55 protein-coding genes, 1 pseudogene and 3 riboswitches (1 of these 59 running past the window's edge) are annotated in these 57,671 nt (G+C 36.0%); of the genes and pseudogenes, 37 read left to right on the top strand and 19 right to left on the bottom strand.

Going from position 1 to position 57,671, the window contains the following annotated elements:
- From ACQVV1_RS26010 to ACQVV1_RS26000, 3 genes are all read left to right on the top strand, one after another.
- Positions 1–142 carry the final stretch of a TSUP family transporter gene (locus tag ACQVV1_RS26010; RefSeq protein ID WP_000343967.1) on the top strand. 629 nt of this gene lie to the left of the window's left edge, so the window shows 142 of its 771 coding nt (coding positions 630–771); its start codon lies beyond the left edge, outside the window; it ends in the stop codon at positions 140–142.
- 154 nt (positions 143–296) lie between these two features.
- Positions 297–1,844: an L-glutamate gamma-semialdehyde dehydrogenase gene (gene pruA, locus ACQVV1_RS26005; protein ID WP_060629323.1), complete on the top strand. Its 1,548-nt coding sequence runs from the start codon at positions 297–299 to the stop codon at positions 1,842–1,844.
- A 186-nt stretch (positions 1,845–2,030) separates the two neighbouring features.
- Positions 2,031–2,180: a hypothetical protein gene (locus ACQVV1_RS26000; protein WP_000521647.1), complete on the top strand. Its 150-nt coding sequence runs from the start codon at positions 2,031–2,033 to the stop codon at positions 2,178–2,180.
- Between the two features lie 232 nt (positions 2,181–2,412).
- Here ACQVV1_RS26000 and ACQVV1_RS25995 read toward each other — a convergent pair whose 3' ends face one another.
- Entirely contained in the window at positions 2,413–2,976 is a 564-nt protein-coding gene (locus ACQVV1_RS25995; RefSeq protein WP_199677701.1) for a cysteine hydrolase family protein, read from the bottom strand.
- A gap of 241 nt (positions 2,977–3,217) precedes the next feature.
- Positions 3,218–3,323: riboswitch (SAM riboswitch) on the top strand.
- 123 nt (positions 3,324–3,446) lie between these two features.
- Between ACQVV1_RS25995 and ACQVV1_RS25990 the strand changes: the two genes are divergently transcribed.
- Genes ACQVV1_RS25990 through ACQVV1_RS25980 form a run of 3 tightly spaced genes read left to right on the top strand, consistent with a single transcriptional unit; the run spans position 3,447 to position 5,997 of the window.
- Positions 3,447–4,466: a methionine ABC transporter ATP-binding protein gene (locus ACQVV1_RS25990; RefSeq protein ID WP_199677702.1), complete on the top strand. Its 1,020-nt coding sequence runs from the start codon at positions 3,447–3,449 to the stop codon at positions 4,464–4,466.
- Positions 4,456–5,121 (top strand): methionine ABC transporter permease, encoded by a 666-nt coding sequence (locus tag ACQVV1_RS25985; protein WP_431169709.1) that lies wholly within the window; start codon positions 4,456–4,458, stop codon positions 5,119–5,121. Before ACQVV1_RS25990 ends, ACQVV1_RS25985 begins: the two co-directional genes overlap by 11 nt.
- A gap of 21 nt (positions 5,122–5,142) precedes the next feature.
- Complete coding sequence (locus tag ACQVV1_RS25980) at positions 5,143–5,997, top strand: MetQ/NlpA family ABC transporter substrate-binding protein (protein WP_199677703.1); 855 nt, start codon at positions 5,143–5,145, stop codon at positions 5,995–5,997.
- Positions 5,998–6,168: 171 nt separating this feature from the next.
- Here the strand turns inward: ACQVV1_RS25980 and ACQVV1_RS25975 are convergent, their stop codons facing one another.
- From ACQVV1_RS25975 to ACQVV1_RS25960, 4 genes are all read right to left on the bottom strand, one after another.
- Complete coding sequence (locus ACQVV1_RS25975; protein ID WP_431169708.1) at positions 6,169–6,636, bottom strand: HXXEE domain-containing protein; 468 nt, start codon at positions 6,634–6,636, stop codon at positions 6,169–6,171.
- A gap of 58 nt (positions 6,637–6,694) precedes the next feature.
- Positions 6,695–6,886 carry a DUF3926 domain-containing protein gene (locus ACQVV1_RS25970; RefSeq protein WP_199677704.1) on the bottom strand — a complete coding sequence of 64 codons (192 nt, stop codon included), beginning with the start codon at positions 6,884–6,886 and terminating at the stop codon, positions 6,695–6,697.
- A complete protein-coding gene (locus ACQVV1_RS25965; RefSeq protein ID WP_199677705.1) occupies positions 6,879–8,060 on the bottom strand; it encodes an ArsA family ATPase in 1,182 nt (393 codons plus the stop codon). The genes ACQVV1_RS25970 and ACQVV1_RS25965 overlap by 8 nt, the downstream gene beginning before the upstream one ends.
- Before the next feature lie 76 nt (positions 8,061–8,136).
- Positions 8,137–8,619, bottom strand: coding sequence for a MarR family winged helix-turn-helix transcriptional regulator (locus tag ACQVV1_RS25960; protein WP_063221576.1), 483 nt, complete (start codon positions 8,617–8,619; stop codon positions 8,137–8,139).
- Between the two features lie 231 nt (positions 8,620–8,850).
- Between ACQVV1_RS25960 and ACQVV1_RS25955 the strand changes: the two genes are divergently transcribed.
- From ACQVV1_RS25955 to ACQVV1_RS25910, 10 genes are all read left to right on the top strand, one after another.
- Complete coding sequence (locus ACQVV1_RS25955; protein ID WP_001254393.1) at positions 8,851–9,087, top strand: YiaA/YiaB family inner membrane protein; 237 nt, start codon at positions 8,851–8,853, stop codon at positions 9,085–9,087.
- Between the two features lie 141 nt (positions 9,088–9,228).
- Positions 9,229–9,519 carry an Asp-tRNA(Asn)/Glu-tRNA(Gln) amidotransferase subunit GatC gene (gene gatC / locus ACQVV1_RS25950; RefSeq protein ID WP_000086999.1) on the top strand — a complete coding sequence of 97 codons (291 nt, stop codon included), beginning with the start codon at positions 9,229–9,231 and terminating at the stop codon, positions 9,517–9,519.
- Between the two features lie 15 nt (positions 9,520–9,534).
- A complete protein-coding gene (gene gatA / locus ACQVV1_RS25945; RefSeq protein WP_000051449.1) occupies positions 9,535–10,992 on the top strand; it encodes an Asp-tRNA(Asn)/Glu-tRNA(Gln) amidotransferase subunit GatA in 1,458 nt (485 codons plus the stop codon).
- Positions 10,993–11,006: 14 nt separating this feature from the next.
- A complete protein-coding gene (gatB, locus tag ACQVV1_RS25940) occupies positions 11,007–12,434 on the top strand; it encodes an Asp-tRNA(Asn)/Glu-tRNA(Gln) amidotransferase subunit GatB (RefSeq protein ID WP_001047683.1) in 1,428 nt (475 codons plus the stop codon).
- Between the two features lie 558 nt (positions 12,435–12,992).
- Positions 12,993–13,898, top strand: coding sequence for a diacylglycerol kinase (locus tag ACQVV1_RS25935; protein ID WP_000977671.1), 906 nt, complete (start codon positions 12,993–12,995; stop codon positions 13,896–13,898).
- Between the two features lie 137 nt (positions 13,899–14,035).
- Positions 14,036–14,782 (top strand): HAD family hydrolase, encoded by a 747-nt coding sequence (locus ACQVV1_RS25930; RefSeq protein ID WP_063221577.1) that lies wholly within the window; start codon positions 14,036–14,038, stop codon positions 14,780–14,782.
- Between the two features lie 154 nt (positions 14,783–14,936).
- Positions 14,937–16,301 carry a 4-aminobutyrate--2-oxoglutarate transaminase gene (gene gabT, locus ACQVV1_RS25925; protein WP_431169707.1) on the top strand — a complete coding sequence of 455 codons (1,365 nt, stop codon included), beginning with the start codon at positions 14,937–14,939 and terminating at the stop codon, positions 16,299–16,301.
- Between the two features lie 115 nt (positions 16,302–16,416).
- Positions 16,417–17,784 carry a sigma-54 interaction domain-containing protein gene (locus ACQVV1_RS25920; protein ID WP_242256137.1) on the top strand — a complete coding sequence of 456 codons (1,368 nt, stop codon included), beginning with the start codon at positions 16,417–16,419 and terminating at the stop codon, positions 17,782–17,784.
- The gene (gene gabD, locus ACQVV1_RS25915; protein WP_242256135.1) at positions 17,777–19,228 is read left to right on the top strand and encodes an NADP-dependent succinate-semialdehyde dehydrogenase; all 1,452 of its coding nucleotides are present in this window, start codon (positions 17,777–17,779) and stop codon (positions 19,226–19,228) included. Before ACQVV1_RS25920 ends, gabD begins: the two co-directional genes overlap by 8 nt.
- A gap of 47 nt (positions 19,229–19,275) precedes the next feature.
- On the top strand, positions 19,276–19,599 hold the full coding sequence (locus tag ACQVV1_RS25910; RefSeq protein ID WP_000263262.1) for a DMT family transporter: 324 nt from the start codon (positions 19,276–19,278) through the stop codon (positions 19,597–19,599).
- A gap of 40 nt (positions 19,600–19,639) precedes the next feature.
- On the opposite strand, the gene ACQVV1_RS25905 is transcribed toward ACQVV1_RS25910, so the two are convergent.
- From ACQVV1_RS25905 to ACQVV1_RS25890, 4 genes are all read right to left on the bottom strand, one after another.
- Positions 19,640–20,869 (bottom strand): aminopeptidase, encoded by a 1,230-nt coding sequence (locus ACQVV1_RS25905; protein WP_431169706.1) that lies wholly within the window; start codon positions 20,867–20,869, stop codon positions 19,640–19,642.
- Positions 20,870–20,985: 116 nt separating this feature from the next.
- On the bottom strand, positions 20,986–22,068 hold the full coding sequence (locus ACQVV1_RS25900) for a polysaccharide deacetylase family protein (RefSeq protein ID WP_242256131.1): 1,083 nt from the start codon (positions 22,066–22,068) through the stop codon (positions 20,986–20,988).
- Positions 22,069–22,226: 158 nt separating this feature from the next.
- Entirely contained in the window at positions 22,227–23,330 is a 1,104-nt protein-coding gene (locus ACQVV1_RS25895; protein WP_242256129.1) for a polysaccharide deacetylase family protein, read from the bottom strand.
- Between the two features lie 278 nt (positions 23,331–23,608).
- Complete coding sequence (locus ACQVV1_RS25890; protein WP_060629340.1) at positions 23,609–24,805, bottom strand: NupC/NupG family nucleoside CNT transporter; 1,197 nt, start codon at positions 24,803–24,805, stop codon at positions 23,609–23,611.
- A gap of 202 nt (positions 24,806–25,007) precedes the next feature.
- A riboswitch (purine riboswitch) is annotated at positions 25,008–25,109 on the bottom strand.
- Between the two features lie 121 nt (positions 25,110–25,230).
- On the opposite strand from ACQVV1_RS25890, the gene rlmD reads away from it, so the two are divergent.
- The 5 genes from rlmD (at position 25,231) to ACQVV1_RS25865 (ending at position 31,532) form a co-directional block, all read left to right on the top strand.
- Positions 25,231–26,607: a 23S rRNA (uracil(1939)-C(5))-methyltransferase RlmD gene (gene rlmD, locus ACQVV1_RS25885; protein WP_431169704.1), complete on the top strand. Its 1,377-nt coding sequence runs from the start codon at positions 25,231–25,233 to the stop codon at positions 26,605–26,607.
- A gap of 186 nt (positions 26,608–26,793) precedes the next feature.
- Positions 26,794–27,783, top strand: a complete 990-nt coding sequence (locus ACQVV1_RS25880) for a tRNA dihydrouridine synthase (protein ID WP_242256125.1) — start codon at positions 26,794–26,796, stop codon at positions 27,781–27,783.
- A 331-nt stretch (positions 27,784–28,114) separates the two neighbouring features.
- Complete coding sequence (locus tag ACQVV1_RS25875; RefSeq protein WP_242256123.1) at positions 28,115–30,127, top strand: GAF domain-containing sensor histidine kinase; 2,013 nt, start codon at positions 28,115–28,117, stop codon at positions 30,125–30,127.
- 83 nt (positions 30,128–30,210) lie between these two features.
- Complete coding sequence (locus ACQVV1_RS25870; protein ID WP_242256121.1) at positions 30,211–30,729, top strand: YehS family protein; 519 nt, start codon at positions 30,211–30,213, stop codon at positions 30,727–30,729.
- Between the two features lie 95 nt (positions 30,730–30,824).
- Positions 30,825–31,532, top strand: a complete 708-nt coding sequence (locus ACQVV1_RS25865) for a M48 family metallopeptidase (protein ID WP_063221586.1) — start codon at positions 30,825–30,827, stop codon at positions 31,530–31,532.
- Positions 31,533–31,752: 220 nt separating this feature from the next.
- Here the strand turns inward: ACQVV1_RS25865 and ACQVV1_RS25860 are convergent, their stop codons facing one another.
- Both ACQVV1_RS25860 and ACQVV1_RS25855 read right to left on the bottom strand, forming a co-directional pair.
- Entirely contained in the window at positions 31,753–32,448 is a 696-nt protein-coding gene (locus ACQVV1_RS25860) for a GNAT family N-acetyltransferase (RefSeq protein WP_242256119.1), read from the bottom strand.
- Between the two features lie 14 nt (positions 32,449–32,462).
- Positions 32,463–33,572 (bottom strand): mandelate racemase/muconate lactonizing enzyme family protein, encoded by a 1,110-nt coding sequence (locus tag ACQVV1_RS25855; RefSeq protein WP_242256117.1) that lies wholly within the window; start codon positions 33,570–33,572, stop codon positions 32,463–32,465.
- 93 nt (positions 33,573–33,665) lie between these two features.
- On the opposite strand from ACQVV1_RS25855, the gene ACQVV1_RS25850 reads away from it, so the two are divergent.
- On the top strand, positions 33,666–34,937 hold the full coding sequence (locus ACQVV1_RS25850; protein WP_242256116.1) for a transcriptional regulator: 1,272 nt from the start codon (positions 33,666–33,668) through the stop codon (positions 34,935–34,937).
- On the opposite strand, the gene nhaC is transcribed toward ACQVV1_RS25850, so the two are convergent.
- Entirely contained in the window at positions 34,926–36,347 is a 1,422-nt protein-coding gene (nhaC, locus tag ACQVV1_RS25845; RefSeq protein WP_242256114.1) for a Na+/H+ antiporter NhaC, read from the bottom strand. The genes ACQVV1_RS25850 and nhaC overlap by 12 nt on opposite strands.
- 291 nt (positions 36,348–36,638) lie before the next feature.
- Here nhaC and ACQVV1_RS25840 point away from each other — a divergent pair, with 291 nt between their 5' ends.
- Together ACQVV1_RS25840 and ACQVV1_RS25835 are read left to right on the top strand one after the other, a co-directional pair.
- Complete coding sequence (locus tag ACQVV1_RS25840) at positions 36,639–37,754, top strand: M20 peptidase aminoacylase family protein (protein ID WP_242256112.1); 1,116 nt, start codon at positions 36,639–36,641, stop codon at positions 37,752–37,754.
- Between the two features lie 214 nt (positions 37,755–37,968).
- Positions 37,969–38,577: a class I SAM-dependent methyltransferase gene (locus tag ACQVV1_RS25835; RefSeq protein WP_242256109.1), complete on the top strand. Its 609-nt coding sequence runs from the start codon at positions 37,969–37,971 to the stop codon at positions 38,575–38,577.
- Positions 38,578–38,624: 47 nt separating this feature from the next.
- On the opposite strand, the gene ahpF is transcribed toward ACQVV1_RS25835, so the two are convergent.
- Positions 38,625–40,151, bottom strand: a complete 1,527-nt coding sequence (gene ahpF, locus ACQVV1_RS25830) for an alkyl hydroperoxide reductase subunit F (RefSeq protein ID WP_016089513.1) — start codon at positions 40,149–40,151, stop codon at positions 38,625–38,627.
- Positions 40,152–40,165: 14 nt separating this feature from the next.
- On the bottom strand, positions 40,166–40,729 hold the full coding sequence (gene ahpC / locus ACQVV1_RS25825; protein ID WP_000924422.1) for an alkyl hydroperoxide reductase subunit C: 564 nt from the start codon (positions 40,727–40,729) through the stop codon (positions 40,166–40,168).
- A 590-nt stretch (positions 40,730–41,319) separates the two neighbouring features.
- Between ahpC and mtnK the strand changes: the two genes are divergently transcribed.
- Genes mtnK through ACQVV1_RS25810 form a run of 3 tightly spaced genes read left to right on the top strand, consistent with a single transcriptional unit; the run spans position 41,320 to position 44,301 of the window.
- Positions 41,320–42,549, top strand: coding sequence for an S-methyl-5-thioribose kinase (mtnK, locus tag ACQVV1_RS25820; RefSeq protein ID WP_242256107.1), 1,230 nt, complete (start codon positions 41,320–41,322; stop codon positions 42,547–42,549).
- Positions 42,550–42,561: 12 nt separating this feature from the next.
- Entirely contained in the window at positions 42,562–43,602 is a 1,041-nt protein-coding gene (gene mtnA / locus ACQVV1_RS25815) for an S-methyl-5-thioribose-1-phosphate isomerase (protein WP_242256105.1), read from the top strand.
- 57 nt (positions 43,603–43,659) lie between these two features.
- Complete coding sequence (locus tag ACQVV1_RS25810) at positions 43,660–44,301, top strand: L-fuculose-phosphate aldolase (protein WP_016133508.1); 642 nt, start codon at positions 43,660–43,662, stop codon at positions 44,299–44,301.
- 38 nt (positions 44,302–44,339) lie between these two features.
- On the opposite strand, the gene ACQVV1_RS25805 is transcribed toward ACQVV1_RS25810, so the two are convergent.
- Genes ACQVV1_RS25805 through ACQVV1_RS25795 form a run of 3 tightly spaced genes read right to left on the bottom strand, consistent with a single transcriptional unit; the run spans position 44,340 to position 47,350 of the window.
- On the bottom strand, positions 44,340–45,347 hold the full coding sequence (locus ACQVV1_RS25805; RefSeq protein WP_098555160.1) for a FecCD family ABC transporter permease: 1,008 nt from the start codon (positions 45,345–45,347) through the stop codon (positions 44,340–44,342).
- On the bottom strand, positions 45,344–46,384 hold the full coding sequence (locus tag ACQVV1_RS25800) for a FecCD family ABC transporter permease (protein ID WP_242256100.1): 1,041 nt from the start codon (positions 46,382–46,384) through the stop codon (positions 45,344–45,346). The genes ACQVV1_RS25805 and ACQVV1_RS25800 overlap by 4 nt, the downstream gene beginning before the upstream one ends.
- 48 nt (positions 46,385–46,432) lie before the next feature.
- A complete protein-coding gene (locus ACQVV1_RS25795; RefSeq protein ID WP_242256098.1) occupies positions 46,433–47,350 on the bottom strand; it encodes an iron-hydroxamate ABC transporter substrate-binding protein in 918 nt (305 codons plus the stop codon).
- A gap of 332 nt (positions 47,351–47,682) precedes the next feature.
- Here ACQVV1_RS25795 and ACQVV1_RS25790 point away from each other — a divergent pair, with 332 nt between their 5' ends.
- Positions 47,683–48,732 (top strand): NAD(P)/FAD-dependent oxidoreductase, encoded by a 1,050-nt coding sequence (locus tag ACQVV1_RS25790; protein ID WP_309259643.1) that lies wholly within the window; start codon positions 47,683–47,685, stop codon positions 48,730–48,732.
- Positions 48,733–48,928: 196 nt separating this feature from the next.
- Here the strand turns inward: ACQVV1_RS25790 and ACQVV1_RS25785 are convergent, their stop codons facing one another.
- Positions 48,929–49,297, bottom strand: coding sequence for a hypothetical protein (locus tag ACQVV1_RS25785; RefSeq protein ID WP_242256094.1), 369 nt, complete (start codon positions 49,295–49,297; stop codon positions 48,929–48,931).
- Positions 49,298–49,478: 181 nt separating this feature from the next.
- Between ACQVV1_RS25785 and ACQVV1_RS25780 the strand changes: the two genes are divergently transcribed.
- From ACQVV1_RS25780 to ACQVV1_RS25750, 7 genes and pseudogenes are all read left to right on the top strand, one after another.
- Positions 49,479–49,718: a helix-turn-helix domain-containing protein gene (locus tag ACQVV1_RS25780; protein WP_080468318.1), complete on the top strand. Its 240-nt coding sequence runs from the start codon at positions 49,479–49,481 to the stop codon at positions 49,716–49,718.
- Positions 49,719–49,971: 253 nt separating this feature from the next.
- Complete coding sequence (locus ACQVV1_RS25775) at positions 49,972–50,505, top strand: LSm family protein (RefSeq protein WP_242256092.1); 534 nt, start codon at positions 49,972–49,974, stop codon at positions 50,503–50,505.
- A 21-nt stretch (positions 50,506–50,526) separates the two neighbouring features.
- Positions 50,527–50,970, top strand: a complete 444-nt coding sequence (locus ACQVV1_RS25770) for a spore coat protein (RefSeq protein ID WP_242256089.1) — start codon at positions 50,527–50,529, stop codon at positions 50,968–50,970.
- Positions 50,971–51,148: 178 nt separating this feature from the next.
- A complete protein-coding gene (locus ACQVV1_RS25765; protein ID WP_242256087.1) occupies positions 51,149–51,817 on the top strand; it encodes an LSm family protein in 669 nt (222 codons plus the stop codon).
- 236 nt (positions 51,818–52,053) lie between these two features.
- The gene (locus tag ACQVV1_RS25760) at positions 52,054–53,319 is read left to right on the top strand and encodes an S-adenosylmethionine decarboxylase related protein (protein ID WP_242256085.1); all 1,266 of its coding nucleotides are present in this window, start codon (positions 52,054–52,056) and stop codon (positions 53,317–53,319) included.
- Between the two features lie 167 nt (positions 53,320–53,486).
- Positions 53,487–53,980, top strand: a pseudogene (locus ACQVV1_RS25755) (ATP-binding protein); the annotation flags it as partial.
- Between the two features lie 214 nt (positions 53,981–54,194).
- Positions 54,195–54,575 carry a hypothetical protein gene (locus ACQVV1_RS25750; RefSeq protein WP_242256151.1) on the top strand — a complete coding sequence of 127 codons (381 nt, stop codon included), beginning with the start codon at positions 54,195–54,197 and terminating at the stop codon, positions 54,573–54,575.
- A gap of 27 nt (positions 54,576–54,602) precedes the next feature.
- Here the strand turns inward: ACQVV1_RS25750 and ACQVV1_RS25745 are convergent, their stop codons facing one another.
- Positions 54,603–55,235: a cyclase family protein gene (locus tag ACQVV1_RS25745; RefSeq protein WP_242256083.1), complete on the bottom strand. Its 633-nt coding sequence runs from the start codon at positions 55,233–55,235 to the stop codon at positions 54,603–54,605.
- Between the two features lie 83 nt (positions 55,236–55,318).
- Positions 55,319–55,431: riboswitch (SAM riboswitch) on the bottom strand.
- A 149-nt stretch (positions 55,432–55,580) separates the two neighbouring features.
- Between ACQVV1_RS25745 and ACQVV1_RS25740 the strand changes: the two genes are divergently transcribed.
- Both ACQVV1_RS25740 and ACQVV1_RS25735 read left to right on the top strand, forming a co-directional pair.
- Complete coding sequence (locus ACQVV1_RS25740; RefSeq protein ID WP_431169701.1) at positions 55,581–56,690, top strand: PRK06851 family protein; 1,110 nt, start codon at positions 55,581–55,583, stop codon at positions 56,688–56,690.
- 122 nt (positions 56,691–56,812) lie between these two features.
- Positions 56,813–57,577: a nucleotidyltransferase domain-containing protein gene (locus ACQVV1_RS25735; protein ID WP_242256080.1), complete on the top strand. Its 765-nt coding sequence runs from the start codon at positions 56,813–56,815 to the stop codon at positions 57,575–57,577.
- Positions 57,578–57,671: the final 94 nt, after the last annotated feature.

The raw sequence follows: 57,671 nt of genomic DNA, 5'->3' as shown, positions 1-57,671 counted from the left end.
GGGATTATCGATGATTTTGGGTGCTTATTTTGGATCGAAGTTTGCAGTTCAAAAAGGTGTTGGATATGTAAGGACTTTATTTTTATTAGTTACTATATTATTGATCGGAAAAAATGTTTTGGAATATACTCATATTTTGTAGATTCATACGCATGTATGAATCTCTTTTTTTTATTATATTTTAAAAATTTATTAATTTTTAAAATATAAGTCTAGGAATATTTGAATAAATCTAAATTATCGTGTAGAATAATGTTGTAAAATGTAAACGTTTTTCTAAGGGGAGGCTAAAAATAATGGTAGTAGCATACAAACATGAGCCATTTACAGATTTTTCAGTGGAGGCTAACAAATTAGCGTTTGAAGAAGGTTTAAAGAAAGTAGAATCTTATCTTGGACAAGACTATCCATTAATTATTGGGGGAGAAAAAATCACTACAGAAGACAAAATTGTTTCTGTAAACCCTGCAAATAAAGAGGAACTTGTTGGTCGTGTTTCAAAAGCAAGCCGTGAGTTAGCTGAAAAAGCAATGCAAGTAGCGGATGAAACATTCCAAACTTGGAGAAAATCAAAGCCAGAAATGCGTGCAGACATTTTATTCCGTGCTGCAGCAATCGTTCGTCGCAGAAAACATGAATTCTCTGCTATTCTTGTAAAAGAAGCAGGTAAACCATGGAATGAGGCAGATGCTGATACAGCAGAAGCAATCGACTTTATGGAATATTATGGTCGTCAAATGTTAAAATTAAAAGACGGTATTCCAGTAGAAAGCCGTCCAATTGAATATAATCGTTTCTCTTACATTCCATTAGGAGTAGGTGTTATCATTTCTCCTTGGAACTTCCCATTCGCAATTATGGCAGGTATGACAACAGCTGCTTTAGTTTCTGGTAACACAGTATTACTAAAACCAGCTAGTACAACTCCTGTAGTAGCAGCGAAATTCATGGAAGTATTAGAAGAAGCTGGCTTACCTGCTGGCGTAGTAAACTTCGTTCCAGGTAATGGTTCTGAAGTTGGTGACTACTTAGTAGATCACCCTCGTACACGCTTCGTGAGTTTCACTGGATCTCGCGATGTAGGTATCCGTATTTATGAGCGTGCAGCGAAAGTAAACCCAGGCCAAATTTGGTTAAAACGTGTTATCGCTGAAATGGGTGGTAAAGATACAATCGTTGTTGATAAAGAAGCAGATCTTGAATTAGCAGCTAAATCTATCGTTGCATCAGCATTCGGATTCTCAGGACAAAAATGTTCTGCATGTTCACGTGCAGTAATCCATGAAGATGTATACGATCACGTATTAAATCGTGCTGTTGAATTAACGAAAGAATTAACAGTTGCTAACCCAGCTGTATTAGGTACAAACATGGGTCCTGTTAATGACCAAGCTGCATTCGATAAAGTAATGAGCTATGTTGCAATTGGTAAAGAAGAAGGTAGAATCTTAGCTGGTGGCGAAGGAGACGATTCTAAAGGCTGGTTTATCCAACCAACAATCGTTGCTGACGTTGCAGAAGATGCTCGCTTAATGAAAGAAGAAATCTTCGGACCAGTAGTAGCATTCTGTAAAGCAAAAGACTTTGATCATGCACTTGCAATTGCAAACAATACAGAATACGGTTTAACAGGTGCTGTTGTTACTAACAACCGTGACCATATTGAAAAAGCACGTGAAGACTTCCACGTAGGTAACTTATACTTCAACCGTGGATGTACTGGTGCAATCGTAGGTTACCAACCATTCGGTGGCTTTAACATGTCTGGTACAGACTCTAAAGCTGGTGGCCCTGACTACTTAGCACTTCACATGCAAGCAAAAACTACTTCTGAAACTTTATAAGAAATAGTAGAAGAGATCTTCGCAGTTTGCGAAGATCTCTTTTTTTTGAAAAACTTTCTATATGTGTATTAAGATAGATATCGGTAGAAAAACTAATAAAGTAATAAGGTTTAATTCAGTAAAATAAGGTATATTTATATTTGTTGAATAGGTTGTCTTTAAAGAAAAGAGAAGTAGGTGAACAAAATGGGAAAATATCAATTAGATTACAAAGGCCAGGTAGCTGTCGCAAAGTTTCATGAAAAGCAGACGCCTGCCAAATTTGATAAAAAGCAGCAAATTGAAAAATTGCGTGCGGAGTATTTGAAAAAGAAACAGAAACAAACAGATAAATAATAGGGGAAAGTAGTTAATTTGAATTCGAATTAGAGCTACCATATATTACTATTTGGTAAGTGAAACTTGCTAAACCCTATTAATATCGGGATAAACATGTAAATAGAAATAAAATAACGAGAAAAGTTGACTTATTAGTCATATTTTTTAGTATTCATTTTGAAAATTTCCTGTATAATACAATTTGAAAGAAAATCTATGGTTTGACAAGAAACACTCTTTTCGGTTTTGCTCACTGAAGAGAGTGTTTTTTTGTGGCTAAAAACTCCTCTGTACTCATTACATTTGCATATACTCCATTTAAACTAGCCAAAATTGTGTTATGAATATAAACGGCTGGTATAGTAGCATTCTTAAAAGAAAGATCTTTTGTAGCGCAAGCATCATGTATAACAGTACATTGAAAGCCGAAATCAAAAGCAGCTCTTACGGTAGCGTCAATACACATATGAGTCATCATCCCGCATATGACGACGTGCTCAATGTCTAAACGTTGTAATTGTTCTAGAAGATCAGTTTCGCGGAAACTATTTGGGTAATGTTTGAGTATAACGGTTTCTTCTCTAAGTGGACGTACGCTTTCATGAATATGCACACCTTCTGTATTGGGCAGGAAAAAAGTAGCATCATCTTTTATTGCTACATGTTGGATATGAAAAATAGGTTCATTTTTCTTTCTAAAGAGTTGTAGTAGCTGACGGGCATATGCGCTTGCTTCTACTGGATTACGCAATTCCATCTTTCCGTGTGGAAAATAATCATTTTGAATATCAACGAGTAAAAGGGCTGTTTTCATATATTTATCTTCCTCCGATTTCATATTCAAATAATGGTATTCAATTAGTAGAGAAGATTATCCTTTTAAAAAATATGCAGGAGGAGAATTTTACATAACTTTAAAGGTTACTATTTTATTATGAAATTTCATCTGAAAATTTTAATAAAGGGATAATTAATATTTTTCTAAAAAATGTATTGACTCTTATTATTCTGAGTTCTATAATGAGAATTAATTAAACGACAATTAAATCGATACATTCTTATCCAGAGAGGTGGAGGGACTGGCCCTACGATACCTCAGCAACGGGTTTTTTAATACCGTGCTAACTCCAGCAAGTCTATGAAAGGCTTGGAAGATGAGAAGATGTGACCGAGTACATATAAGTGCTCTCCTTCTTATCTTTATGGTTGATAAGAAGGAGAGCACTTTTTATTTTACCTCGAAAGCTCTACTTCAAGTTTTTACAGCAAATAGGAGGGGAAAAAATGATTTCTTTTAACAATGTAAGTAAAGTGTATGAATCAGGTGAGCAATCTGTTCATGCTGTGGAGGATGTAACGTTATCCGTTGAGAAAGGTGAAATTTTTGGCATTATCGGTTTTAGTGGAGCTGGAAAGAGTACGTTATTACGTCTAGTAAACATGTTAGAGAGACCAACGGCAGGAACGATTTCAATAGATAATAAAGATATTACATCATTATCGACGAAAGAATTACGGAAGCTAAGACAAAGAATCGGGATGATTTTTCAAAGCTTTAATTTATTTAATTCAAGAACAGTGTTTGGGAATATTGCTTATCCATTAAAGTTAGCGAAAGTACCAAAGAATGAGATAAAAGAAAGAGTAAATGAACTGCTGAAGTTTGTAGGGTTAGAAGATAAGGCAAACAATTACCCAGAGCAGCTATCAGGCGGACAAAAGCAGCGTGTAGGTATTGCTAGAGCACTTGCAACATCACCAGATATTCTTATATGTGATGAGGCAACATCAGCTTTAGATCCAGAAACAACAACAGAGATATTAAACCTATTAAAAAAAGTAAATCGAGAATATAATTTAACAATTCTTCTTATTACACATGAAATGCATGTTGTGAAAGAAATTTGTCACCGTGTAGCTGTGATGGAAAAAGGAAAAGTAATTGAAGAAGGAAAATTGTTTGACGTGTTCACACAACCAAAAACAAAAACGACTCAAAACTTTGTACGTTCTGTTATTAATGATCATTTACCAGAAAGTGTTCTAGCGAAAATTCAAAATGGTGGTCAGATTTATCGTCTAACATTTACTGGTGAGGAGACAGGTCAACCAGTACTATCGTATATCGCAAAAAACTATAACGTCGATGTAAACGTACTGTACGGAAATATTATTGAACTTCAAAATGTGCTATTTGGAAATCTTCTTGTAGAATTGCAAGGTGAACAGAGGGAGATTCAAAAAGCATTACAACATCTAAGACTGCAAGTGCAGCTGAAGGAGGTAGAAGCTCATGCGAGTTGATTGGAGTATATTTTGGCCTCGCATAGTAGATGCGACGGGAGATACCCTCTTAATGGTAATCGTAACCCTTATATTTGCTACAATTCTTGGTATACCCCTAGGTTTACTATTATATGTAACGAGAAAAGGAAACTTTTTAGAAAATAAATGGGTCTTTTCTATTCTTAATATCATTATTAATACAATTCGTCCGGTTCCATTCATCATCTTCTTAGTAGCTTTAAGCCCACTAACAAGAAGTATTATCGGAACGACGATTGGAACAGCAGCAGCAATTTTCCCAATGACGTTAGTGGCTTCGATTGGTATTGCTCGAATGGTTGAAACAAATCTTGTTTCAGTTCCAAAGGGAGTTATTGAAGCAGCTCAAGCAATGGGTGCTTCACCATTTAGAATTGTTTTTGAAATTCTTGTGCCAGAAGCGTTAGCGCCATTGATTTTAGGTGTTACGTTTATGACAGTTGGTTTAATTGAATTCTCTGCAGTTGCTGGACTTGTCGGTGGTGGCGGTCTTGGTGACTTAGCGATGACATATGGTTATCAACGTTTTGATACATCAGTTATGTTCGTAACGGTCGTTTTACTTATTATTCTCGTACAGGTAGCTCAAAACTTAGGAAACTACTTTGCGAAAGTCTTTTTACGCAGATCATAAAAAGGAAGAGGGGAAAAGAAAATGAAGAAAATTTTAGCATTTGCATTATCAGCGATTGTAGGTGTTTCAGCATTAAGCGGCTGCTCAAGTGGAGACACGGGGGCAGGAGCGAAAGAAAAAGTAGTTCGCGTCGGTGTAACTGGAACGGATGGAGACGCTTGGGAAATTTTAAAGAAAAAAGCTGAAAAAGAAGGAATTAAAATTAAACTGGTTGAGTTCTCTGATTACACAACGCCAAATAAAGCGTTAGCTGATGGAGATATTGAATTAAACTCATTCCAGCACGTTGCTTTCTTAGAGCAATTTAAAAAAGAGCATAAGTTAGATATTACAGCTGTTGGTACAACGCAAATTGCACCGATGGGCTTATACTCTGAGAAACATAAGAAGGCAAACGAAATTCCAGATGGTTCAGAAATTGCGATTCCAAATGATCCAACGAACCAAGCCCGTGCATTAAAACTTCTTGATGCAGCCGGATTATTAAAGCTTAAGAAAGACTTTGGCTTATTTGGAGATCCAAGTGGTATCGCTGAAAATCCGAAGAAGTTAAAAATCACACCGGTTATCGCACAGCAAACACCTCGTGTATTAAAAGATGTAGCAGCTTCAGTTATTAATAACGGTGTTGCTGGTCAAGCTGGATTAGACCCAGCGAAGGATCCCATTTTCTTAGAAGATCCAAAGAATGAAAATGCGAAGCCATATATTAATATTTTCGCAGCTCGTACGAAAGATAAGGATGATCCAACACTGAAAAAAGTAATTGAACTATATCATTCAAAAGAAGTAACAGATGCAATTAAGAAAGAAACAAATGATGGTTCCATTTCAGTAGATCTTTCACTTGATGAGATTGAAAAAATTGTAAAATAATCATTGGGTTTAATGAACTAACAGAAGGAACCCCTCCGCTGTTAGTTCGTTCAACATATAATCTACTTAACAAACAAACCCTAATTCTGTACCTTCCAATTCTGTATAACGTAGAATCCAACGTTTGTTAAGTAGAGTAATGGACCAGGAGTTTTCCGGGTCTTTTTTTTGTTACTGAAAGTAGCTAGCGAGTAGTAAGATAATCCAAATTATAATGGGATAAGAAAATAAGCTGAAAATGAGTGTAATTACGAATTGCTTTTTATGAATTAAGTATTTTTGGGATGAAAAAAAGGAAATAGAAAAAATAGCAATGAAAACTGCAGATATTACGCCAGGATTATAAGAACGATAAATAAAAAACAAAATAATATGTTGAATAGAGTTGAAGAAGATAGCCCCTTGTATAAAAATAATCCAGTATATAGAAGACAAGAAGTTCAGTTGGTATAGAAAGACGATAAGTAAGACAAAGAGAGTCAATACAGAAATCGCAATGAAAAATTGCTGGTTAGTTATAAAAGTAATTGAAAATTGATTAGCAAGATATTGTGGCATTTGGAAAGATTCTTCAAGGTTATGAATAAAAAATAATAAGGGAATAGTCCAAAGCATAATAGTGGAATTTTTTTTCGACAACTTACATCACTCCAATATGGAGATAGAAAGCCTAGAAAGGCCCTCTATCCAGAGATGTTCATTCAATTATAATACTTTTTAAATTATCTTCAGGATGCTCTTGTTCTTGCGGATAAGCAGCTAGCTCCTCTTGTAAAATATTTAGCATTTGCTTAGCTGATTGTTGGATTGGGGCGGGTAACTCTTCTAATATATGCATACCGACTTTTATTTTTGTACGAATTACCTTCCTTAGTAGTTCCTCACGCATGCACTACACCTCCAAATCGAATGTTTAGTACATCATCTTCAAACTTAGCCCCTTGAATAGAAAGGTGCGTTAATATTTTTGGTAATGTGATGTTCCGTTTAACAGAACCAGCTCGAATGATAAGCTCATCACCTTTTTGATTTAATACTAGCTCACTTTTGTTTGAGAAGGGAATGGACAGAACGAAAATATATTCATCGCCATCTTTTTTTACATATTGTGTGCGGCCGTTAAATTTCACTTCAGTAGGACAATGATCAGTTTTAAATAGAGCATCTCCTACACGCTCTAACATGGGCAAACCAACAACTTCTTGTTCAAACATTGGAGCTTCGTAAATAGGAAGTGGATTAAAACTATCTTGAATTAATGTTTTATATTTCTTTTGGGTATCTTTCCATGCTTGGAAATAAGGATCGGTGACAGTGTTAGGAATGACGCGGTTAACCATAATGGCATCTACGTTATAATCGTATAAGTTTAAATAAGTAAAGCTACGCTGGGCCTCTTTAATGACCATTTTTTCAGGATTTACAACGATGCGGATACTTGTTACTTCTCGGTTTGATAAAATATCTCTCATTTCTCCAAGCTGTTCAAGTGTATTTGTTAATTCGTCCATAATATCATCGGTTGGAAGGGGAACACCAAGAAGTGGTTGGGCTACAGGGCGAACAACTTTTAAAACTTTTCTTTTAATAGGAAAGAGTTTTTCCATCCACCAGCCGAGCATGTCTGGAAAGCTGAGCATTGCTAATGTTTCTCCTGTTGGAGCACAATCAATGATAATGACATCATATGTTTTTTGTTTATAATAATCGAGTACGCGAAGTAAGCTAATTAAATCTTCCATACCAGGAAACATCGTTAACTCTTCTGTTGTAATATCATCAGCTGCTTTGGAAGTGAATAGCAAGGTAATGTATTTCTGTAACTTTCCCCAGCCTTTTTCCATTTCATAAATCGTATTAATCTCTTGTGCCCATAAATTTTCGCGGATTTCTAATGGCTCAGAAGATAGCTTTATACCAAATGAATCTCCTAAACTATGAGCAGGATCTGTACTCATTACTAAAGTTTTTAATCCTTGTTTTGCGCTTTGAAGTGCTGTTGCTGCTGAAATGCTAGTTTTTCCTACGCCGCCTTTACCTGTATACAAAATAATTCTCATCATTCATGTCCCCTTTGTTTCGAATATCGAATATTACGAGTGTCGAAATAAATGATTGAATAAAAACCCAGCTAGGGATTTATTCAATCGGAATGTTTTTTATTTTAGGTGTAGAAACCTTTTCTTCTGTTTTTTGCTGTGACGTAGCAATGTGATTCATGATCTTTTGGAAGATTTGTAGTAAGAATGCTTTTTCTTCTTCTGATAATGCTTCTGTTACTAAGCTAAAGTAATGGGCCGCATTTTGTTTTACTTCTTGAACGAGCATTACGCCGTTTTCTGTTAACCGAATTAATACAATACGTCGGTCGTTCTCATCACGGTAGCGTTCAATATATCCCTTTTTTACAAGGCGATTTACAACGCCCGTCGTTGTACTCATCGGTATATCAAGAAGGTCAGCAATTTTCGTCATTGTAATATCTGTATTTCGTTCCATCCAAAGTAAACAAAATACTTCTGTTTTAGAAAGTGTTAAATCTAGGCTTACCCATTCTTCAGGATAAAAAAGTTTCTTGGCGTTATCTAGCAGTAAGTCTAAAAAATGTTCATATTGCAACAATTAATTCCACTCCCGTATATTTCGAGATTCGTAATATTTATTTTTATTTTATGTAGAATAGAAATAATTGTCAATGATTTTAATTGTTTTTTCAGATTAGGCAGAAAACTACCTTTAAAATAGTATTCTTTTATGATAGATTTATAAATATAAAACTAGAATTTACATAAAAATCCATCATGGTAAATATACTTATCTATAATGGGTATACAGCTAACGAGGGGGAGAACGATGAGAAGACGTAATACGCAAGCGTTCACGTTTTTAGCATGGACTTCATTTGTTTGTGCGCTTTCAGGTATGCTAATTGGGATTTATACGTTAGATGAAACGCTTAGTGTAAAAGGATACTATTTAATTGGAACATTATTTTTAACGATGTCTTGTTTTGTATTACAAAAAACAATTCGTGATAATGAAGAAGATAACGAGAGATTTCCGAAAAATAAACCGTTAGATAAAGAGTAAATTGTAAAGAAAGGCGTTTGCCTTTCTTTTTTTATGTAAAAATGGCGTAAGTGCTGTGTGTTGACTTGCTTGAAGTACTGAAAATTTGGTATCATCAATAGTATTGTAGATTGAACGATATATTATGGAGGTGGCCTAGCCGTGTCAAGAATTTCCGTTGAGAATGTAAAGCACGTAGCACATTTAGCACGTCTTGCAATTACTGATCAAGAAGCAGAAAAATTTCAAAAACAACTAGATGCAATTGTTACATTTGCAGAACAGTTAAATGAATTAGATACAACAGACGTAAAACCAACAACTCATGTATTAACTATGAAAAATGTTATGCGTGAAGATGTACCAGAAAAAGGTTTACCAGTAGAAGAAGTATTAAAAAATGCACCGGATCACAAAGATAATCAAATCCGTGTTCCAGCAGTATTAGAATAGAGGAGGGGAATTTCGATGTCATTATTTGATCATTCAGTATCAGAGTTACATAAGAAATTAAACAACAAAGAAATTTCCGTTACGGATTTAGTAGAAGAATCTTACAAACGTATTGCGGATGTTGAAGATAACGTAAAAGCTTTTCTTACATTAGATGAAGAAAATGCACGCGCGAAAGCGAAAGAATTAGACGCGAAAATTGGCGCTGAAGATAATGGTTTATTATTCGGTATGCCAATTGGTGTAAAAGATAACATTGTAACTAACGGTCTTCGTACAACTTGTGCGAGCAAAATGTTAGCAAACTTCGATCCAATTTATGATGCGACAGTTGTGCAAAAGCTAAAAGCTGCTGACACAGTTACAATCGGTAAGTTAAATATGGACGAGTTCGCAATGGGTTCTTCAAATGAAAACTCAGGTTTCTATGCTACGAAAAATCCATGGAACTTAGACTACGTTCCAGGTGGATCTAGTGGTGGTTCTGCAGCAGCTGTAGCAGCAGGAGAAGTATTATTCTCTCTAGGTTCTGATACGGGTGGTTCTATCCGTCAACCAGCTGCATATTGCGGCGTTGTAGGTTTAAAACCAACTTACGGACGCGTATCTCGTTACGGATTAGTAGCATTCGCATCTTCACTTGACCAAATCGGACCGATTACACGTACAGTAGAAGATAATGCATACTTATTGCAAGCTATTTCAGGTATTGACCGCATGGATGCAACTTCTGCAAACGTTGAAGTAGGAAACTACTTAGCTGGTTTAACAGGAGACGTTAAAGGTTTACGTATTGCTGTACCGAAAGAATACTTAGGCGAAGGTGTTGGCGAGGAAGCTCGTGAGTCAGTACTAGCTGCACTAAAAGTATTAGAAGGTATGGGCGCAACTTGGGAGGAAGTATCTCTTCCGCACTCTAAATACGCTCTAGCAACGTATTACTTACTATCTTCTTCTGAAGCATCTGCTAACCTTTCACGCTTCGATGGCGTACGTTACGGTGTTCGTTCTGATAATGTAAATAATTTATTAGACCTTTACAAAAACACACGTAGCGAAGGTTTCGGTGATGAAGTAAAACGTCGTATTATGCTTGGGACATTTGCACTTAGCTCTGGTTACTATGATGCATATTACAAAAAAGCACAACAAGTACGTACATTAATTAAAAACGACTTTGAAAATGTATTTGCTAACTACGATGTTATTATTGGACCAACAACGCCAACTCCGGCATTTAAAGTAGGCGAAAAAGTTGATGATCCAATGACAATGTATGCAAACGACATTTTAACAATCCCAGTAAACTTAGCGGGTGTTCCAGCGATTTCTGTTCCATGTGGATTCGGTGCTAACAACATGCCACTTGGTTTACAAATCATTGGTAAACACTTCGATGAAGCGACAATTTACCGCGTTGCACATGCATTTGAGCAAGCAACAGACTATCATACAAAAAAAGCAAGTCTGTAAGGAGGCGAGCATAGATGAATTTAGAAACAATTATTGGTTTAGAGGTTCACGTTGAGTTAAAAACAAATTCGAAAATTTTCTCTGCGAGTCCAACAGAATTCGGTGCGGAGCCAAATACACAAACAAGTGTAATTGACTTAGGATACCCAGGGGTACTTCCTACTTTAAATAAAGAAGCAGTTAACTTTGCAATGAAAGCTGCAATGGCATTAAACTGTGAAATCGCAACGGAAACGAAGTTCGACCGTAAAAACTATTTCTACCCAGATAATCCGAAAGCTTACCAAATTTCTCAATTCGATAAGCCAATTGGTGAAAATGGTTGGATTGAAATTGAAGTAGACGGTAAAAAGAAACGTATCGGTATTACACGTCTTCATTTAGAAGAAGATGCTGGTAAATCAACGCATACAGCTGATGGTTCATTAGTAGACTACAACCGTCAAGGTATGCCTTTAATCGAGATCGTATCTGAGCCAGATATGCGTACGCCAGAAGAAGCATATGCATACTTAGAGAAGTTAAAATCAATCATTCAATACACTGGCGTATCTGATTGTAAGATGGAAGAAGGTTCTCTACGTTGTGATGCGAACATTTCCCTTCGTCCAGTTGGGCAAGAGAAGTTCGGTACAAAAGCGGAACTGAAAAACTTAAACTCATTTACTTATGTACAAAAAGGTCTTGAGCACGAGCAAGTGCGCCAAGAGAAAGAATTGTTATCTGGTGGTATCATCCAACAAGAAACACGTCGTTACGATGAAGCAACGAAGAAAACAATCTTAATGCGTGTGAAAGAGGGGTCTGACGATTACCGTTACTTCCCAGAGCCAGACTTAGTTGAACTTTACATCGACGATGAGTGGAAAGAAGCAGTTCGTGCCTCTATTCCAGAACTTCCAGATGCACGTAAAGCTCGCTACGTTGCAGAAATTGGCTTACCAGCTTATGATGCACACGTATTAACATTAACGAAAGAGATGTCTGATTTCTTTGAAGCAACTGTTGCAGACGGTGCTGATGCGAAATTAACATCAAACTGGTTAATGGGTGAAGTGCTTGCATACTTAAATAAACAACAAAAAGAATTAAAAGACGTTGCATTAACGCCTGCTGGTTTATCTAAAATGGTTCAATTAATTGAAAAAGGTACAATTTCTTCTAAAATCGCGAAGAAAGTATTTAACGAATTAATTGAAAAAGGTGGAGACCCAGAGGAAATCGTTAAAGCGAAGGGTCTTGTTCAAATTTCTGATGAGGGTACACTTCGTAAAGTTGTAACAGAAATTCTTGATAATAATGAGCAATCTATCGAAGACTTTAAAAACGGTAAAGACCGTGCAATTGGCTTCTTAGTTGGTCAAATTATGAAAGCTACAAAAGGACAAGCAAATCCACCGCTTGTTAACAAAATCTTACTTGAAGAGATTAATAAGCGATAATAGTAGTAGCTTTTAAAGATTAAGCAGAAAAACACCCATACATGGGTGTTTTTCTAGGTTAATCAAACGTTTGTTTAAATGAGAGAAAATCGTTTAAACAAACGTTTGATTAACTGTCAAAAGTGGAAAAATGTTTGTATAGCAACTATGGTATGATAGTTGCAAAAAGGTGGGAATAATGATAAATCTAAACATAGAGGTTTTTTTCATCTCATGAAATAATAGATAGTTATTATTCGTTATATGTAAATTTTTATGGAAGAATGGATAGAAATAAAGTGAAACTTTAATCAGTAGGAGATTCATCCACCACTGATTATTAGCCCTCACCAATTGGGCATTTACTGCCCGCAAATAGCGGGATAAATTTTTGAGTCAAATAAAAAAACCATTGAAATGAATATTTACTTTTGATGGACTACACGAATCGGGTTCTTACTGCCTGTTTGAGCGGGATAAAAGAAGGATAGGAAGATGAGAGGAGGTAGGCATGGGAATACTGAATAGAAGTTCGGTATGTTCTTTTTCAATATATAAAGAAATTTCCTGTGCTAATAAATGATGAAGCGAGCAAGAATTATTTATAATCCTACTTCTGGGCGTGAGCTATTTAAGAAGAGCTTACCAGAAGTATTACAAAAATTAGAACAAGCTGGATATGAAGCGTCTTGTCATGCAACAACCGGTCCTGGAGATGCAACCGTGGCGGCGAGGCAAGCTGCGGATCGTAAATTTGATGTTGTTATTGCGGCTGGTGGCGACGGTACGTTAAATGAAGTGGTCAATGGTTTAGTAGGACATGAGCATCGTCCGAAGTTTGGAATTATTCCAGTTGGAACGACAAATGACTTTGCACGAGCAATCGGTGTACCTCGTTCTATTGAAGAGGCAGCGGATATTATTTGCGAAGGAAAAACAGTACCATTAGACCTTGGTAGAGCGAACGATACATATTTCATTAACATCGCTGGTGGTGGCCGTATTACCGAATTAACATATGAAGTACCGAGTAAGCTAAAAACGGTATTAGGCCAACTTGCTTACTATTTAAAAGGAATCGAAATGTTACCGTCATTACATCCAACATATGTTGAAATTGAGTATGATGGAAAATTACTACAAGAAGAAATTACGATGTTTTTAATTACGAATACTCGTTCAGTGGGCGGTTTTGAAAAGGTAGCACCATATGCATCAATTAATGATGGATTATTTGATTTATTAGTGCTGAAAAAAGGTTCTATCGCTGACTTAATTAAAGCAGCAACACAAGCGCAGCGTGGTGAACATATTAACAATCCAAAAGTGCTGTACACACAAGCAAATCGAATTAAAGTACATTCACCAGATAAACTAATGATTAATTTAGATGGTGAATACGGTGGAGATGCACCGATGGAATTCGAAAATATATATCATTGTCTTGAACTATTTGTTCCTGAACATCAAGAGGATGCCCTGTAAAGGCATCCTTTTTATTATATAGAGGAATTGTAAATTGGAAGTTAGTTTGATTTTTATGGTATTTTTACAATTCGTTTATTTTATATCCATACTTTATTGATACACTGGAGGAGATAAGAAACGAGAGGTAGGATGCTATGGAGAAGGTAAAGGCAATACTATTTGATAAAGATGGAACATTAATGGATTTTCACTCAATTTGGATAAAAGTAGCTGAAGAACTTGTGGCTGAATGTATAAAATTATATCAACTTCCACAGTCAATGCAGCCTACTTTATTAAAGGAAATCGGCGTGGAGGGGGTGGTTGTGAACCCTCGTAGCGCAATAGCGGCAGGAACAAGCCTTGATGTTGCAAAGGGGCTTTGTAAGTATATTCCGTCATCTAAAGAAGAGGAGATGCACCATTGGGTAAGTGAGAAGTTATTTTCCCTTATGTACGAACATCGTTCCTATATGAGAATGACGGCGGATTTACCGAGAATTTTACAAAGTTTAAAGGATAGAGGATTTATTTTAGGTGTTGTTACAGCTGATGATTTCGCACCGACAGAATTATTTTTAAAACAGTATCAATTAGAGTCTTATTTTGATTATGTTGTAGCTTCGGATACGTTTCCAGCACAAAAACCAGATAAAAGAATTGTAGAATCGTTTTGTGAAAGGTTTCATCTAGAGGCATGTGAAGTGGCAGTCGTTGGAGATACACCAACTGATTTATATTTAGCTAAAAATGGCGGCGATTGCTATGCGATTGGAGTACTGTCTGGCACAGGAGATCGTCAAACATTAGAACCACTTGCAGATTTAGTAGTACAATCTGTTGGGGATTTTATTTCTTATTCAGGTGAGTTTATTTGGGAACAAGGAAAGTCTAATGTGTAAGAAAAATAAGTCTATAGGGACTCTTAATGAGTCTTTATAGACTTATTTTTTATGTTGAAATAGAAGGCATGTAGGATGAATGTTGGAAAAGAATGTTGGCATACATTTTGCAATAAAAAGAGAAAACAATGTAAAGAAAAGGATGGGGTACGTAATGAACACAAAAAAATTTGCTAAAGTAAATGAACAAATTCCTGGACCGAAAGCGGCGTCTTTGTTAGAACGCCGCCAAAATATAGTACCAAAAGGAGTAAGTAACGGCATCCCAACGTTTGTACAATCTGCAAACGGTGCTCTTGTAACAGATGTTGATGGTAATCAGTATATTGACTTCGCAGGGGCAATAGGAACAATTAACGTTGGGCATTGTCATCCAGCTGTTAAAGAAGCGCTTCATAAACAAGTAGATCAATACATTCATACTGGATTTAATGTCATGATGTATGAGCCGTATATTGAATTAGCGGAAAAACTTGCGGCATTAGCGCCAGGAAGTTTTGATAAGCAAGTACTATTTTTAAATAGTGGTGCAGAAGCAGTTGAGAACGCGGTGAAAATCGCTCGTAAATATACAAAAAGACCTGGTATTATCGCATTTTCTAAAGGTTTCCACGGGCGTACATTAATGACAATGACGATGACAAGTAAAGTAAAACCATATAAATTTGGATTTGGCCCATTTGCTCCAGAAGTATATAAAGCACCATTCCCGTATGAATATCGTCGCCCAGAAGGACTAACGGAAGAGCAGTACGATGACTTTATGATTGAAGAGTTTAAGAATTTCTTCATATCAGAAGTAGCACCAGAAACACTTGCAGCTGTTGTAATGGAACCTGTTCAAGGGGAAGGCGGATTTATCGTCCCAAGTAAGAAGTTTGTGCAAGAAGTACGCAATATTTGTTCAGAACATGGCATTTTATTTGTAGCGGATGAAATTCAAACAGGATTTAGCCGTACAGGAAAGTATTTTGCTATTGATCATTATGATGTCGTTCCAGACCTAATTACGGTATCTAAATCGTTAGGTGCTGGTGTACCGATAAGTGGTGTGATTGGACGTAAAGAAATTATGAATGAGTCTGCACCGGGAGAGCTTGGCGGAACGTATGCAGGAAGCCCACTAGGATGTGCGGCAGCATTAGCAGTACTTGATGTAATAGAAAAAGAGAATTTAAATGATAGAGCGATAGAATTAGGAAAAGTCGTAATGAACCGATTCGAAGAGATGAAAAATAAATATAATTGCATCGGTGATGTGCGTGGCTTAGGAGCAATGTGTGCATTCGAGCTCGTTCAAGATCATAAGACGAAAACACCTGATAAAACGTTAACAGCTAATTTATGTACAGAAGCAAATAAACGCGGATTACTTCTATTATCAGCAGGAACATACGGTAATGTTATTCGTGTGTTAATGCCGTTAGTTATTACAGATGAGCAACTCGAGGAAGGTTTAACAATAATTGAAGAATCATTACAAGCTTGTTATGAGCAAGCAGACATCGCTCGCGTTTAAAAATTGAATGATAAATCACAAACATTCTAGCTACCTCTATATTAAATGCAGAAAATTCACTTTATAATGAAGGTAGTGAAGTGAATCGATGGATTGGAAGTTAGGGGTGGCTAGGATGGTTGCAGAAAAGGAACGAGTGTTAATGGATTTACAAGATGTATTTGAATATGCGTTTGACGAAATTTTTGTGACTGATGAAAAGGGAATCGTTGTGCGTGTAAATAGTACATGTGAAAGGCACTATCAACTAGCTGCTAAAGAGTTAGTAGGTAAACATGTAAAAGAACTACAAAAGGATGGTATCTTTTATCCATCGGCAACGTTAGAAGTAATTGAAAAAAAGAGACCGATTGAACTCGTTCAAACGACAAAATCAGGAGAGTATTTACACGTTCGTACAAGGCCTGTTTTTGATGATGAGGGAAATTTACGAAGAGTGATTAGTTACTCTCGTGATCTTACAGAACTCTACCAACTACGTCAAAAGGTAGAAGAAATGGATAATCAGTTAAAAACATATAAAAAAGAATTAAGAGAAACGTATGAGCATGAAGGACTTATTTTTAAAAGTATCGCTATGCAAAAAATAGTCGAAACAATTAAGAAGGTATCTGTAGTAGATAGTACAGTTCTCGTTTTAGGTGAGACAGGAGTAGGGAAGAGTCGATTGGTGCGTCATTTACATGAAGTGAGTAATCGGAAGAATGAAAGTTTCTATGAGATTAACTGTGCGGCTTTGCCAACGAATTTAATTGAATCAGAGCTTTTTGGATACTCAGGTGGATCTTTTACAGGTGCGAATCGTGAAGGGAAAAAAGGACTATTAGAATCGGCGCATAAGGGAACCCTTTTCTTAGATGAAATTGGCGAAATGCCGCTTGAAATTCAAGCGAAGCTTTTGCAAGTGTTACAAGAAAAAACGTTTCGCCCTATAGGCGGAAGAGAATTAAAAAAGGTGGACGTTAGAATTGTAGCGGCAACAAATAGAGATTTAAGTATGATGGTGAAACAAGGAACATTCCGGAAAGATTTATATTATCGTCTGAATGTCATTCCAATTTTAATTCCTCCACTCCGGGAAAGAACAGAAGACATCTTGCCACTCATTTATCATTATTTACAGTACTTTAACGAGAAATATGGGCGGAATGTAAAATTAGCGCCTAGCACATTGCAAATATTTGTTGGATACCCGTGGGAAGGAAATAATAGAGAAATTGAAAATGTGATTGAGCGAATTGTTATAACTGCTGACGATATTGTTACGATAGAAGATTTGCCAATAGCGATGCAAGAATCAACGGTTGAACAGTCCGGTCAAAGTCTCTATAAAATGTTAGAAGAAGTAGAACGGAATATTATTTTGAAAGCATATAAAACATATGGATCGAGTTATAAAGTAGCGGAGTTTTTAAAAATAAGCCAATCTGCTGCCACTAGGAAGATAAAGAAACTTATAGAGGAGGAAGAAAACATTGGATAAAAAAGCGACGTTTGTAAATGTAGAGAAAAAGGCGATGTATATAAATGGTGAGTGGATTACATTACAGGAGCAAATTGAAGTAAATAATCCAGCAACGAAAGAAATATTTGCGACTGTACCAAAGGGCGGGGTAACGGAGGCAAAGCAAGCTGTTGATGCTGCGCATGAAGCTTTTAAATCATGGTCAAAATTAACGGCAGCAGACCGTGCAGTGAAGTTAAAAAAATGGTTTACACTTATCGATGAAAATAAAGAAGAGATTGCAGCAATTATGACGAAAGAGCAAGGAAAGCCGTTTCTAGAGGCACTTGGTGAAGTGAATTATGCAAATAGCTTTGTTGAATGGTATGCAGAAGAAGGAAAGCGCGTATATGGTGAAATGATTCCTGCTTCGCATCCGAATAAACGTATTTTAGTTATGAAGCAACCAGTTGGGGTTATGGCAGCTATTACACCTTGGAACTTCCCAGCTGCTATGATTACGAGAAAGGTAGCTCCGGCACTTGCAGCAGGCTGTACGGCGGTTGTAAAACCAGCAAGTCAAACGCCATTGACTGCACTGAAATTAGCCGAATTAGCTCATGAAGCAGACATTCCAAAAGGGGTAATCAATATTGTAACAGGTAGTGCGAAAGCAATTGCTGATACGTGGATGGAAGATGGACGCGTTCGAAAGGTGTCCTTTACAGGATCAACGGAAATCGGGAAAGAATTAATGGCTAGTGCTGCACAAACGATGAAAAAAGTTTCGCTTGAGTTAGGTGGCCATGCTCCATTTATCGTAATGAATGATGCGGATTTAGATAAAGCAGTAGAAGCGGTAATTGGTTCGAAATTCCGTAACGCAGGACAAACGTGTATATGTACAAATCGAGTATTCGTTCAAGAAGACGTATACGAAGTATTTGTAGGGAAGTTCCAAAAGGCAGTAGAGCAGCTGAAAGTAGGAGATGGCTTCGGTGACGGAACGACTGTAGGACCGCTTATTGATGAGAATGCAGTTTCGAAAGTACAAGAACATATCGAAGATGCAGTTCGAAAAGGTGGAGAACTCTTATATGGAGGCCAACAGATTGCAGAGTTAGATGGTCACTTTATGCAACCGACTGTAATTGGGTTAGCAAATGATACGATGCTTTGTATGACTGAAGAAACATTTGGACCAGTTGCACCAGTTGCGAAATTTAAAACAGTTGAAGAAGTGATCGAAAGAGCAAATAATACACCATACGGCTTGGCTGCGTATATTTTCACGAAAGATATTAGTCAAGCATTCCAAATTAGTGAAGCGTTAGAATACGGTATTATCGGATTAAATGATGGACTTCCATCAGTTGCACAAGCACCGTTCGGTGGCTTCAAAGAGAGTGGCATTGGCCGTGAAGGAGGCCATTTCGGTATCGAAGAATATTTAGAAATTAAATATATTTCATTAGGACTATAAGTAGTATACTAGAATTTCTATAAGGTAACAGAGAAGGAGATTCTAGTATGGTATATTGGCTATTATTACTTGTTACAATTATTTTTGAAGTAGCTGGAACAATTGCGATGAAATTATCAAATGGTTTAACAAAGCTCGTTCCAAGTGTACTTATTTTCGTATTTTATGGAATTTGTTTCAGCGTGTTCGCCATTGTTGTGAAAAAGATTCATTTAAGTATTGCTTATGCTATTTGGTCTGGTGTTGGGACATTACTTATTACAATTATTAGTGTGTACTTTTTTAAAGAGCACATTAGCTTATTCCAAGCATTTTGTATTCTTTTTATTGTGTTAGGGGTAATTGGGCTTAAGGTTTCATCGGCATCATAAAAGGCTATCTTCCGCTGCGGGAGATAGCCTTTTGCTTTTGTTAAAACGCCCAGTTACCTTTACGGAAGATTGGTTCATGTCTGCCATCAGTTGTAATACCGTCGATATCAAGCTCAGCTGATCCAATCATGAAGTCGTTGTGTGTAATACTAGTGTTTGCACCATTTTCAGCGAGTTCTTCTTTAGACATTGTTTTTCCGCCAACTAAGTTAAATGCATAAGCACTTCCGATTGCAAGGTGGCAAGATGCATTTTCATCAAATAGCGTATTGTAGAATAAAATATTTGTGTTTGAAATTGGTGAATCATGAGGTACTAAAGCAACCTCGCCTAAGAAGTGAGAACCTTCATCTGTTTCTACTAAATGTTTTAAAGCTTCTTCACCAGTTTCCGCTTTATAATCTACGATACGTCCGTTTTCAAATGTTAACGTGAAGTTATCAATAATGTTACCTGCAAATGCTAACGGTTTTGTGCTAGATACTTGGCCGTTTACACCTGTTTTAAGTGGCATTGTAAATACTTCTTCAGTTGGAATGTTTGCCATAAATGGTACGTTCTTCTCATTTAAGCTACCAGCACCAGCCCATACATGTTTTTCAGGAAGTTCGATTGTTAAATCTGTTCCAGGACCCGTATAGTGAAGAGCTTTATAATGTTTTTCATTTAAGTAATCAACTTTTGTATGTAATGTTTCATCGTGTTCTTTCCATGCTTCTACAGGGTTTTCTAAATCAGCGCGAGTCGCTTTGAAGATAGCATCCCATAGTTTTGCTTCTTGTTCTTCCGGTGCAACGTCAGGGAATACCTTCGCAGCCCATTCTTTCGTAGGAACAGAAATGACACACCAGCTTACTTTATCAGCTTGTACGTAATCACGGTATACTTTCATTGCTTCACCAGCTACTTTATGAGCAGCTGCAATACGCGTTGAATCTACACCTTTTAATAAATCAGGGTTTTCTGCATAAATAGACATAAATGCAGCGCCTTCTTTTGCTAACTCTTCACGAGCGTGTGCTTTCCAAGAAGGGAATTCAGAGAAAGCTTCCTCAGGAGCTAGATCGAACTTTAGACGTGTTAACGTTTCATCATTCCAATCCACATATACGTGTTTTGCACCAGATTTATATGCCTTTTCTGTAACGAGGCGTACAAATTGTACAGCTTCAAGAGGTGCACTAATGGATAAAGTTTGTCCTGGTTGAATATTAACACCAACATTGACTGCAAGGGCAGCATATTTCTCTAACGTTTTTTCAAATGACATATGTATAATCTCCTTTAATGTGAAAGATTTCTTACTATATATAATACAAGAAAATTCAAAAAATATATATAAATATAGCATAAAAAGAGAGCTCAAAATATATTGAGCTCTCATCGTTATTTAATCGAAGAAGCAAATTGTTCTACGGTTGTGGTATGGTGTATGCGAACACGCTTCATTTTTAACAACTCATCGGGTTCACCTTTTGTAATGAACTTTCCGGGTTTTGTTGTCGTTGCAAATTGATAATATTTCTTCGTTTCTGCAACGACTTTATCATCTACATGACCGAATGGATAAGCAACTGCGATAACGGGCTTACCTGTTATTTTTTCTAGTTTTTCTTTTGATCCCTTTAATTCTTCTTCGTAGTTTGTAATCTTCGGCAAGTCGGCATGTGTTGCAGTATGAGATTGCATGGAGAAAATGCCCGAATCAACCATTTCTTTTATTTCAGGTGTAGAAAGGGATCCTTCAGTATCGACATTAGTAGCAATCATATATTCTGTTGCTGTTGGTTTAAACGTATCATCTTTTAACTTTTGTAAAATATGAAAGGCATTCATATTATTTTGCATACCGTCATCAAACGTAACAAAGATAGGTTTATTCACTTTATTAATATCGCCCCAGCGTTCAAAGGTTAGTAAGGTATAGCCGTTGTCTTTTAAATATTTCATTTGGGCTTCAAAGTTAGCAGGTGATACGAATAAATCTTTAATGCCTTGTCCGGGATAATCATCGATTGCATGGTACATAAGAACGGGAACCTTTTGCTCGAAAGTAATAGCAGATTTTGTGAGTGGAATGGTCTTCCCATCTTCTTTCATTCCTATTGCTTCAATTTGAAACTCACCGCGTTTTCCCTCAAATTCTTTTATATCAAAAGGAAGTGAAAATTGTGTTTCCTTTTCTTTAGAAAACAAAGATTTAGTGTGTTCCTTTCCATCAGCTGTGCGCCAAATCTTATATTGTACTTCGGTTAAAGTATCTTTTATATCTGTCATATGAATAGTAGTATTTGTAGATTCGTGTGTAATTGGACTATAAGAAATTTTACCTCGTTCTTGCACAGTTTCTGCTTGTTTCTTAACTTCTTGAACCTTTTTCTCTTTTTTAGGTTCCTGGCTTACATTGCTAGTATTACAACCTGCTAGAATAGCAGATATACATAAAGCAATTGCTGCATATTTTCTCATAAAATCACCTTCTATTGTGTATTATATTGCATACTTATATTTAAAATCCCCACCGCTGTAAGAGCGGTGGGGATATACCCTTGTTCATCATATCATTTTTAATTATGAGATAGGTTAGTGGCTTTCGATAGAAATATTCTTTCGTCTTTTAGTAAAGCTTACTTTATAAGAGATATGAATTTTTCCATAGATGTATTAGGCCCTACAAAATGGCGTTTAATTAAGTACTGTTCGTTTGGCATCCCTTTTGTAATGTGATTACCATGATCAGTAGTTACTGCGAATTCATAATGTTTTTTTGTTTCTTCAACAGCTGGATCATTATAAGAACCTACTGGATAGGCGAGAGCGATGACCTTTTTACCAGTAAGAGCTTCAATTTTTTCTTTCGAACCACGTAATTCCTCATCATAATTGCTTGAATGAGCCATCATCGTATGATTAGCAGTATGAGATTGAATAGAAAAAATGCCTGAATCCATCATTTGTTTTATATCATCTGTTGATAGACGATTTGGTTTGTCTATCTCATTTGCAGTAAGAAATTCAGTAGCTGTAGGTTGAAATGTATCATCCTTTAGTTTTTGTAAGATATAAAGAGCGTTCATATTATTTTTTCGACCATCATCCATGGTTACAAAAACAGGTTTATTTACACGGTTTATATCATTCCAACGTTCAAAAGTTAGCATCGTATAACCGTTATCTTTCAAATATTGCATATGCTTTTCGAATTGCTCAGGTGGTACATATAAGCCATAATCCCCATCACTTGGCCCAGGGTATTTCTCAATCGCATGGTACATTAAAACGGGTACACGTTGCTGGAATGTAATTTTAGATGTTACTAGATTTGTTTCAGTATTATCTTCTTTGATTCCTACTGTTTCAATTTGAAATTCGCCACGTTTTAAATGAAATGATTTTAAATGTAGTGGGAGGGCAAAGTCACGATCTTTTTCTTGTGAAGTAAAAGTTTGTTTGCTTTCAGGACCATCAGCAGTACGCCAAATATTGTAACGTACTTGTTTGAATGAATCTCTTAAATCTTTGGTATAAAGCGTGGTGTTTTGTGCGTTATATTCATACGGATCCCATGTAATAACTCCTTGTGCTAAAGGAATTTCAACTGCTTTCGCTTTTTTCTGTTCAACTGTTTGTTTCGCCGTTGCTTCTTTTATTTGTTTATCACTAGAGCTACTAGTGTTACAACCTACGAGAATAGCAGAAGAAAGTAAAGCGATATATGTATACTTTTTCATTCTATCATCCTTCTATTGTGTTTTAATTATCATCACTTATATCATGAAACAATCGCTCTTATAAGTGAAACTAATTCAAATTTTTGGTTTTAAAAATTTGAATTATACCCTTGTCCATCATATCACTATAGAATATATAGGGGAATACACTTTTGGAATATTTCGGAAAAAATACCTTATTTTTTTCTGGTGAGATTTACATAAAAATACATTTGGAAGATAAAAAAACTCCACCTAAACTTCCTTTAGAAAAAGGAGAAGTAAGGTGGAGTTTTTTATTAAATAAACAATCCAGCGATTGTTGCAGATAAAATAGAAGCAAGTGTTGATGCAAATAACATTTTCCAGCCGAATTTAGAAACGATGCTTCCTTGTTTTTCAGAAAGGGCACGGATTGTACCGACAATCGCACCAATTTGGCTAATACTTGCGAAGCTAATTAAGAATACTGTAACGATTCCAACTGTACGTGGAGATAATGTTGATGCAACATCTTTTAAATCAAGGATTGCTACAAATTCGTTTAATACAATCTTCGTACCCATAATACCACCAGCTGGGATAATATCTTGAGTTGGAATACCCATTAAGAATGCGAATGGAGCAAGTATATAACCGAAGATTTGTTGTAACGTAACAGCATATCCCATTGCACCTGAAGCGGCGCTAATTACGTAGTTGACAACTTCCATCACACCGATGAAGGCGATCATTAATGCAGCAACGATACCAGCTACTTTTAAGCCGTCAAGCGCACCGTTAATCATTGCGCCGATAAAACTGTCTCCGAATAAAGTTCTATCAAATTTTTGAATCACTTCATCTTCTTTCTTCGTATCAACAGGTGTTAATAGCGAACAAACAATTAAGCTTGAGAATAAGTTTAGTGGAAGAGCTGCTAGTACATATTTTGCATCTAACATCATTACGTATGATGCTGTAACAGAAGCAGAAACTGAACTCATTGCAGAACAACAAATGATAAACATACGGTTTTTGTTAAAATGCTGTAAATCATTTTTAATAACGATTAACGCTTCACTTGAACCGAAGAATACAGAGTTTACTGCGTGGAATGATTCAACGCGTGGTAAACCAGTGATTTTTGAAATTGCACCGCCGACAACGCGAACGATGAATGGTAAAACACCTAAATAACTAAAGATAGAAAGTAGTGCTGAGAAAAATACGATAATTAATAGTACGTTTAAGAAAAAGACAAAATCTCTTTGAATTCCATTAAAGAGAAAATCGACACCTGTCGTACCAAGTTTAATTAGTTTGTTGAAAACTTTACCAATGAAAATAATGATTTGTTGACCAATCTTTGTGCCAAACATAAACCAACCGATTAAAATTTGGAAACCAATCATAATAGCAATTGCACGGAAGTTGATTTTACTTTTGTTGTTTGACAAAGCAAAACATAAACCTAAAACGACAAGAATACCGATAATGCTCATTACATATTGCATGTAGTTGCCCCTTTCAGAAGTTCGTATAAAGTTTGTACATAAAACTCCCGTTATATTACTAAAAATAAAACAAAGAGGTTTTATGTCATACGTAAGATGTCTGACCTTTTAGAAAAATAAAAATAAAAAAAGACCCATATGGATTCACTTTCATCTATGAGAGAAAGCTAATCAATATGAGTCCTTTTTTGCACATAGGCTAATATTCATTAGTTTTCCCCATAGTCCAGCAATTTAAGGTTGCCGGGTAGAAACTCTCGATCCATATTATCGAGTATATATGAGGTAACATCGTCCGTATTAAATTAGTAGTAGCGTAACATTAACAGAGAACTATCGTCAATAGCTTTTTTTCTTCCGATAGAAATAGACCATATAAGTATGATAAAATGTAACGCAGTGTTATGAAAAAGAGAGGTCGGAAAATGAGTACAAAAATGACGCCACCAGTTGAGAAAAACGAGTTTATAGATGTAGTATTTGAAGATTTAACACATGATGGTGCCGGTGTTGCGAAAGTAAAAGGATATCCTATTTTCGTTAAAAACGGATTACCAGGTGAAGAAGCCCAAATTAAAATTATTAAAGTGAAGAAAAACTTCGCGTTTGGTCGTTTAATGAAGCTTCATACAGAGAGCCCATATCGTAAAGATGCAGAATGCCCAGTGTACAATCAGTGCGGTGGTTGCCAGCTTCAGCACTTAACATATGAAGGGCAATTACAAGCGAAAGGAAAACAAGTACGTGACGTTATGCAGCGCATTGGCGGACTAAGCGATGTTCCTGTGCATCCTGTACTTGGCATGAAGAACCCATGGGTATACCGTAATAAAGCACAAGTACCAATCGGAGAACGTGAAGGCGGACTTGTAGCTGGTTTCTATCGTCAAGGAACGCATGACATCATTAATATGGAATCATGTTTAATTCAAGCAGAAGAGAACGATACATTAATTCAAGAAGTAAAACGTATTTGTGAAAAACACGGTATTTCGGCGTACAACGAAGAGCGTAACAAAGGAATACTTCGCCACGTAATGGCTCGTTACGGACAAGTAACGGGGGAAATCATGCTTGTCTTTATTACTCGTACAGCAGAATTGCCAAACAAAAAAGCAATCATTGAAGAAATTGCTGGGAAATTCCCAGAAGTAAAATCAATTGTTCAAAACGTAAACCCGAAACGTACAAATGTAATCTTCGGAGACACAACGACAGTACTGTACGGATCAGAATATATTTATGACTTTATCGGTGACATCAAATTTGCGATTTCAGCACGTTCATTCTATCAAGTAAATCCAGAACAAACGAAAGTGTTATACGATAAAACGTTAGAGTACGCAAAATTAGATGGTAACGAAACAGTAATTGATGCCTATTGTGGAATTGGATCAATCTCCTTATTCCTAGCACAAAAAGCGAAAAAAGTGTACGGCGTTGAAATCGTCCCAGAAGCAATCGAAGACGCAAATCGTAACGCAGCACTAAACAACATGACAAACGCTGAATTTGGCGTAGGAGAAGCAGAAGTAGTCATTCCAAAATGGTACAAAGAAGGCGTAATCGCTGACACAATGGTCGTAGATCCACCGCGTAGAGGCTGTGATGAAGCATTACTAAACACAATCATCGATATGAAACCAAAACGCGTCGTATACGTATCGTGTAACCCAGCAACGTTAGCACGTGATTTAAAAGTACTAGAAGAAGGCGGATATAAAACACAGGAAGTACAACCTGTTGATATGTTCCCGCATACGACTCATGTGGAGTGTGTGGCTTGGCTTAAGTTGGTATAATAGGAAAGCAGTTGATATAGGAAAATCTATACCATCTGCTTTTTGGTTTATCAAAATGCCATTTAGTAATGATTTTAGTTAAAATAAATATTGCTGATTTTCGTAAATTATAAATTCTAAATGTACTATTGTTATTTGGCTTTATATTTTTAAATTGTATTCATAGTGAGAGGATTTGAATTTGAAATGATAGATAATTTTTGGCGTGATTTACCACGACCATTTTTCGTACTTGCACCAATGGAAGATGTGACAGACGTTGTTTTCCGTCACGTAGTAAGTGAGGCTGGTCGTCCAGATGTATTCTTTACAGAGTTCACAAACTCGGATAGCTATTGTCATCCAGAAGGTATGAAAAGTGTACGTGGCCGTTTAATTTTTACAGAAGATGAACAACCGATGGTAGCACATATTTGGGGAGATAACCCTGAATATTTCCGTCAAATGAGTATTGGTATGGCGGAACTAGGATTTAAAGGCATCGATATTAACATGGGCTGCCCTGTACCGAACGTAGCATCAAGAGGGAAAGGTAGTGGCCTTATTCTACGTCCAGACGTTGCGGCAGAACTGATTCAAGCTGCAAAAGCGGGAGGACTACCTGTCAGCGTAAAAACAAGACTTGGCTTTAAAGAGTTAAGCGAATGGGAAGATTGGTTAACGCATATTTTCAAACAAGATATTGCGAACCTTTCTATTCATTTACGCACAAGAGAAGAAATGAGCCAAGTAGATGCACACTGGGAGCTAATTCCGGAGATTAAAAAATTACGTGATCGTATTGCACCAAATACGTTAATAACAATCAATGGAGACATCCTTGATCGTAAAATGGGGCTGGAACTTGCTGAAAAATACGGTATTGATGGCGTTATGATTGGACGAGGCATCTTTAAAAATCCATTTGCTTTTGAAAAAGAACCAAGGGAGCATAGTAGTAAAGAACATTTAGATCTTTTAAGACTACAGCTTGATCTTCAAGATCAATATGCAGAAGTATTACCACGCTCAATTACAGGATTACATCGCTTCTTCAAAATTTATGTAAAAGGCTTCCCTGGAGCTGCTGAATTGAGAAATCAATTGATGAGTACGAAGTCGACTGATGAAGTGCGTACATTGCTTGATAAGTTTGAGGGGAATGTTAATGTGGTAGAAGGTAGTGAAACGGTGTAACTTTTGAAAGTTAGAGGGGATGGAGTGTAGCAATTTTATTAGTGTTTGTTTCATTTTAATTAAGGTGAACCGTATCATAAGTAAGCGAGGTATTCTATATAAAACAAGGGTAAGAAAAGAATACAGGAGAAAATGGTAGGTGGATCTTGATTTTCACTGATATTAGCATGTTTATTTTATCCCGCTATTTGCGGGCAGTAAAACTCCCACCTCAAAATTCTGCTAGTGCAAAGAGGTTAGGTTGGATTCAGTTTGATAATAAGTGGGGGATAAATCAACCCCCACTTATTAAAGTTTCACTTTATTACGCCTATAATTGGAGGCTATGCAAATGTTAAGTGATCAGACGAGATATTCTAGGCTCGCAAATATAACAAAAATAATAAATACAAAATTAGAACTACGTGAAGTTTTGCAGCGTGTAACAATGGCGATATCAGAGGAGATTGTTAGGTGTGACGCTGTTGGGATTTATTTACCTGAGGACGATGGAACATTTAGAGGGTTTGCAGGAAAACCAGAGACCATAAATGGCGTAACGCTCGATACTCAGGTAATTGATCCTGAAATAGACTTACTGGCAAAAGAAGTTATTGAAACTAAAAAAACCATCTATATCCCTGATACCTCAAAGGATCATCGGCCGGATCCGAGACCAGTTGATGCGTTCAAAATTAAGTCCTTATTAGCTCTGCCTATCTCATTTGGGCAAGAGTTATTTGGTCTCGTTTTTTTATTTGATTATGGAGTTCCAATGAACTTAACAGATTCAGAAATTCAAAGTGTTGAAGCTTATGTAAATATGGCGGCGGTCGCCATTCAAAACGCAAAAAATTTAACCCAAAAAGAAAATCTTATTGCCGAGAAGCAGCTGTTACTAAATGTTACCCGTGATTTATCAATGTGTTCCTCAATACAAGAGAGTTTTGATAAATGCTTTCTTTATTTAGGGCAGATTTTAGAGAGTAAAAACATGGCTGCCCACCTTTTAGACCGGCTAGACAAAACAAAGATTAAAACAACGAAGTTAAGCAGGGACTGTAATTGGGCAGAAGCGGATTGGATGGAGAAAATCTATGAAGTCAAGATTCAAAAGGTTATTCAAACAAAAAATATAGATAGTAAGGGCCTACTGATACTTCCATTAGTTTCAATGGGAGAAGTATTAGGGGTAATCGTCGTTGGCAAAGAGGAAAAAACTCACAATTACGGTGATTCCCGAATTCAACTGGCAAAATCTATCGTTGATGCTACAGCTTCTACGTTTTCAAACTTGTTATATATGGATCAACTTGAAAGCATGGTGGAAGAACGAACGAGAGAACTAGCTGCTGCTAATGAAAAAGTCACAAGTGTGATTGAAAGTATTACGGATGGATTCTTGACTTTGAATAATAAATGGGAATTTATGTACGTAAATAAGCATCAACATTTCCCACAAAGAAAAACAGCGAAAGATGTATTAGGTAAGAATATATGGGAGGTCTTCCCAAGTAGCATCGATACAGTTATATATAAGGAGCTTCATCGTGTGATGTCAGAGCGAACTACAGTTCATTTCGAATTTTTTTCTACCTCTGATGAATATTGGCATGAAGTTATTGCGTATCCGTATGATGATGGTATTTGTTGTATTTGTAAAAACATAACGGAAAAAAAGCAATATGAGCAGGAATTGAAAAGGTTATCCAACATAGATTTAATAGGGCAAATGGCAGCAGGTATCAGCCATGAGATTAGAAATCCAATGACAACAGTACGAGGATTTTTGCAGTTATTAAAAGAAGAGAACAACTATGAGAAACATAATAAGTACTTTAATTTAATGGTTGAAGAACTTGACCGTGCCAATTCTATTATTACTGAATTTCTCTCAATAGGTAATACAAAGAAATCAGATTTGCAGATGTTAGATTTAAATTCAATTATCCACGATATTATTCCTTTAATAAAGATAGATACGCATAATCAAAATAAATATATTCAAGTCGATACAAATGATGTTCCAGAATTACTTTTAAATCGTAATGAGATACGGCAATTATTAATGAACCTATACCGTAATGGCTTAGAAGCGATGAGCACAGGGAAAACTCTAACAATTAGCACCTATAAGGAAGGGCGAAATTGTGTGGTGCTTGCAGTGCGGGATGAAGGAAAAGGTATCAGGCCTGAAGTACTAGAGAAACTGGGTACTCCATTTTACACGACCAAAGATAATGGAACTGGATTGGGGTTAGGCATATGTTATGCCATTGCTGCCCGTCATAATGCAAAAATAGAAATTCAAACAGGATCGGAAGGCACTACCTTTTTTGTTAAATTTAATTATGGAAATAATTAAAACTAATCTTATTTAGATTAGTTACGGTAAATTGTATTACAATTAAAAAGTTAAAAATAATCAACATTTCAGGAGGCAAAACAATGGCAATGAGCAACAACGATATATTAAAAAGAGTAAGATACGCTTTAGATATAAAAGATATAGATATGGTAGAAATCTTTGAACTTGGCGGGATGGAAGTAACGAAAGAAGACGTAGTTGATATGCTTACAAAAATAAAAAGAGCGCCTCAGCATGAAGCTGACAATGATGATGTAATCGAAGATGAGTACGTATTAACATGCGACATGATGATGTTAGAGGCATTTTTAAATGGATTTATTACTTTAAAAAGAGGGAAGCAAGATCCGAAACCAGGACAACCGGCACCTGTACAGAGCAAGGAGAGTGCCAATAACCTTCTTCTAAAGAAAATGAAAATCGCACTATCATTAACGAGTGAGGATGTACTTGATATATTAGATAGCGTAGGTGTTACGGTAACAAAAGGAGAGTTAGGCGCTCTATTAAGAAAAAAAGGCCATAAAAATTACAAAGAGTGCGGCGATAGATACGCAAGGAATTTCATTAAGGGATTAGGTGTAAAGTATAGAGGGTAATGAGTTTGTTAAAGCAGCAAATGATATAATAGGTAGAGTAGGACGTTTGTATCCTACTCTTTTTTACTTGTAAAAATAATACACTAGGTGATGAAATGGTACATACATATTTAGGTGAGACAATTCATTTTCATATAACTTATAAAAAGAAAAAGTCTGTGCGTCTTTTTGTAGATTCGTACGGAAATGTGGAAGTGCAAGCTCCAAAAGGGACACCTGTTGAATACTTAGTCCAGTTGCTAGAGGAGAAGTGGGATTGGATTCAGACAACCCGTAAGGAAATGCAGGAGCGAGCGCTTGGATCACAGGAAAAGGATTACGATCAAGGAGAGGGCTTTCTATATTTAGGAAATACGTATCCGATACAAATTTCTCAAGATGCAAGCATTACGCAAGATAATGCAGTGTTTGAGGGAGATAAGCTACATATTTATGTGAAAGAGCTTAAGGATGAGAAAGTACAGCAAGCTTTAAAACGATTTTACTATAAGCAGTGTAAGTCATTGGTAGAGAAGAGTATTAAAGCGCATCAAAGTAATTTCAAAACAAAACCACGCTCTATTCGTATTACAGATAGTAGTCGTACGTGGGGTACTTGTGATTCGAATTTACAACTAACATTCAATTGGAAGCTAGCGATGGCACCACAGCGAGTAATTGATTATGTAGTCGTTCACGAAATGTGCCATATGGTTCATTTAAATCATGATCGCTCTTTTTGGCGTCTTGTCGGGAAGATAATGCCTGATTATAAGGAAATGGAGAATTGGTTAGCGTTATCGAGTTGGAAGATGACGGTTTAGGAAGGGATATCGATTTTTGTTGGTAAATCGATATTCCTTGTCGAATCGTTGATATATTGTGAGTTATGATAGATATATTTGAAAAATCGTTGATATATTGTGAGTTATGATAGATATATTCGAAAAATCGTTGATATAATTTCATTTACCACAGAATTGTTCAAAGGATTGAAAAAAAGGAGATGTCACAAGGGACATCTCCTTTTTTCGAGCATATAGATCATCGCCCAAACTTCACAACAAAATCTCTGTCCACTTTCTCCAGTTCATACCCACGATACCCATCCGAAAGCAACGCCTGCTGTCCACCAGCATTGTTCATTGGAACGCTCTTAATATCCGTCCAATCCCTTTCATTGTCCTCATGCAATTCCTTCACAAAAACATACCGCAGACTACCACCATACTTCTCCTTCAGCGCAGCAATCTTCATCCCTTGTGCAAACTTATCTTTTAAACTTGGAATGTTAAAAGGTGCAACCGTGCAGCAAACATAGTCGTATTTTCCATCTTCTTTTTGTAATTCATCCATGATGACTGTCGCTAATATTTTTTGCATCCCATTTCCTCGACAGTTCGGATGAACGTTTGAGATTTCTTGATAGATGACGCGGTGTAGTTCACTTTCTGTTAAGCCAATATCAAGTCCTAAATGTTCATCGTCGATAGGAGGGACGAGTAGGGCCCGAAATGCGATAAGTTCATTTTCGATAAAAGCACCAATCATCATGCCGTTTCCTTCTAAAATGTATTGAAATTCTTCTTGTGAGAGCGGCTGTAAACGACTTTTATCTTCTAGTGCTTCAACTACGACGTTCTGCAGTAATAAAATTTGCTCGATGTGCTCTAGTGATAGTAATGTAACGTGAAATGGATCGTTATTTTGTTTTAATGATCCTTTGTATAGAACTGTCATGCGTTAGTCCTCCTTTAGCGTACAACGTCTTGAAAGACGGTTAGTTCTTGTAGGGTATCTTCATTTATTTCAATGCCGAGTCCTGGCTTTTCGTTTAAGCGAATAAATGGTACATCGTAATGTAAGTCTCCGATGTCTTTCGTGAACTTTAATGGACCTGTTAGCTCGACGCTCGTAATGATCTTTTTCGAGAAAGCGACATGGAATCCTGCGGAAGAGGCAATAGATGATTCGACCATGGATCCAACTTGGCATTCAATGCCTGCCATTTCAGCTTGATGAGAGAGTTTTACAGCTGGATATATGCCACCGCATTTCATTAGTTTTATATTTACTTTATCAGCCGCGTCTAATTTAATGATTTGGCGCATTTCACGAGAGCTCTTTAATCCCTCATCAATCATAAGTGGAAGGTCTGTTTTAGAACGAATGTGAGCCATTGCGTCAATATCATCCGCTATAACAGGCTGTTCAATCCAGTCGATGTTTAAATGACCTAATGAACGAAGTGCCGTTAATGTGTTTGCGCTATTTTTCCACCCTTGGTTTACATCAACGCGAATCGCGATATCATTTCCTACACGTTCACGTACTGCTTCAATTCGTTTTACATCTTCTTTTACATTTGTACCGACTTTCATTTTGAAAGATTGGTAACCTTTCTGAATCATAGAAGCAGCTTCTTCAGCCATATCTTCAGGATCGGCAATACTTAAAACGTGAGTGACAGGAAATTCTTTATGGTAGCGCCCGCCAATTAATTGATATACAGGTTGATTTAATTTTTTGCCCATTATATCAAAACAAGCAATATCTATTGCGGCCTTCGCAGTAGGCACACCGTAAATGGTATTGTCCATCATATCGTGTATTTTCTCGATATTCATTGGATTTTGCCCAATGAGCGCAGGAGCAAGTGTATGTTTTAAAGTATGGAAAGTACTTTCCCATGATTCGCCTGTAACGTGATCATCAGCAACGCCTTCACCGTAACCGATAATGCCTTCATCTGTTTCCATTTTTACGATAATAGAAGGCATATCAGAATAAGAACCATAACTAATAATAAACGGATCGCGAAGCGGTAAACGAATTGCATAAAGGTGAATAGCGGTAATTTTCATTGAATAAAGACCCCTTCCTGTTTACAATGGTTTTGTACATTTGATATAGTTGACGTTAAATAGTCGTTAATTAATGATAAGGAGTTAGAGAAAATGATGATAAAAATTGCAGTTGTCGGTTCAAAAGAGTTTATGGAGACACTTTTACCTGTTGCTCATAAACTAGAAGAAATAGAGATTGATCCATATATTTACCTTCATCCTGCAGAATCTTCTGAACTATTAAAGCGTTTAAAGCCTTGTGATGTCATCTTTTTTTCAGGTGCTTTACCTTATTATATGGCAAAAGAAATAAGAGAACAATTACGAATTCCAAGTACGTACTTACAGCAAGACGAGACAACTGTCGCATCTTCCATTCTTTCTGTCATGTATCACCAAGGAATTCAACCACATAAAATTTCAATTGATTTAGTAGACCGCTCATTTATTATAAATGTGTTCCAAGATATCGGTATAAAAGAAAGTCCACAAGTGTTTGATTATGAAAATATGCTGTGGAGTAAAGATGAAATAAATAGAGTTATTGATTTTCATGTAGCTAAATATCAATCTGGAGAAGCTCAGTTAGCTTTAACTAGTATTCATGCTGTCTATGATGAACTTCAAAAAATAGGTATCCCTTCAAAACGTATGATAGATCCAAAGCAATCCATTATACATGGGTTAAAAGATGCAAAAATAAAAGCTGAGTTAGCAAAAAGCCATTCAGCTACTGTTGGTGCTTGTATGATTTCTTCTTTAGAATTACGAGAAGGTTTCCTTGAGCAATTAGATGTCATTTCAAAAGAACTACGTGGCTCATTTAAAAAAATTGATGAAATGACGTTCATTTTGTATACGACTCGTGGTGATATTGAATCGATTATAAAAACAAATATGATAAATAATTTATTTGCGAGTATAGAAGGAACGATAGCTATTGGATTTGGTTACGGAAAAACTGTGAAGGAAGCAGAGCAAAATGCTAAAATCGCTCAAGGTTTCGCGAAGAATAATCCAATAGACCACTGTTTTTATATACTAACAAGTGATAAAGAACTATTTGGTCCGTTCCCGAAAGAACAGAGAGTACAAAGCTTGAAGAATGACAACCCGGTACTAATGAAAATAGCGAAGGAAACGAAGCTTAGTCCAGCAAATTTATCAAAAATTATTCAATTTAGTCAATCACATCCGTCATTGAAGTTTACGGCAGCAGATCTTTCTGAATACTTACAAGTGACTCGGCGATCAACTGAAAGGTTATTAAAGAAACTAGTTGATTATGGGTATGCTCATATTTGCGGCGAGGAAATGCCTTATCAACAAGGACGCCCTCGCGCAATATACGAACTGAATTTACCGTTATCTTTAAGCTTCTAATTGAGCTTTTTGTTTTTTTAGTAGTTCCGCTTTTTCAATGTCAGATAGTTTCGTAATTGTGAGACCAGTTATGCCGTAAATGATTGAGATAATAGGTACAATGAAATTTAATATAGCATAAGGAGCATATTCAAACGCACCTACGCCAAGTGTTGCAAGAATAAATACACCGCACGTATTCCAAGGTACGAAGACAGAAGTTAAAGTTCCACCATCTTCTAATGCTCTGGATAAATTTTTAGAATGTAGTCCTTTTTCTGTGTATGCATTTGCGTACATTCTTGAAGGAACAACAATCGAAATATATTGTTCAGAGCAAGTAAGGTTTGTTGCAAAGCAAGAAGCAATAGTAGAGGCGATAAGCCCTTTTGCTGATGTCGCTAACTTTAAAATTTGATTTACAATTGAGCGAAGGATACCTGTATGTTCTAATACTCCTCCGAAAGTCATAGCGACAATTGTCATAGAGACTGTATTCATCATTGAATCTAAGCCGCCACGGTTAAATAGTTCGTCTACTAGCTTGTTTCCAGTGTCTATAACAAATCCAGTTTGGAGTGCACCGACAGATGCAGAGACAGAACCACCTTGAATAAAGACTTGTGATAAAAATCCTAAAATAATACCTACAAGAATAGCTGGGATGGCAGGAACTTTTTTAGCGACCAATACCATAACGACTACAGGTATGATTAATAGGAAAGGTGAGATAACAAAGTTTTGTTGCAATACTTGTAACGTTTGATCGATGCTTTTTGCATCAATATTGTTAGCTCCGAAGCTTCTTCCTAATAATGCATAAACGATAAGAGTAATAATTAAACCTGGAATTGTAGTAAATAACATATGACGAATATGTGTAAATAAATCTGTATTTGTTAATCCTGCGGCTAAGTTTGTTGTGTCTGAGAGCGGTGACATTTTATCGCCGAAGTAAGAACCGGAAATGATAGCACCAGCCACCATTGGAGCTGGAATTCCCATACTTAGGCCAATTCCCATTCCTGCAACACCAATTGTCCCCATTGTAGACCAAGAGCTACCAATTGCTAATGCAACAATAGAACAAATAATTGTAATTGAAACGAGAAATAGTGATGGAGTTAAAAGATTTAAACCGTAATAAATCATTGTTGCGACGATTCCGCCACCAATCCAAGCACCGATTGTTAAGCCAACAAGAATAATAATAACGATAGCAGGTAATGCAAGACGAATCCCCTTATACATTGCTTCTTCAAGATCGTTCCACTTGTAACCGTAACGCCAAGCGACGATAGAAGCAACGGTTGTACCGATAATAAGTGGAACATGAGGACTTTGTTTTAATACAACAATTGTAACCATCATAACTGCAACGGTAATGATAATAGGGATAATCGCTATTCCAAAAGGTATTTCTTTTTTCATAAAGTTCCTCCTTGTTACGTATGTTTGTTTGTATTTTTAGAATTGTCGTAAAATAGACGTTATTAAATTATAATAACTAGAAATCAATGTAAGCGTCAACAAAAAACAGAAAATAAGGAATGTTCTAGTTGTTCGTTTAGTTTGTAATGTCGATGCAGAGTGAAGCCTTAAAGTATTTAAAAATAAACAATTGACTTTTTTCTTAAAATTCAATATGTTCATAAAAACATCTGTTTTTCATAAGTATAATTAACCTGAATGGTTTTGGAATTTGGGAAGGAGAATGTAGCTTTGAAAACATTAGAATTACAAGAGCGTTTAACTGAAATTTTTCAGCATTTACATGAAAACCCTGAAGTGAGTTGGAAAGAGTATGAAACGACAGCGTATATTACTAACTTTTTAAAAGAAGAAGGAATTTCATATAAAGTATTTGATGATTGCCCAGGCGTGATTGCTGAAATTGGAAGCGGAAATCCAGTTATTGCAATTCGTGCTGATATGGATGCACTGTGGCAAGAAGTGGATGGAGAGTTTAAAGCGAATCATTCATGTGGTCACGATGCTCATATGACAATTGTGATGGGACTTATTTTACAATTGAAAAATATGAGATGGGATAGTGGAACAGTTAGGTTTATTTTTCAGCCAGCAGAGGAAAAAGGAAATGGTTCTTTAAAGATGGTAGAGAAGGGTGCTGTGGATGATGCTGATTTCTTATTCGGTGTTCATTTACGCCCAATTGAAGAACTGCCTTTGAAACAAGCTGCCCCATCTATTCGTCACGGAGCAGCAGGATTTTTAGAAGGAACGATTCACGGAGATGATGCGCATGGGGCACGCCCGCATCAAGGGATAAATGCAATTGATGTCATTTCTATGATCAATATCGGTTTAAAAAATATATGGCTACCACCGCAAAGTTCATATTCAGTGAAGATGACGAGGTGCCAAGCTGGTGGAGATAACCTAAATATCATTCCAGGTAACGGGCATTTTAGCTTAGATGTTAGAGCAGAAAATAATATATTACTAAATGAATTAAAGCAAAAAATAGAGCAAGTAATTCTGTCAGCTGAATCAATGGGATCTAAAGTATCTTATGAGTGGATTGATCTCGCACCAGGAGCTGAAGTTTCAGAAGAAGCTGAGCGCTTTATGCGAAAAGGCATTCTTGAAGTGTACGGGGAAGAGGGATGCACTGGACCACTGTATACGACAGGAAGTGATGATTTCCATTACTACACAGTGAAGAGAACCCATTTAAAAGCTGTCATGCTTGGACTAGGTGCAAACCTACAACCTGGATTACACCATCCGTATATGAAGTTCGATCATAGTTGTATTATGGATGGGGTGGAAATATTGAAACAAACTGTATTGAAAGTATTAGAGGACAGGGGCTAGATAGCTCCTGTTTTTTTGTAGGAATTTGTCGGTAAGTCGATATCTCTTGTCGAAACGTCGATATATTGGAAAAATCGTTGATATATTCGAAGTTACGATAGATATATTTAGAAAATCGTTTGTATAATTTCACGTATCAGTTAACTTGATGAAAAATGAGTCTCCTGTACATGGTGTATAATAATAAGTACCATTTCTTAATAGGAGAAAATCAATGAACGAACAATATTATGATGCAGTTTTAAACATAAAAACAGTCGGTGAGCAAAAAGGGTTTAACAAGTCTATGCACTATCATCGTTATGAACCGACGCCGTATAGCGGGTTAGATGAGTTACTGAATCAATATGAAATACGAAGTAGTGACCGAATTGTAGACTTTGGATGCGGAAAAGGACGATTAAACTTTTACATGCAGCATAAGTGTGGTGCTTCAGCGGTTGGAATTGAAATGAATGAAGAGTTTTATAAAGAAGCAATGGATAATCTTGATCGTTATGCACGAAAGGTACGAAACAGTAAAGATAAGATTGGGTTTGAATGTTGTTTAGCGCAGGAATATGAGATTAATCCACGTGATAACCGGTTTTATTTCTTTAATCCATTTTCTGTACAAGTATTTATGAACGTAGTAAATAATATTTTGCTTTCGGTAGAAGAAACAGAGAGAGAAGTGGATATTATTTTATACTATCCTTCTGAAGATTATATTTTCTTCTTAGAGAACCAGACTGCGTTTGAGCTGAAGAGGGAAGTAAGATTGCCTGGGGCTTATGAGAAGAATGGAAATGAGAGATTTTTAGTTTATACATTAAGAATATAAAAAAGCAGGTGCCTTGGCACCTGCTTTTCTTTACTCACGTCTATAAATTAGTTACGGATTAAGTAATCAAATGCACCTAAAGCTGCGTTTGCACCTGAACCCATAGAGATGATGATTTGTTTGTACGGATTATTTGTACAGTCACCTGCAGCAAACACTCCTGGTACGTTTGTAGCGCCGTGCTTGTCTGTTACGATTTCACCGCGAGCGCGTTCAACTGTTTCGCCTAACCAGTCCGTGTTTGGAACAAGACCGATTTGTACGAATACACCTTGTAATTCAACGTGATGAACTTCTTCAGTTTCACGATCGATGTAAGAAATACCGTTTACTTTGTCAGTACCAGTAATTTCTTTCGTTTGAACGTTTTTCAAAACAGTTACGTTTGGTAAGCTGTTAAGACGCTCTTGTAATACAGCATCAGCTTTTAATTCTGGCATGAATTCAAGAACAGTTACGTGCTTAACAATACCTGCTAAGTCGATAGCTGCTTCAATACCAGAGTTACCGCCGCCGATAACTGCTACGTCTTTTCCGATGAATAATGGACCGTCACAGTGTGGGCAGTATGCTACACCTTTGTTTTTGAACTCAGCTTCACCTGGTACGCCAACGTTACGCCAGCGAGCACCTGTTGAAACGATTACGCTCTTACTTTTCAGAATAGCGCCGTTTTCAAGTTCCACTTCAATAAGTTCTTTTTTCTCTAAACGTTTCGCACGTTGTAGATTCATTACATCGATGTCGTATTCTTTTACGTGCTCTTCAAGGCTTGCTACTAGCTTAGGACCTTCAGTGCGTTTTACGCTAATGAAGTTCTCAATACCCATAGTATCCATTACTTGACCACCGAAGCGCTCAGCAACGATACCAGTGCGGATGCCTTTACGTGCTGCATAAATTGCTGCACTTGCACCAGCAGGGCCGCCACCAACAACAAGAACATCGTATGGATCTTTATCAGAAAGCTCTGATGCATCTGGACCGTTACCCATTTTAGCTAAAATTTCTTCAAGTGTCATACGACCGCTTCCGAAAGATTCGCCGTTTAGGTAAACAGTAGGTACTGCCATGATGTCTTTGCTTTCTACTTCCTCTTTGAATGCAGCGCCATCAATCATAGTATGTGTAATACCAGAGTTAAGAACGCTCATTACGTTAAGAGCTTGTACAACATCAGGACAGTTATGACAACTTAGGCTGATATAAGATTCAAAATGATATTCGCCTTGAATGTTTTTAATTTGATCGATTAGTTTTTGTTCAACTTTTGGAGCGCGTCCACTTACTTGTAGTAAAGCTAACACTAATGAAGTAAATTCGTGTCCTAATGGAATACCAGCGAATACGACACCAGTGTCTTCACCAGGGCGATTTACGCTAAAGCTTGGTGTTCTCTCTAGTTCAACTTTTTCTACTGTAATCTTAGATGACATAGTAGCTAATTCATCTACTAGAGCTAACATATCTTTAGATACGTTGTCGTCTCCAGCGCTTACTTTAAGTAAAATATCGTTCTCCATTAACTGAAGGTATTGGGATAGTTGTGTTTTTATATCTGCATCTAGTATCATTTTGATCGAACTCCTTAGATTTTGCCTACAAGGTCAAGGCTTGGTTTAAGTGTAGCAGAACCCTCTTGCCATTTAGCTGGGCAAACTTCACCTGGGTTGTTACGTACGTATTGAGCTGCTTTAATTTTGTTAACAAGAATGCTTGCGTCACGGCCGATACCGTCAGCATTGATTTCCATAGATTGGATAACGCCGTCTGGATCGATGATGAATGTACCACGAGCAGCAAGACCTTCTTCTTCCATTAAAACGTTGAAGTTTGTAGTGATTGTGCGAGTTGGGTCACCAATCATGATGTACTCGATTTTGCCGATAGTTTCTGAGCTATCATGCCATGCTTTGTGAGTGAAGTGAGTGTCTGTAGATACAGAGTATACTTCAACGCCTAACTCTTTAAGAGTTGCGTATTGGTTTTGTAAGTCTTCAAGTTCAGTTGGGCAAACGAATGTGAAGTCAGCTGGGTAGAAACAAACTACACTCCATTTTCCTTTTAAACTTTCGTCAGTAACTTGGATAAATTCTCCATTATGGTAAGCATTAGCTTTAAACGGTTTTACTTCTGTGCCGATTAATAACATATTAAAATTCCTCCTAAATGTTGGTTTTGAGCATCAAAAAATAGTTTGCTCATAAAATATATTTTTTAATTAACTATAATAATTCTAATTCGATATTAATTATCATATAGAATTGGTTATTTTGTCAAGAGAATAAACCAACTTTATATCAATTTAATTAATATTTATTCTCAATTAAGGCTATTAAGGAATTGAAAGGTAATTTTAAGTTTATAAATTTTCAATGAGTGTTTGAAAGAGTAGTGTGTATGTTAGAGATATGTTGTAAGTATAAATTCATAGGAAGGAAATATTTCTTAGAAGTTGTGGATTTGAAAAGGAACTGCTTACTTCTATTCTACAAAGAATTGTGCGATAAAGAAAATAAAATGAATCGGAATTTTTTTGAACAATTTTTGTCATCTCAAATATATAATTAGGAAGTATATTGTAATGATAATTAGAAACATTGACTCAAAGTGCTAACAAGATATAATAAAACCTAGATATACATTTCCAAAAGAAGAACATATATTATAGAATAAAAAATTTAACCATATTATTTTTTATAGCTTTTAGAAAACGCTTACAATTAGTATGGAGGGGAAACCATGTCTAAGTTCACAAAGTATTTTTTAATGGAAGCTAACGATGTGATTGTATATGTGAAAGAGAAATTATCTAAGTTTGAGGATGCAAAGGGGTTACAGTGTAAAGAAATAGGTGATGGTAATTTAAATTATGTGTTTCGCGTTTGGGATGAAAAGGAGAACATTTCTGTCATTGTAAAGCAAGCTGGGGATACAGCACGTATTTCAGATGAGTTTAAGTTGTCGACGAATCGAATTCGTATAGAATCAGATGTTTTGCAGTTGGAGGAGGAGCTAGCACCTGGGCTTGTTCCAAAGGTGTATTTGTTTGATAGTGTGATGAATTGTTGCGTAATGGAAGATTTATCGGATCATACAATATTACGTACAGCACTTATAAATCATCAAATATTTCCGAGGCTTGCGGATGATTTAACGACCTTTTTGGTAAATACACTCTTATTAACATCGGATGTTGTAATGAATCATAAAGAGAAGAAGGAACTTGTGAAGAATTATATAAATCCTGAGTTATGTGAGATTACAGAAGACCTCGTATACGCTGAGCCATTTACAAATCATAATAAGCGTAATGAGTTATTTCCATTAAATGATGGATGGATTAGAGAGCATATTTATAGTGATAAAGAGCTTCGTATCGAAGTAGCAAAACTTAAGTTTTCTTTTATGACGAATGCACAGGCGCTTATTCACGGTGATTTGCATACTGGTTCTGTTTTTGTAAAAAGTGATTCCACAAAGATAATTGATCCTGAGTTTGCCTTTTATGGACCTATGGGATATGACGTCGGGAATGTAATGGCGAATTTAATGTTTGCTTGGGTAAATGCAGATGCAACGATGTCAGATGGAGCTGAGAAGGATACGTATATGGATTGGTTACAATCTACAATGATAGAGGTAATTGATCTATTTAAGAAGAAGTTTTTAGATGCTTGGAATATTCATGTGACAGAGATTATGGCGAAGGAAGAAGGCTTTAACGAAATTTATTTACAATCTGTATTAGAGGATATAGCTGCAGTGACAGGCCTTGAGTTAATTCGTCGTATTGTTGGGCTAGCGAAAGTAAAAGATATTACTTGTATTGAGAATGAGGAAGCACGTGCTAGAGCGGAACGCATTTGTCTTCAAGTTGCAAAGAAATTTATTTTACGAGCGAATCAATATAAAACAGGTACAAGCTTTGTAGAAACGTTAAAAGAACAGTCAATGCACTATGCGAAGTAAGGGGAGAAGATGATGGAAGAGCAATTAATACCAATCCAGTGGAAAGATGATGCTTTAGTTTTATTAGATCAAACAGTATTACCGAATGAAGTTGTCTATGAATCTTTTAAAACAGCTGAAAGTGTGTGGGATGCGATTCAAGTAATGAAAGTAAGAGGAGCGCCAGCGATTGGTGTTTCAGCAGCTTACGGTGTGTATTTAGGAGCCAAGGCAGTTCCTCAAAGTACGGTGGAAGAATTTATAGAGGAAGTCAAAAAAGTATGTGCATATTTGGCAACATCGAGACCGACGGCGGTAAATTTATTTTGGGCACTTGAAAGAATGGAGAATGTGGCGAAAGAAAATACCCACTTATCAATCTCTCAGTTGAAAGATAGATTACTAGAAGAGGCAAAAGAGATTCATAGAGAAGATGAAGAAATTAACCGTCAGATTGGAGATCATGCATTAACATTATTCCATGATGGAATGGGAGTATTAACACATTGTAATGCGGGTGCGTTAGCGACGACTAAGTATGGTACTGCGACAGCTCCAATGTACTTAGCGAAAGAAAAAGGATGGGACTTAAAAATCTATTCTGATGAAACACGCCCTAGATTACAAGGTTCAACGTTAACAGCATTAGAACTACAACGAGCGGGAATTGACGTCACTGTCATTACGGATAATATGGCGGCTATGGTCATGTCACAAGGGAAGATTGACGCTGTAATCGTTGGATGTGACCGTGTGGCAGCAAACGGTGATGTAGCAAATAAAATTGGAACATTAGGCGTATCTATTTTAGCGAAATACTACAACATTCCATTTTATGTAGCAGCACCAACACCAACAATTGATTTAAAAACAACGACAGGAAAAGAAATTCCAATCGAGGAAAGAGATGCTTCTGAAGTGATTAATCGCTTCGGACAATATTCTGCTCCGAAAGAAAGTAAGGTATATAATCCAGCATTTGATGTCACGCCACATGAAAATGTAACAGCGATTATTACGGAAAAAGGGATTGTAAAAGCACCATTTACGGAAAACTTAAAAAAGCTATTTTAGTAAGTAGATAGATATAAAAAGTCAGTCATCATAAGCTTCATACTTAGGGGGATGTATATGTTATTACAAAAAGAAAGAGAAGAAATTGTAGCGTATGGAAAGAAAATGATTTCTAGCGGTTTAACAAAGGGGACCGGTGGTAATATTAGTATTTTTAATCGCGAACAAGGGCTTGTTGCAATTAGCCCAAGTGGTTTAGAGTATTATGAAACAAAACCTGAAGATGTAGTTATATTAAACTTAGATGGTGAAGTGGTAGAGGGAGAGAGAAAACCATCAAGTGAGCTTGATATGCATCTTATTTATTATAGAAATCGTGAAGATATAAATGCACTTGTGCATACACACTCTCCTTACGCGAAGACGATTGCATCATTAGGATGGGAACTTCCTGCTGTATCGTATTTAATTGCTTTCGCAGGTCCGAATGTTCGCTGTGCGCCATATGAAACATTTGGTACGAAGCAATTAGCGGAGGCTGCTTTTGAAGGTATGATTGATCGACGTGCCGTGTTACTTGCCAATCACGGTTTAATTGCAGGGGCAAATCATATAAAAATGGCATTTACTGTTGCGGAAGAGATTGAGTTTTGTGCGCAAATTTATTATCAAACGAAAAGTGTTGGGGAGCCGAAGCTATTGCCAGAAGACGAGATGGAGAATTTGGCGAAGAAGTTTGAAGGATATGGGCAGCAGTAGAATAAAAAACACCCTCAAGAAGATCTTGAGGGTGTTTTTTACGCCTTTTTAAGCAACAAATACATAAAGTAAGGAGCACCAATTAAAGCAACAACAATACCTGCCGGGATACCGTTAGGTTCAACGATATTTCGTCCGATTGTGTCTGCTAATAGTAATAGCCACCCGCCGATTAAAAGGGCAATAGGCATGAAGATTTGATGCCTTGGACCTACTAAAGATTTTGCGATGTGAGGAGCCATCAGCCCGATAAAGCTAATTCCTCCTGTTACGGAAACAGCAGCTGCTGCAAGCGCAACGGCTGCAACTAATAAGTATCTGCGTTCTTTTTCAATTTCAATTCCAACGCCAATTGCGACTGGTTCGTTTAATGCTAGAATGTTTAATCGATTTGCTTTATAGAAAACAAACGGAATTAATACGATTAACCATGGGAGCATTGCGAAAATGAAGATCCAGTCATCTCCCCAAATATTTCCGGCAATCCATTTTGAAATAAAGTCTACTTTCATACGATCTGCGGATGAAATAAGGACAATCATCGTTCCAGATAGTGCAAATGCAAAACCGATACCGGTTAATGTTAATCGTACCGGCTGAAGTCCTGTTGATTTGCTATATGAAAATACGTAAATTAGAACAGCTGTCAGAAATGCCCCGATAAATCCAACGACAGGTAGTAAGTAAAGAAATGAACCTACATCTATTGGAAAGTATAAAAAGAAAATAGCGACAGCAACACCGGCCCCAGAGTTAATTCCGAGAATACCAGGTTCAGCTAAATCATTTCGGGTAATTCCTTGCAGAATAGCCCCTGATAAAGCGAGAGCCATACCAGCTAATAATGTAATGATAATTCTAGGTAGCCTTAAAGAGTATAAAACAAACTCTTCTTTAAAGGTTCCTTGTCCCATTAGTGTTGGGAGTAGCCGATCATAAGATAAAGAGGCTGAACCGAGTCCCATTCCAATTACAATGGTTGTAATGGTTATTATAAGTAAAGCGAGTATGATAAGACGTTGTTTTCTTAAAATAGATGGCATCATGAGAACGTTTTTCCTCCTTTACGAACAATGAATAGGAAGAATGGTAACCCTACAATTGCGACAATAGCGGCAACTGGTGTTTCGTACGGAGCGTTAATCGTACGTCCAATTGTATCTGCCAGTAGCATAAAGGAAGCGCCAGCAATTGCTGACATCGGTATAACAAATCGGTAATCTGGACCGACAATAGGGCGCACCATATGAGGCACCATTAAACCGATAAATGCCATATTTCCGACAAGCGCTACAGAAGCACCAGCAAGTAAGATGATAATGATAAATAAAATGGTTTTAATGAAGATAATTTTTTGACCGAGTCCAATAGCTACTTCTTCACTGAAACTAAGGACTGTTAATTTTTTTGCTAGTAAGATAGCGATAAAGATACTGATTGAAATAACGGGAATAATAACTTTTAATTGGCTCCAAGTTGTTCCAATTACGCCTCCAGCAGTCCAAAGTGATACATCTTGTGAAATTTTGAAGTAAATGCCGACTCCTTCTGAAATTGCGAGTAGAAATGCTGAAACGGCAGCACCAGCTAATACAATTCGAAGAGGGGAGAGCCCGCCTTTTTTCACCATACCAATTCCAAATACCATAATTGCGCCAACAGCAGCCCCGATAAAGCAAGCTAATGTTAAGTAAAGGTAGTTGATGGAAGGATTGAAAGCAAGTGTAAGTGCAAGCGCAGCATTGGCTCCACCAGATAGCCCTAGTAATCCAGGATCTGCAAGTGGATTTCGTGTCAATCCTTGCATAATTGCTCCAGAAACAGCAAGTCCAGCTCCTACAAAAATAGCAGCAACTTCACGTGGCAAACGTATCTCGCGAATGATAGATATTTTGTCCCCTTTAGCGGAGGAAGTGAGTGCTAACCATACGTCTTTTATAGAAGTATCAGCAGCACCTACCACCATTGCAACCATAAAAATAAGAAAGAATGCAATTATGCTCAAAATTAGTTTGTATGTAAAAGCAATAGAACGTGTATTATCATGATCTTTTGTCATTCGTTTCACATCTTTTCTGTTCATAGAATAAAGGAAGAGGAATTCTTAAATTAAGAATTCCTCATGTTTGTATTATTTACCAAGAAAGCTCTTCTTAAAGAAGTCTAGTTGGAAATCTAATGTAAGTGGATCATTGAAATAGAATTCCATCATGTTTGCTTCGTATACGCGATTGTTTTTTACTGCTGGGATGTTTTTATATGATTCTGTCTCTTGGAATGAGTTATCAGTCTCTTTGTTTTTACTTACGATTAAGTAATCACCAGCAAACTCAGGTAATACCTCAGTAGATAATGCGTAATAACCTTCTTTTAATGCTTTTTCTTTTACTTTTTCAGGCATTTTTAATTTCATTTCTTGGTACAGAATTTCTGTTCCACGGCCCCAGTTCTCGCCGTAAACATAAAGCTGTTTGTTGAAGTTTTCTACAACAGAAACTGTTGCATCTTCACCGATTTTTGCTTTAATTTCTTTACCAGCTTCTTGTGCACGTTTCTTGAAGTCATCAACCCAAGTTTTTGCTTCTTTTTCTTTGTTTAATAATTTACCGATTTCTAAATGCTGTGTTAAGTAATCAACTTTTCCGTAAGTGTATGTTACAGTAGGAGCGATTTTCTTTAACTTATCAACATTTTTAATATTTGATAAACCAATGATTAAATCTGGATTTAGTTCAGCGATTTTTTCAACATTTTCATCTGATACTTCAGCAACATCTTTAAGTTTGCTATCAAAACGTGGGTTTTGTTTAGACCATGAATCTACCCCAACAAGATTTACACCTAATGACATTACGTTACCAGCGAATGATGATAAAACAACAACGCGTTTTGGATTTGCAGGAACTTCTACTTTACCATTTTCAGATTGGTATGTAATTGTTTCTGATTTACTACCTTTTGCATCGTTCTTTTTGTCAGTAGAGCCATTGCTACAAGCGCTCATAACAAGAACGAAAAGAACTGTTAGTGAAATAAATAACTTTTTCATTGTCTTTCTCCTTTAACATAGATGATATGTTTATACAATAATTTGTTTAACTGCAATTTTTTTGAATGAGTAGTGGTAATGCAAAATGTTTATTAAAAATCTTGAATATGAGATTTCACAATATAGTATTAGCCATATTAATGAAAGAAGATGTAATCTCAAATTTGCTAATTATTAACAAATTGATAATGATTATCACTATTGATTCTTTAAATAATATAATTTTATATAGGTGTATTGTCAATAGTAATTTTGATTGTAAATTTTGCAGAAACAGGTTATATTTTATTGAGAATGATAATCAATGATTAGTAGCTGAGGAGTGAGCACGAATGAATCGAGAAGAATTGTTTGATGTAACTGTGATAGGCGGAGGACCTGCAGGGCTTTATTCAGCTTTTTATAGTGGACTCAGAGAGATGAAAACGAAAATAATAGAATTTCAACCACAGCTAGGTGGAAAAATACATGTTTATCCAGAGAAAATGATTTGGGATGTAGGTGGACTATTACCAGTTACAGGTGATAAATTAATTGAACAACTTGTACAACAAGGGCTAACATTTAAGCCAGAAGTGGTATTAGATACAAAAATAGAATCGATTATTCGCAATGAAGATGGTACTTTTACATTAAAAACAAGCACTGGAGAAGAACATTTTTCAAAAACAGTTATTGTTGCAACTGGAAGTGGTATATTGAAACCGCAAAAGTTATCAATTGAAGGTGCTGAGCGATTTGAAGTATCAAATTTAAATTATACAGTGAAATCTTTAAAGCGTTTTAAAGATAAGACAGTCATTATTTCTGGTGGAGGTAATTCTGCCGTTGATTGGGCAAATGAATTAGAACCAATCGCAAAAAAGGTGTATGTAACATATAGAAAAGAAGAGTTATCTGGTCATGAAGCACAAGTGAAGCAGCTGCTGAACAGCTCAGCGGAGTGTTTCTTTAATACCTCTATTACAAAATTAATTGCTGGTGATAACCATGAAGCGATTGAATATGTAGAACTAACGAACCATGAAACAGGTGAAGTGTCTCATTTACCTATTGATGAAGTTATTATTAACCATGGATATGAGCGTGACATTACATTATTAGAAAATAGCGAGTTAGACGTTGCGATTATAGATAATTATTATATTGCTGGTAATGCAAACAGTGAGTCTTCAGTAGATGGATTATATGCTGCTGGGGATATCTTAAAGCATGAAGGCAAATTACATTTAATTGCAGGAGCATTCCAAGATGCTGGAAATGCTGTAAATAAAGCGAAACAATTCATTCAACCAGATGCAAGTGAATACGGAATGGTTTCTTCGCATAATGAAGTATTTAAGAAGAGAAATCGTGAATTGATTAAGCAGATGATGAAATAATAAAGGGGCAAGTAGAACCCCCATTTACTTCTCTATTCGAGTGACGAGAGAGGTAAATGGGGGTTTTCCTGTTTACTATATTTTCACTCATTATAATGACACCGGTTTCATCAGTTCATGTGACATGAACGTTTTATTTGTAAATCTTCCTAGAAAACAATGAATCTATGTTTTGCTGACGCAGAACAGTATTAAATTATGCGGTCCCTTTAGCTCGTTCGTTAGGAAATGGCATATTTAATATAGAAGCAATGTACTGTTTTCCGTGCATTCGAGCTAATGATTCTAATATTTGGCGAACACGTTTTGTAAGATGACCTTGTTTTTTTATTTCCTCACAATATGCGTCATAGAAAACGTATTTAGCCCAAAGGAAATCATCTTGTTGGAATAAGAAATGATTCTTGTACCATTCCCCAATTGTATGGTAACAATTGTTTTCCTGTATTGCTGCGCTTTGAGAAAGAATACGATCAGATAAAGATGTAGTTAAATGAGAAATTGTGTTTTCTGTTTCAACTTGTAATGTTTTTTCTAACATTGTAATGATGTGACGAGTAGCCATATGTTAACTCTCCTTTGTGTAAATGGGTAATACCATTCTATATTTAAAAAATTCTTACTATATACTATTATACAATATATGGAATGCATCTACCTGCTTTTTAAGTCGCATTTACAAAATCTTTTTTATTTGTTTACAAAAATAAAGTAAGATACAGTATATATGAAAAAATAATAAAGGAATGAACGCGTTGTATATAACAGTAGAAGAAGCTGCGGAGTATTTGAATTTACCAAAGTCGTATATTGAAGAGCTAATTCAGCAAAAGAAAATTCGTGCACTATTTGATGGAGATCAATATTTATTAAATAAAGAACAATTCAATACACATTTAGAACAAATGGAGAAATATAAGCAATTAGTGGAAGAAATATTGAACGAACCAATTCCAGAAGATATGGATGTTAAAGACGAAGATTAAACTATGGAAATCCCGTATGAAGATATGCAGAAATGTGTCTTCATACGGGATTTTTAGTTTCAAGATATCAAAATTTTAAGGAGTCCCCAGGATTTTTTTGGAATTTGATAGGTAGTAGTCTACCATGTTAAAAGCATATTTTTTTATAGCTAGGACAAACATAGAGAACGTAACCTGTACAGATACATATACTATCAGTGCAAAAGCTTATAAATTAATGAAAAGCTTATAAATTAATGGAAGGGGTTTTCTCGTGAGTTTATTTCATTGGGATTTTTTGGAAGGTTTAATTGGATCTTATGTAAGAGTAAACAGAGGTGGACCAGAATCTCAAAAAGGAACAATAGTATCATTAGGTGTGGACTACTTCGGATTAGAGAATGAAAAAGGAGAGAACCATTACTACCAGCTTCGCCATCTGAAAAGCATTACCCAAAATACGAAAGATGGTGGAGTAGGTGATTTAGAATGGGGAGAAGAAGACATTGCAGAAGACTTTGAAACGCTACTTCAAAGCTTCAAATACCGCTGGGTGAAAATTAACCGTGGTGGACCAGAGAAAATTGAAGGTATTTTACAAGATGTTTCTGGCGGTTATGTAACATTGATTATTAAAGAAGAAGTTGTATTAATTGCACTATCTCATATTAAGAGTGTTAATTATAATGCATCTGTAAGTGGAGAAAGTGATGAGAGTAGTGATGAGAGTAGCAATGAGAAAAGTAATGAAAACAGCAATAATTCAAGTCGAGCTCGCGCACTAAGACAATCAAGTAGAGGAAGATAAAACAGAAAGGAGGGTATGAATTTGAAGGATGTATTATGCTGTGATCAAATCAAAGGTTTAGTTGGTGAGAATGTAAAAGTAAATCTTCGTGGACCGGAAAGTCGAGTAGGTGTACTGTCATTGTTAGGAAAAGATTACCTTACACTACAATTACCTCATGGAGAATTAGTGTATTATCAGCTGAAACATGTGAAGAGTTTAGTCAGAAAAGTGAAAGAGGCACAAGGAGAATCTGGTTCATGTTTTTATGCGGAAGAAGATACTTTTTTAGATGTATTAAATGACTTGAAGTATAAATGGATAAAGATTAATCGTGGTGGACCAGAGTGTGTGGAAGGTTTATTAAGTGATATACATGATGGAAATATTACACTAGTTAACGGTGATGAGGTCATTTATGTGATTAATTCCCATATTAAGAGTGTGAGTCAAATAGTTAAAAACAAAAAGAATGAAGAAGAATAATGTTTAATAAATAAAAGGGGCATTATGATTGAAAGTGAAGAATGATTTCATATTTCTCTGTAATTATTTTGGGATATATGAAAAAGGGTTTCTTACTATTAAAAAACAGAACATTGCCCCTGATTATTTTTAGAATAAAAGAAAGGGAAATTTTAATTTCATAGGAAGGAGGATATAGATGAATGAGTTAAACAAAAGTATTGGAGAAAATATATATGTTAAATTGATCGGTGAAAAAAGATTTAAAGGTGTATTAATAGACGTAGGAAATGATATCGTTGTTCTTTATAATGGACAAGACTACGTGTATATATCTTTATACCATGTACAATATTATAAATTTTTAAGACCACATGATGAAGAAATATCAAAACCAGATGTTGATTCTGTAATTAAGAGGGAATCTCCTTCAATTTCTTTGAGGAAAGTATTAAGTACTTCTAAAGGGATTTTCACAGAAATTTATGTAGCTGGAAATGCTCCAATACATGGGTATGTCACAAGTATAATGAACGATTATATTGTTTTTTATAGTCCAGTTTATAAAACTGTATATATATCTTTAAAACACTTGAAATGGTTAATTCCGTATAAAGAAAATCAAGTGCCTTATGCCCTCAATAAAAACGAACTCCCCGTAAATCCATTAAATATTACGTTAGCTAGAACATTTGAAGAACAGCTTATTAAAATGGCTGGCAAAATCATGGTGTTCGATTTAGGTGAGGAATCTAATAAGATTGGAAAGATGGCGAAGATTGATGAAGGGCATATTGAAATATTAAAAGCACGTGATGCGAAAATGTATGTAAATATTCAACATGTAAAATCTGTCCATTGTCCGTAAGCTAGTTGAAAGGGCTGGCTTTTTCTTTTATATGCAGAAGAAAAGGTCGAGCCTATTTGTTTAGCCTGATTTGAATATGAGGGGAAAAATGAATTGAATATAAATGTGTTAGTGTGACCGTTGAAGAGGAAATCTTGTGCTAAATCATAAAAAATATGTACGAGCTATCTTTTGATGTATTCAATTTATTTTTTGAGGGAGAACTGCTTAACTAATTTATTAAAGGGGTTTTGTTTGTGGAGCAGTTTCCAAATTCGTTATCGATTACATTACTTGGTAGTGCTGGTGGAGCAGCAAAAGCAGTTTTAGCAATTTTAAATCAAGCGATAGTAAATGAAAAAGACCCGATTTATGAGGCGATAAAGAATGTTACATTTCATTTAGTTGATATAAAACAAAAAGATAGGACTTATTATGATGAGTTGTTTCCAAATTTGAAAAATCAATTGTTTTTATATGAAATAGACCTCCAAGATGTCGTGACATTTAAACAGCATTTAAAAGAAAGTAGTACGAGTGTTGTTATTGATGTTTCAGGGGCAGATACGATTAGAGTATTAAAATGTTGTAATGAACTTGGAATTTGTTATATTAATTCAGCTTTGGAAAATGAGGCAGTAGATCAGGACGATAGTTTAATCGGCTTTCAGCTTACGGAAAGATATACGAGGTTTGAGAAGGAGAAAGGGAAGTTTACAAATACAAAAGCAATTATAGGCTCGGGTATGAATCCAGGTGTTGTTCAGTGGATGGTTGTTGAACTTATGAAGGAACGCCCAAATGAAAAGCCAAGAGCATGTTATATAGTAGAACATGATACGTCATTTTTGAATGATACAGCACTAATAAAGCCTCATACACTTTATGCTTCATGGGCAGTAGAGCGATTTCTAGATGAAGCGATATGGAGTTATCCGATGTATATGAGTCATCATCGTCCCCTTTATTTTTATGAAGATGTATATGCTTCAGAGTATAAAGTAAAGTTAGGAGAGAAAGAGTTTTATGGTTGCTTAATGCCACATGAGGAAGTTTTAATTTTAGGGAAAAACTTCAATATGGAAGTTGGGTTTCTTTACCGAATTAATGAGTATACAACAAATGTAATTAGGCAGAATTTAGATAAGGTAGAAGATTTATGGAACTGGAATCGTAAAGTATTTAATCCAGCAGAAGAAGAGATTGCTGGCGAGGATTTAGTTGGTGTATTACTCGTTTATGAAAATAGCGAGACATATATGTATAACGTAATGAATAGTAGCCAAGTTTTTCGTAAATATAAAACGAATGCAACTTACTTCCAAGTAGGGTGCGGAATTTATGCTGGCTTGTGTAGTTTACTTTTTGATAACTTTAAACAAGGTGCCTATTATGTAGAGGAATTATTATTAAATACAGAAAGTAAGTATGGAGAATATTTAAATTTATATATGAAGGACTTTGTAGTGGGGAGTAATGATTTTACGAATGGGTTGCTACATGATCGGGTAAGATGGATATAAGTTATAGCGAAAAGGAAGGGGATGGGGATCCCCTTCCTTTTCGTATTGCCCTGAAAGCAATTTCATACTGATAATTTAAGGAGATAATATATAGAGTGTTTGTATAGAACATGAGGAGTATTTATATAAATAAATTTAAAAGCTTTATCTATGAGGAAAAAGAAGCCTTAAAAGTATTTGAAAGAATTAACGGGTTTGTTAGTGAATTGATGTTATTAGGAAAATCGAAATCAACGAATTATGAATGGCGTAATATACGGGAAATCCTTTTATATGTTGTACAGCTAATGGAAAGTTATGCAGCACGATATAGAGTGAAATTTCATATGCGAGTAGATGGAAATCTACCTGTTATAAATGGTGATGATAAACAATTAAAACAAGTGTTATTAAAAATGGAATAGAATCAATGCCAGCAGGTGGAGATATTCATATTCGTGCATATCAAAAAACTGAAAGGCATTTGTGTATTTCTGTTGAAGATCAAGGTTTTGGTATAGAGAAGGTTGGAAAAGCTATTTACACAACAAAGGAGAATGGTACGGGACGAATTGGGTTGATGATCACATATAAAATTATTAAGGAACATCAAGGAAGTACTGCGATTCAAAGTAGCGTGGGGATAGGAACGAAAGTGGAGATTTTTTTACCGATAGTATAATGTGCTAGAAGAAAATATTTTTCAGAAAAGTGTTCTTGTTGTGTAAATATAAACATTTTATAAAATGTTTCAAGAAGGGTTTTTTTTATAAAATACTTCGTTTATAATGGAGGAAAATATCGACATGAGATTTGTTATTCATGTAACGGTTACGGTAGTAAGGGGTGCACGCGCATCCTTTTTTCTATGCAGATATGATGAAAGGGGTGGTATGATGGAATTAACATTAAATTCGACTGTATGCTTGCACACGATTCAATTTCGAAAAGAGCAAAAGAATTATATTGTAAAAGATACAATTACAGGAGAAAAATATGAAATGCCGCCACTTTGGATTGATGCATTGGCAATGATGCGTGACGGTTTTTTATTGGGGGAAATTGAGGAGAAATTGAAAGAAGAGTATCCAGCCGAAGAAATAAATATGTTAGCATTTACGAGGCAACTGTTAGAGCTAGAGCTTGTCGATATGGTAGATGGGGAAGAAATAGCTTGTACAAAGAAGAAAGAGAAAGATTATTTAGCTTGGGTACGTCCTCGTGTCGAGCAATTCTTTCTTAATTTAAATAAAAAATATAGAAGCAAAGGTCAATGATGACCTTTGCTTTTTTGTATAATTTGTTTAAAAAATAACAGCGAATGCTCTTGCAAAAGCACCGTCACTATCTTTAATTTTTAAAGGTGCAGCAGAGAAAAAGAAACGTTCCGTGTTAATGGCATCTAAGTTTGTTAAGTTTTCAATTAAATAAATATTATTCCCAAGTAGTATATGATGAATCGGTGATGTTTCTGTCGTTACCTCATCAGGAGAAATGAAATCTAAACCGACAGATTTTATTTTTAATTGAACTAGTTCTTCAGCTAATTCTTCAGAAAGATAAAAAGCTTCTTTCTCATACGCATCTGTATTCCATTTAGTAGATAGATTGGAATGGAAAATAACAATATCGCCTTCTTGTATATCAACATCATCCAGTACTTCCTTACGTAACTTTCTCTCTTGAATATGGGTTACATCGATAAGAACGGCTTCGCCTACAAATTGATCAAGGGGTAATTGATCGATGGTCGTTGCGCCTGAAATGAAATGCGCAGGAGCATCACAATGCGTACCAACATGAACGACAGAATGAAAATCTGTAACTTGATAGCCTGTCTCTTCAACGCTTGTAATGGCTTCTAGATTGATTTTTGGTGTTCCAGGGAATTGAGACATATTGTTTTCAAATGTTTGTGATAGGTCAATTACTCTCACTTTAAATACCTCCAATATACGTTTTAAAATATAAAAAACCCATCCTTCATAATCAAGAAAGATGAGCTTTACATACTAGTTGAGTCTTATCTTCCAAAATGCAATGCATTTTGCAGGAATTAGCACCTATTCAGTTTGTATAAACTGAGGTTGCTGGGCTTCAAAGGGCCGGTCCCTCTGCCTCTCTTGATAAAGGTATATTCAATTTAAAATTCGGAATTTTCATGATAATAAAATTGTAATTCATTTCCTTTTTTTCTGCAATGCAAAATAGGTATTCACCCAAATAAAGTTGCTCGCATATTATAGCTTATGTAAATAGAATGCTGCGAAGGAGTGAGTGCAGTGACAGGAAATGTATTGAATTATTATGCTGGTGGAAATACAGCTAGAGGATTTCATAATTTATACGAAGAGAATTTAAAAGGGCTAAACAGGTTATTTATTTTAAAGGGTGGCCCTGGAACGGGGAAATCTTCTTTAATTAAGGCAATAGGTCGTGAATGGGTTGAAAAAGGATATGGTATTGAATTTTTACACTGTTCTTCTGATAACAAATCGGTTGACGGTGTAATTATCCCGAAGTTAAAAGTAGGAATTGTTGATGGAACATCACCGCATGTGATTGAGCCGAAAATGCCAGGAGTCGTCGAGGAATATATCAATTTAGGGGTTGCTTGGGACTCAGATAAATTAAGAAAGCAAAAGGTGGAAATTGAACGATTTGTTTCAGAAGCAAGCAAAGCTTTTCAAACAGCGTACGCTTGTTTTAACGAGGCATTAGTTATACATGATGAGTGGGAGAAAATATATATTAATAATATTGATTTTAATAAAGCAAATGAACTAACAGATCAGCTGATTCAGAAATTGTTTACAGATAAAGGCGGGAAACAATCTCTTGTGAAACATCGCTTTTTAGGAGCAGCTACACCGAAAGGAGCAGTTGATTTTGTTCCTAATTTAACAGAAGGATTACCACATCGTTATTTTATAAAAGGGCGCCCAGGCTCTGGGAAATCAACAATGCTCAAAAAATTAGCTAAAGCGGCAGAAGAAAAAGGATTTGAAGTTGAAGTATATCATTGTGGATTTGATCCAAATAGTCTTGATATGGTTATCGTAAGAGAATTAGGGTTTGCAATTTTTGATAGCACCGCACCACATGAATATTTTCCAAGTCGCGAAGGTGATGAGATTATAGATATGTATGCCCTGATTGTGACACCAGGGACAGATGAGAAGTATGCGGCAGAAATTCGAGACGTGTCGATTCAATATAAAGCAAAAATGAATGAGGCAATGTCTTTCTTAGCGAAAGCAAAATCGGTTCGTGATAAATTAGAACGAATTTATATTGCTGCTATGGATTTTTCAAAAGTAGACGCATATAAAGAGGAGATTCAAAAAGAGTTTGAACGAATTGCGGTTAGTGTAACAGAAAAGAACAAATAAAAAAATGAGGAATTTTGACAGGCTGTCGGGAATTTTCTGACAGCTATTTTAGTATGTAGTAAACTTAGTAGTATATTTGTCGAATTTCCAAGGAAATAATCAAAAAATGGAGAGGGTATGAAATGAGAGAGAAAATTAGGACAGAGTTAGAAAGAATTGAAAAAGAGAATGATGTAAAAATTTTATTTGCGGTGGAATCCGGGAGCCGTGCTTGGGGATTTCCATCGAAAGATAGTGATTATGATGTTAGGTTCGTTTATATACACCCTGTAGAATGGTATTTATCAATTCAGGATAAACGTGATGTAATTGAATATCCGATTAGTGATGATTTAGATATAAGCGGATGGGATATTAAAAAGGCGTTACAACTATTCGCAAAGTCGAATCCAGCATTACTGGAATGGATTCGATCACCAATTTTTTACTCGAAAAACTCTAATTTTCCAGAACAGCTTCAGCAAATGAGTGAAAAGAATTTTGATCCAAAAGCAACGATATATCATTATTTACATATGGCTTCGAAAAATTATCGTGAATTTTTGCAAGGTGAGAATGTAAAGTTGAAAAAGTATTTTTATGTATTGCGTCCTATTTTAGCTTGTAAGTGGCTAGAGGAGAAAACAGCTTTGCCTCCAGTAGAATTTGATCGATTGATTACAGAGTTATCATTAGAACGTAGCGTATTAGATGAAATTGAAAAGTTGTTAATAAAGAAAAAAGCAGGTACTGAATTAGATATTGGTTTGAAAATTGAAGTGTTGAATCGATTTTTAGAAGAACAAATTCATTACTATCAGCAATATGTAAAAGGAATTGAAAAGGGATCAGGGATCGATATTGAGAGTTTAAATACATTGTTTCGAGATATGTTGTTTGCAGAATAAAAGAAAGAGCACAAATAAATGATATGATCCCCTTATAGTAGACAGGAAAAAGAAAGCACATTAACCTGTTTACTATAAGGGGATTTTTCTGTGG

Origin of the sequence: Bacillus basilensis, assembly GCF_050630465.1 — a bacterium.
GTDB classification, from domain to species: domain Bacteria; phylum Bacillota; class Bacilli; order Bacillales; family Bacillaceae_G; genus Bacillus_A; species Bacillus_A basilensis.
This window is presented reverse-complemented; position numbering and strand designations above follow the sequence as displayed.

Coding starts and splice junctions, on each gene's coding strand:
- ACQVV1_RS25985 (WP_431169709.1), top strand. CDS start 4,456: ATGCGAGTTGATTGGAGTATATTTTGGCCTCGCATAGTAGATGCGACG.
- ahpF (WP_016089513.1), bottom strand. CDS start 40,151: ATGATACTAGATGCAGATATAAAAACACAACTATCCCAATACCTTCAG.
- ahpC (WP_000924422.1), bottom strand. CDS start 40,729: ATGTTATTAATCGGCACAGAAGTAAAACCGTTTAAAGCTAATGCTTAC.
- ACQVV1_RS25765 (WP_242256087.1), top strand. CDS start 51,149: ATGAATGAGTTAAACAAAAGTATTGGAGAAAATATATATGTTAAATTG.
- ACQVV1_RS25780 (WP_080468318.1), top strand. CDS start 49,479: ATGAACGCGTTGTATATAACAGTAGAAGAAGCTGCGGAGTATTTGAAT.
- ACQVV1_RS25875 (WP_242256123.1), top strand. CDS start 28,115: ATGTTAAGTGATCAGACGAGATATTCTAGGCTCGCAAATATAACAAAA.
- ACQVV1_RS25980 (WP_199677703.1), top strand. CDS start 5,143: ATGAAGAAAATTTTAGCATTTGCATTATCAGCGATTGTAGGTGTTTCA.
- ACQVV1_RS25970 (WP_199677704.1), bottom strand. CDS start 6,886: ATGCGTGAGGAACTACTAAGGAAGGTAATTCGTACAAAAATAAAAGTC.
- ACQVV1_RS25735 (WP_242256080.1), top strand. CDS start 56,813: ATGAGAGAGAAAATTAGGACAGAGTTAGAAAGAATTGAAAAAGAGAAT.
- gatA (WP_000051449.1), top strand. CDS start 9,535: ATGTCATTATTTGATCATTCAGTATCAGAGTTACATAAGAAATTAAAC.
- ACQVV1_RS25750 (WP_242256151.1), top strand. CDS start 54,195: ATGGAATTAACATTAAATTCGACTGTATGCTTGCACACGATTCAATTT.
- ACQVV1_RS25850 (WP_242256116.1), top strand. CDS start 33,666: ATGATGATAAAAATTGCAGTTGTCGGTTCAAAAGAGTTTATGGAGACA.
- gatB (WP_001047683.1), top strand. CDS start 11,007: ATGAATTTAGAAACAATTATTGGTTTAGAGGTTCACGTTGAGTTAAAA.
- ACQVV1_RS25880 (WP_242256125.1), top strand. CDS start 26,794: ATGATAGATAATTTTTGGCGTGATTTACCACGACCATTTTTCGTACTT.
- ACQVV1_RS25890 (WP_060629340.1), bottom strand. CDS start 24,805: ATGCAATATGTAATGAGCATTATCGGTATTCTTGTCGTTTTAGGTTTA.
- ACQVV1_RS25920 (WP_242256137.1), top strand. CDS start 16,417: ATGGTTGCAGAAAAGGAACGAGTGTTAATGGATTTACAAGATGTATTT.
- ACQVV1_RS25810 (WP_016133508.1), top strand. CDS start 43,660: ATGTTATTACAAAAAGAAAGAGAAGAAATTGTAGCGTATGGAAAGAAA.
- mtnK (WP_242256107.1), top strand. CDS start 41,320: ATGTCTAAGTTCACAAAGTATTTTTTAATGGAAGCTAACGATGTGATT.
- ACQVV1_RS25860 (WP_242256119.1), bottom strand. CDS start 32,448: ATGACAGTTCTATACAAAGGATCATTAAAACAAAATAACGATCCATTT.
- ACQVV1_RS25930 (WP_063221577.1), top strand. CDS start 14,036: ATGGAGAAGGTAAAGGCAATACTATTTGATAAAGATGGAACATTAATG.
- nhaC (WP_242256114.1), bottom strand. CDS start 36,347: ATGAAAAAAGAAATACCTTTTGGAATAGCGATTATCCCTATTATCATT.
- ACQVV1_RS25800 (WP_242256100.1), bottom strand. CDS start 46,384: ATGAACAGAAAAGATGTGAAACGAATGACAAAAGATCATGATAATACA.
- ACQVV1_RS25990 (WP_199677702.1), top strand. CDS start 3,447: ATGATTTCTTTTAACAATGTAAGTAAAGTGTATGAATCAGGTGAGCAA.
- mtnA (WP_242256105.1), top strand. CDS start 42,562: ATGGAAGAGCAATTAATACCAATCCAGTGGAAAGATGATGCTTTAGTT.
- ACQVV1_RS25855 (WP_242256117.1), bottom strand. CDS start 33,572: ATGAAAATTACCGCTATTCACCTTTATGCAATTCGTTTACCGCTTCGC.
- ACQVV1_RS25910 (WP_000263262.1), top strand. CDS start 19,276: ATGGTATATTGGCTATTATTACTTGTTACAATTATTTTTGAAGTAGCT.
- ACQVV1_RS25835 (WP_242256109.1), top strand. CDS start 37,969: ATGAACGAACAATATTATGATGCAGTTTTAAACATAAAAACAGTCGGT.
- ACQVV1_RS25900 (WP_242256131.1), bottom strand. CDS start 22,068: ATGAGAAAATATGCAGCAATTGCTTTATGTATATCTGCTATTCTAGCA.
- ACQVV1_RS25790 (WP_309259643.1), top strand. CDS start 47,683: ATGAATCGAGAAGAATTGTTTGATGTAACTGTGATAGGCGGAGGACCT.
- ACQVV1_RS25955 (WP_001254393.1), top strand. CDS start 8,851: ATGAGAAGACGTAATACGCAAGCGTTCACGTTTTTAGCATGGACTTCA.
- ACQVV1_RS25795 (WP_242256098.1), bottom strand. CDS start 47,350: ATGAAAAAGTTATTTATTTCACTAACAGTTCTTTTCGTTCTTGTTATG.
- ACQVV1_RS25805 (WP_098555160.1), bottom strand. CDS start 45,347: ATGATGCCATCTATTTTAAGAAAACAACGTCTTATCATACTCGCTTTA.
- ACQVV1_RS25935 (WP_000977671.1), top strand. CDS start 12,993: ATGATGAAGCGAGCAAGAATTATTTATAATCCTACTTCTGGGCGTGAG.
- ACQVV1_RS25865 (WP_063221586.1), top strand. CDS start 30,825: ATGGTACATACATATTTAGGTGAGACAATTCATTTTCATATAACTTAT.
- ACQVV1_RS25785 (WP_242256094.1), bottom strand. CDS start 49,297: ATGGCTACTCGTCACATCATTACAATGTTAGAAAAAACATTACAAGTT.
- ACQVV1_RS25995 (WP_199677701.1), bottom strand. CDS start 2,976: ATGAAAACAGCCCTTTTACTCGTTGATATTCAAAATGATTATTTTCCA.
- ACQVV1_RS25870 (WP_242256121.1), top strand. CDS start 30,211: ATGGCAATGAGCAACAACGATATATTAAAAAGAGTAAGATACGCTTTA.
- gabT (WP_431169707.1), top strand. CDS start 14,937: ATGAACACAAAAAAATTTGCTAAAGTAAATGAACAAATTCCTGGACCG.
- ACQVV1_RS25905 (WP_431169706.1), bottom strand. CDS start 20,869: ATGTCATTTGAAAAAACGTTAGAGAAATATGCTGCCCTTGCAGTCAAT.
- ACQVV1_RS25895 (WP_242256129.1), bottom strand. CDS start 23,330: ATGAAAAAGTATACATATATCGCTTTACTTTCTTCTGCTATTCTCGTA.
- rlmD (WP_431169704.1), top strand. CDS start 25,231: ATGAGTACAAAAATGACGCCACCAGTTGAGAAAAACGAGTTTATAGAT.
- pruA (WP_060629323.1), top strand. CDS start 297: ATGGTAGTAGCATACAAACATGAGCCATTTACAGATTTTTCAGTGGAG.
- ACQVV1_RS25965 (WP_199677705.1), bottom strand. CDS start 8,060: ATGATGAGAATTATTTTGTATACAGGTAAAGGCGGCGTAGGAAAAACT.
- ACQVV1_RS26000 (WP_000521647.1), top strand. CDS start 2,031: ATGGGAAAATATCAATTAGATTACAAAGGCCAGGTAGCTGTCGCAAAG.